This is a genomic window from Lysobacter stagni (assembly GCF_030053425.1).
GTDB classification, from domain to species: domain Bacteria; phylum Pseudomonadota; class Gammaproteobacteria; order Xanthomonadales; family Xanthomonadaceae; genus Lysobacter_J; species Lysobacter_J stagni.
Genome location: NZ_JASGBI010000001.1, coordinates 918689 through 974828 on the forward strand (window position 1 = coordinate 918689; position 56140 = coordinate 974828).

Consider the following 56140-nt stretch of genomic DNA (forward strand, 5'->3'; position numbering starts at 1 on the left):
GCCAGACCCTGGTGCCGCCGGCGATCACGATGACGCTGTACTTCCTGATCTTCGGCGGCCTCATCGGCTCGCGCGTGGGCATGATGGACGGCATCAAGTACATGGATTTCATCGTCCCCGGCCTGGTGATGATGAGCGTGATCCAGAACAGCTACGGCAACATCTCCTCCTCGTTCTTCGGCGCCAAGTTCGGCCGTCACGTGGAAGAACTGCTGGTCAGCCCGATGCCCAACTGGGTGATCCTCACCGGTTACGTCGCCGGCGCCGTGCTGCGCGGGTTGATGGTTGGCGCGATCGTGCTGGTGATCTCGATGTTCTTCACCCGCGTGAGCATGCCGCACCCGCTGGTCACCTTCACCACGGTGCTGCTGGGCGCGACGATCTTCTCGCTGGCCGGCTTCGTCAACGCGGTGTACGCGAAGAAGTTCGACGACATCGCCATCGTGCCGACCTTCATCCTCACGCCGCTGACCTACCTGGGCGGCGTGTTCTATTCGGTGAAGCTGCTGCCGCCGTGGGCCGAGGCGATGACGCACGCCAACCCGATCTTCTACATGGTCAACGCGTTCCGTTACGGACTGCTCGGCGTGTCGGATGTACCGCTGTGGGTGTCCTACTCCCTGATGCTGGCCTTCGTCGCGGTGCTGGCGTCGCTGGGGCTGTGGCTGCTCAAGCGCGGTGTGGGGCTGCGCAGCTGACGGACTGCGGATGGAGCGTTTCGGATTGATCCCATGGAGGGGCGGTTCCGGGACGAACTAGAAAGGACGGACGTCCCCAAGCGAAAGTCCGCCATGTTCCTCAAGTCAACAAGACGCATCGCTCTGCTGTCGATCCTGCTTGCGGTCACCGTCCTTGCCGGTTGCTCCGGGCAAGACAAGAAGCTGCTCGCAGATCCCAGAGTCGGCGACCTGTACGCCGCCGAGATCACCCAGTTCAGTGCCGTCGCGGATGACGAGGGCAACACCGTCGAAGACGGTTACGGCCTGCTGAAGGTGACCGGCGTTAGCGAGCAGGAAATCAAGGTCGTCACCACGGCGTGGTATCAGGACACCAAGCGCGGCCTCCTGAAGGAACTGCGCAAGAGCCCGGCCTCCCAGCAATGGGACCTCACTGACGTCATCACCGTGAAGCGTGCCGAGCTTGCGGGGTTGCGCGACGAAGGGCAGATCATCAGCGTCCGCCGGGTCGACACCGGCAACTGAAGCCCGGTCGCGCGGCCGGTCTGAATCACGCGCGGTGAACCGCGGATCGAAATGGCCTGGCGGCAAAGCCAGGCCATTCGCATTTCAGCGTGGTGGCGCCCGCCACGCACCACAGTGGGCAAGGGTCCTCTCCGCCGCCGAGGCTATGATTCCAGCGTGCACGCAGCACGTGCAGACCAGCGGACCATCGATCGGAGGCCGGACAACCATGCGCATCCTTGTACTCGGCGCCGGCGGCACCGGCGGATACTTCGGCGGGCGCCTGGCGCAGTCCGGAGCGGACATCACCTTCCTCGTGCGTCCCGCGCGTGCGTCGCAGCTGCAGGCCGAAGGCCTCGCCATCCGCAGTCCGCTCGGCGACGCCAATGTGGATGTCGCCCACGTTACCGCCGAGGCATTGCCCGCGCTGGTGCGCGAACGGCCCTTCGACATGGTGCTGCTCAGCTGCAAGGCCTACGACCTCGATAGCGCGATGGACGCCATTGCGCCTGCGATGCAGGGCGGGGCGTGGGTGCTGCCCATCCTCAACGGTCTGCGCCACTACGCACCGTTGGACGAAAGGTTCGGTGCCCGGAACGTGGTCGGCGGCCTGTGCTTCATCAGTGCGATGAAGGGCGAGCGAGGCGAGATCCTTCACCTGGGCCAGCCCGCCTCCATCACGTTCGGCGAACGGCAAGGCGAGCGCGACAGCGAGCGCACGGCCGCACTCGCGCACCTGTGCGCGCAGGCCGGCATCGACCATGTGCGTTCGTTCGATATCGCCCGCGAGCAGTGGACCAAGTTCACCTTCCTCGCCACGCTCGCCGCCGGGACGTGCCTGATGCGCAGCGCGGTCGGTGGCATCGTTGCGACCGAAGGTGGGGACGCCTTCATGCGCGCGCTGTACGACGAATGCGTCGCCGTGGCCGATGCCGCCGGGCAGCCCATCGCCGCGCAGGCACAGCAGACCGCGCTGCGGACGCTCACGCAGGCGGGTTCGTCGCTGAAGGCCTCGATGCTGCGCGACCTGGAAGCAGGGCAACGCGTGGAGGCGATGCAGATCGTCGGCGACCTGCTGCACCGCGCACGCGATGCCGGCCATGAGGCGCCGCGTCTGGCCACGGCCTGGTGCCACCTCCAGGCCTACGAAGCGAGCCTCCAACCGCGCTGAACCGGTGCGCAGGCGCGCGGGCTTCGTTACGACGCGAGAGACGTCCCCGCGTCGTGCAACGGCGGGCGATCGAAGCGATAGCCGTAGCCGGGAACCGTGTGCAGGTACCGCGGGTGGTGGACGTCCTCGCCCAGCGCCCGGCGCAATCGGGCGATGTTCCGGTGCAGGGTGCCGGGAGCGACCGCAGCTCGCCCCCATACCGCGTCGAGGATCTCATCCGGCGAGAACACCTGGCCCGGTGCCCGCGCCAGCAGGCACAGCACGGCGAATGCCCGGGTTCCCAACGGTTGCTCATGACCCGCGCGAAGCAGGCGCCGACCGGGCAGGTCGAGCGCCACGTCGTCGAACGCAAGTACGGCCGGGTCGGGGAAGTTCATACCAGTCGCGACGAAGTCACCCATCAGAGGATACGCAGCGCGGGCAGGGACACGGCCTAGCGTTGTCCCAAGACCCGGATGAAAGCCGTGTGGACGCTGCCGATCCGCTGTCCCGGCAAGGCAGCCGGCTAACCCCGGACGCCGTCAGCGGGGCGTGGGAAGGCGGAAGAAGGTCCGCGCGTTCTGCGTCGTGGTGCGGGCGGTCTCGGCCACGTCTTCCTGCCGGTCACGCGCCAGCTCCTCGACGATATGCGCCAGGAACATCGGCTCGTTGCGCCGGTGCGAGGGCGCCGGTTTGATCGTGCGTGGCAGCAGGTAGGGCGCGTCGGTCTCGATCAACAGGCGGTTGGCCGGGATGTGCCTCACCAGCTCGCGCAGGTGCTGGCCGCGCCGCTCGTCGCACAGCCAGCCGGTGATGCCGATGTACCAGTCGCGGTCGAGGTAGTCGAACATCTCCTCGCGCGTGCCGGTGAAACAGTGCACGACGGCGGGACCGCGCAGCCGGCCGTCGAAGTTGGTCATCATCGCCATGAAGTCGGCGTGCGCATCGCGCTGGTGCAGGAACAGCGGTTTGCCGGTGTCAACGGCGATCTGCAGCTGCAGTTCGAAGGCACGCCGCTGCGCCGGCCGCGGCGAGAAATCGCGGAAGTAATCCAGTCCGCATTCGCCGACGGCTACCACCTCGCTGTGCGCATGCAGCTGGCGCATCTCCGCATCGCACTCGGAGGTGTACTCGGTGGCGTGGTGCGGGTGCACGCCGGCGGTGGCGAACAGCTCGCCGGGGTGCTGGCGGGCCAGCTTCAGCGCCAGCGGCGAATGCTCGCGGCTGGCACCGGTGATCACCATCTGCACCACGCCGTTCTCACGGGCGCGCGCCAGCACCGCATCACGGTCGTGGTCGAAGGAGTCGTGGGTGAGGTTGGCGCCGATGTCGATCAGATGCACGGGACTGGGGGCTGCGGCTGAAGTCTGGAGATGTGCGGAAGCATAACGTGCGGCATCCGGACCTTGCCCTACAGTGCGCGCCGCACAGGAAGGCGGGACAATGCACCGCAGCGACAATCAGTCCCAGTCCCCGTCACAGCCGCCTACACCGTGCCCTTTCCCATCGACGACCTGCTCCCGCGCATCCGCGAGAGCCTGGCCACGCACCCGCGCCTCGTGCTCGAAGCCCCACCGGGCGCGGGCAAGACCACGCAGGTGCCGCCGGCGCTGCTCGACGAACCCTGGCTGGCGGGCCGCAGGATCGTGATGCTCGAGCCGCGTCGCGTCGCCGCGCGCGCCGCCGCGAACTTCATGGCGCGCGAGCGCGGCGAGGACGTGGGCCACACGGTCGGTTATCGCATCCGCTTCGAGAACCGGGTGTCCGCCGCGACGCGGATCGAAGTGGTCACCGAAGGCATCCTCACCCGAATGCTGCAGGACGATCCGATGCTGGAAGGCGTCGGTGCGCTGCTGTTCGATGAATTTCACGAACGCCACCTCGCCGCGGACCTCGGCCTTGCGCTGGCACTGGATGTCCAGGCGGGGCTGCGCGAGGACCTGCGCATCGTCGTGATGTCGGCCACGCTCGACGGCGAGCGCCTGGCGGCGTTCCTCGACGCGCCACGCCTGAGCAGCGCCGGGCGCAGCTTTCCCGTGTCCGTGGCGCATTTCCCGTCGCGCCGCGATGAGGCGATGGAGCACCAGACCCGGCGCGCGGTCGAGCACGCGCTCGCGCAGCATCCCGGCGACGTGCTGGTGTTTCTGCCCGGGCAGCGTGAGATCGCGCGCGTGCAGTCGCTGCTCGAGCCCCCCGGCGTGGACGTGCTCACGCTCCATGGCGAACTGCCCATCGAACAGCAGAGCCGCGTGCTGCAACCCGATCCCGATGGACGTCGCCGCGTGGTGCTGGCCACCAACGTCGCCGAGTCCAGCGTCACGCTGCCCGGCGTGCGCGTGGTCGTCGATTCCGGCCTCGCGCGCGAACCGCGCTACGACCCCAACAGCGGCTTCGCACGACTGGACGTGGTGAACATCGCGCAGGCGTCCGCCGACCAGCGTGCCGGTCGCGCGGGGCGCGTCGCGGAAGGCTGGACGTACCGCCTGTGGCCTGAGTCGCAGCGACTTGAACCGCAGCGCCGGGCGGAAATCGCACAGGTCGAACTGGCGGGCCTGGCGCTGGAACTGGCCGCATGGGGCGATGCGAACCTGCGCTTCGTCGATGCGCCGCCATCGGGCGCGCTCGCGGCTGCGCGCGAGCTGCTGCAGCGACTGGGCGCACTCGATGGCGCCAGCATCACGGCGATGGGCCGTCGCATGCTCGCGCTGGGCACGCATCCGCGCCTGGCCGCCATGCTGCTCGCTCCGTCGGATGCCAACGAGCAGGCGCTGGCGTGCGATCTGGCCGCATTGCTGGAAGCGCGCGATCCGCTGCGTTCGCGCAGCGACTCGGCGGCCGAACGCTGGCAGGCGCTGGCGGCCTTCCGCAAGGGCCGCGTGGCGCCCGACGCTTCGCGCAGTGCGCTTGCAGCGGTGGACCAGGCTGCGAAGCAATGGCGTCGACGCCTGCGACTGGACGCTGCACCGCCGACTGACGCACCCGCGCATCTGCTCGGCGACGTACTGCTGCACGCGTTCCCCGACCGCATCGCCCGCCAGCATCCGACCGATCCCTACCGCTACCAGCTCAGCAACGGACGCAGCGCGAAGCTGTTCGAAGACAGCACGCTGTATGGCGAGCCGTGGATCACCATCAGTGAACTGCGCGACGACCCGCGCGATGCGCGCGTCCTGCGCGGTGCACCGCTGGACGAACAACGCCTGCGTCGCGACTTCCCGCGGCGTTTCGTCACCGAGGATCGCGTGGTGTGGGACACGCAGCTGCGCGGCATCGCGGCGGTGCGCGAAACGCGCTTCGATCGCATCGTCATCGACAGCCGCCCGCTGGCCAGGCCCGATCCCACGCGCTACGCCGATGCCCTGGTGGACGCCGTGCGCCAGCTGGGACTGGGTGCATTGCCATGGACCGAAACATTGCAGCAATGGCGCGCGCGCGTACGCGGATTGCGGGCGTGGCTGCCGGAACTGGATGCGCTGCCGGACCTGTCCGAGGCCGCGCTGCTCGCCACGCTCGACGACTGGCTCAAGCCGGCGCTCACCGGAAAGACGCGACTGGACGCACTGGATGAGCAGCAGCTGGGTGAGGCGCTGAAATCCACGCTGGACTGGTCGACTCGCCAGAAGATCGATGCGCTGGCGCCTACCCGCATCCTCGTGCCGTCGGGCATGGAACGCCGCATCGAGTACGCCTACGACGACGAGACCGATGCGCCCGTACCGCCGGTGCTGGCGGTCAAGCTGCAGGAGCTGTTCGGCCTGGCCGACACCCCGCGCATTGCCGAGGGCCGCGTGCCCGTGACCCTGCACCTGCTCTCCCCGGGTGGCAAACCGCTGCAGATCACGCAGGACCTCAAGGGTTTCTGGGACCGCACCTACCCGGAGGTGAAGAAGGAAATGAAGGGTCGCTACCCGAAGCACCCCTGGCCGGACGATCCGTGGAACGCCACGGCGACGCATCGCGCGAAGCCGAGAGGGACCTGAGCAACACCGTCACCGGTTCAGGACCCGTGACGTCATTCCCGCGAAGGCGGGAATCCAACTGTCCGTATCGTCATGTCCTCCGGCGAGCGTGATGGGTCTGACGCAAGGATTCCCGCCTTCGCGGGAATGACGGCCGGGACGAACGACGCGAGCCCACCGATGCAGCCTGCGGCCCAGTGCGGGTGACCGGCCGAATGAAGCGAATGTTGGGCCTCATCCAGCACCGTCGCACATCGCATCCGACTGCACCCTCGCTACACTCCGCCGATGACCGCCGCCCCGATCGACCACCCCGAGTACCTGCCCTTCAAGCTCGACCCGGTCGCGCGGCGCGTGCTGTGGGTGCGCCTGAGCGCGCCGCAGCGCCGCGAAGCCGCATTCCTCGACGATCGCGCATTGCCGCCGGATGCGGAAGGCGGATGGCGTCCGTGGTCGTCGTTGACCACGCGTGACGGCGCCGGAGTCCCGCCGGCGCATGCGATCTTCCACATCGGCCATTGCGGTTCGACGCTGCTGAGCCGCCTGCTCGACACCTGGCCCGAGGTGCAGGGCCTGCGCGAGCCGCTTCCACTGCGCACGCTGGCCGAGGCCTGGCCGGCGCTCGATCAGCCTCAGTCGCGCCTTTCGACCATGCAGGCCACGCAGGCGCTCGATGCGTTGTGGGCGCGGTGGTCGCAACCGCTTCCGCCGCGGCGGGTCAGCATCGTCAAGGCGACCAGCGGCTGCAATGGCCTGATCCAGCCGCTGCTGGAGCGCCATCGTCAGATGCGCGCGGTGCTCATGGCGATGCCATTGCGTCCTTACCTGGCGACGTTGCTCAAGTCGCCTGCGTCGGTGGTCGACGCCGCGACCGCCGCCGCGGAACGCCTGCTGTACCTGCGCGCCAACGCAATCGCGCAGGACGTATCGCTGCATGCACTGACACTGCCGCATCAATGCGCCATGGGCTGGCTGGCCGAACGCCTGCGCTTCGACGCGCTGGCCGGCGGTGAGCATGGGTCGCGGCTGTTGAGGCTGGACTTCGAGGACATGCTTGCCGATCCCGCACGCGAACTGCAGCGCGTGGTCGCGCATTTCCAGCTGGATCCCGCGCAGCTCGATCGCGCGCTGGCCTCGCCCGAATGGAACCGCTACTCCAAGGCCACCGTGCACGAGTACGGTCGAAGCGATCGCGAGCACGACCTTGCGTTGGCGATGAGCAAGCACGCCACGCAGATCGCGGAAGGCGAGGCCTGGGTCGCGCAGCAGCTGCGGGCCAGCGGCCGCACGGTGTGAGCGGCGCTCAGCGCCGCATCGTTCCCGTCTCGACGAACCGCTGGTGCCACGACAACGCCTCGCCCAGCAGGTGCGGGGTGTGCTTGCCGTAGCTGTCGCGGCTCGCGCGGTCGAAGTAGTCCTGCAGCATCGGCCGATAGTCCGGATGCGCGCACACCTCGATCAGCCGCTGCGCGCGCTGCTTGGGTGCAAGGCCACGCAGGTCGGCCAGTCCCTGTTCGGTCACCACCACCATCACGTCGTGCTCGGTGTGGTCGACATGGCTGGCCATCGGCACGATGGAGGAAATCGCGCCGTTCTTCGCCGTGCTCGGCGACATGAACACCGACAGGTAGGCGTTGCGCGCGAAGTCGCCGCTGCCGCCGATGCCGTTCATGATCTTCGTGCCGGCCACGTGCGTGGAATTGACGTTGCCGTAGATGTCCACCTCGATCATGCCGTTCATGGCGATGCAGCCCAGGCGCCGCACCAGCTCCGGATGGTTGGACATCTCCTGCGTGCGCAGGACGATCCGGCTACGGTAGTAGTCCACCTGGTCGAGGAACTCGTCGATCGCCGCGGGGCTGAGCGAGAACGACGTGGCCGACGCCACGCGCACCACGCCGCGCTTGAGCAGTTCCAGCATGCCGTCCTGGATCACCTCGGTGAACGCGGTGAGGTCGCGATACCCGGCGTCGGCCAGGCCGGCGAGCACGGCATTGGTGATGTTGCCCACGCCCGACTGCAGCGGCAGCAGCTGCGGCGTCAATCGCCCGCGGCGAATCTCGTGCGCGAAGAAATCCAGCAGGTGCGCGGCGATCTGGCGCGACGTCGCATCCGGCGGCGTGAACGGTGAATTGCGGTCGGGCGCGTCGGTTTCCACCACCGCGATCACCTTGTCCGGATCGCAACGCAGGTATGGCTCGCCGAAGCGGTCGTCTGCGTGCAGCAGCGGGATCGGCTTGCGGTTGGGCGGCAGCGCGGTGCCGTAGTAGACGTCGTGCATGCCATCCAGGGCGGAGGGCTGCCAGCGGTTCACTTCCAGGATGACCTTGTCGGCCTGCTCCAGCCACGTCTTGTTGTTGCCCACCGACGACGACGGCACCAGGTGCCCGTCCTCGCCGATCGCGGTGACTTCGATCACCGCCACGTCCACCGCGCCGAAGAAGCCGAACCACGTGTGCTGCGCGACATGGCTCAGGTGCATGTCGATGTAGTTCAGCTCGCCCGAGTTGATGCGGTCGCGCAGGTTCGGATCGGACTGGTACGGCAGGCGCAGCTCGATGCCCTCGGCCTTGGCGAGTACGCCGTCCAGCTCGGGTGCGGTGGAGGCGCCGGTCAGCACCTTCACGCGGAACGCTTCACCACGGGCGTGCGCGTTCTCGATGCGCGTGGCCAGTGCCTGCGGCAGTGCCTTGGGGTAGCCGGCACCGGTGAAGCCACTCATGGCCACGGTCATGCCGGGCTGGATCAGCTCGGCGGCCTGCGCGGCACTCATGCGCTTCTCGCGCAGGCCGGCGTGCTGGATGCGGTCGTTCATGTGGGAGGCAACGCGGGGGAGAGGCCCAGCATAGTCCCGCAGCGATGCTGACGCCGTCTTGAGCCCGCGCAAGTGCTGTGCCGGCGATGGCGGTCCGCGCCACCGCCTGCTGTGGAGGCGCCGCGACGTGCCGTACGCTGTGGGGCATTCCCGTGGAGGAATCCGGATGCCCTACCAACTTGCCGCCATCGCCCTCGGTGCCACCCTCGGCGCGTGGGCGCGCTGGGGCCTGAGCCTGCTGCTCAACCCGGTGCACGCGGCGGTGCCGCTGGGTACGCTGGCGGCCAACCTGGTCGGCGGCTATCTGATCGGCGTCGCGGTGGCGGTGTTCACGCGGTGGCCGGCCATCGCGCCGGAATGGCGGTTGTTCGTCATCACCGGTCTGCTGGGCGGGCTGACCACGTTCTCGACCTTCTCGGCCGAGACCGTCGCGTTGCTGCAGCGGCAGGATTACGGCTGGGCGTTCGTCGTGGTGGCGACGCACCTGCTCGGGTCGTTGGCGATGACGGCATTGGGCCTGTTGACGGTGCGCGCCTTCACCTGACCGCGCGTCAGATCACCCGCAGCGTGATCGCCTTCAACACCGCGCGCGTGCGGTCGCGCGTGCCCAGCTTTTCCAGGATCACCGACACGTAGTTCTTCACGGTCCCCTCGGCAAGGAACATCGCGCGGGCGATTTCCTTGTTGGAGTAGCCGCCGGCCAGCAGGCGCAGGATCGCGACCTCGCGTTCGGTGAAGTGGTCGCGCGGCACGTCCTGCTGGTGGTACTGGTAGCGCGCGCGAACCGGCTCGGTGCTGACCGGCTGCAGCAGCGTTTCGCCCGCGGCCACGCGCGCGATGGCGTCGCGCAGATCGTCGGGCGCGGCGTCCTTCAGCAGGAAACCCTGCGCACCGGCTTCGGTCGCGCGCAGCAGCAGTTCGCTTTCGTCGAAGGTGGTGAGCAGCAGTACCGGCGTCGCGTCGCCGCGTTCGCGCAGACGGCGCAGCGCCTCGATTCCGTCCACGCCCGCCATGCGGATGTCGCTGAGGACCACGTCCACCGGCTCCTGCGCGATGCGATCCAGCAGCTGCGCGCCATCCTCGGCCTCGAACGCTACCACGATGCCGTGCCGTTCCAGCAACGCACGCAGGCCCGCGCGCACGATGGCCTGGTCGTCGGCCAGCGCGATGCGGATCGGCGCCGCACTCATGCGGGCAGGCTCGCGTCGATGCGCAGCGCGCCGCGCTCGGACGTGCCAAGCTCCAGTTGTCCACCCGCCGCCGCCACGCGCTCACGCATGCCGGACAAGCCGTTTCCTTCGCGCAGCGGTGTGCGGACCCGGCCATCGTCCTCGACGCGGATGCGCAGCCGCCCGGCATCGCTGTCCAGCCACACGTGCACGACGTCGGCATCGGCGTGGCGCGCGCTGTTGGTCAGCGCCTCCTGCACGAGGCGAAGCACGGCCTCGGCCACGTGCGGATCGGTGACGCGCACGGATTCGGCGATCTGCAGGCGCAGCGAGGGACGCGGCAATGGCGCCGCCAGTGCGCGCAACGCGGTGGCCAAGTCCAGGCCCTGGTCGTGCCGCATCGCCTGGACGATGCCGCGGATGTCGGCGAGCAGCTCGCTCGACAGCTGCTGCGCCACCGCGATCTCCGGCCGCGTCGCGAACGCCGGATCGGCCGCGAGGGCGCGCAGGTTCAGCGTCATGGCCGTGAGCTTGTGCCCGGCGACGTCGTGCAGTTCGCGCGCCACGCGCAGGCGTTCGTTGTCGCGCGCGCTGTCGGCCAGCAACGCACGCGTGGCGAGCAGGTCGGCGTTGACCAGCGCCAGGCGGTCGCGCGCGGCCTCCGCGGTGCGCGCGTAATGCGTGGTCAGCGCGGCGAAGGCCTGGAAGCCGATATAGAGCAGCAGCTGGATGTGCGGCGCGCCGTGGCCGCCCTTCCACAATACGAAGTACAGCGCCGTGTTGAGCAGCACCGCCAGCACCAGAAGCACGCGCGGTCGGTACTCCATCGCCAGTTCGGCGATGAGGATGACCAGCACCACCGGTGCGATGCCCGTGCGCGGCGCCATCGCGATGAGGACGAAGCCGCATGCGGCCTGCAGCAGGTAGAGCATCGCCCGTGCCGCCGGACGGCGCGGCAGCCAGTCCAGCGCAAGGATCGCCAGCAACACGGTGCCGACCAGCACCCAGGTCCACGGCCGTTGCGCGACCGTCACCTCGTAGCGCAGGCCATAGCCGATGGCGAGCAGCGTGAAGGCGGCGGCCAGGTTGAGCGGTTGCAGCGCTTGGCGGAGGCGTTCGTGCATGCCGTCATGCTGCGGCCGACGCGGCACTGCCGCAATGCCGCCGGTCCACAAAGTGACTTCCGGCAGGTCAAGGCGATGACCTCGGGCACTGCGGTGCGATGCAGGCCACGCGCACGCTGGTCCCACTCCCACGGAGCCATCGCCATGACCGCGTATCCGATGCTTGTCGCCGTGCACGTCCTAGTGGGCGCCGTCGCCCTGGTCACCTTCTGGACGGCCGGTCTGCTGCGCAAAGGCACGCCCGCGCACCGCGCGACGGGACGTGTGTACCTGGTCGCGATGACCGGAATTGTCCTCACCGGCGCGCCGATGGCGGTGGTGCGCTGGCTCGACGGACATGTCGTCACTGCCGCGTTCCTTGGCTACCTCGTCGCGATCACCACCACCGGCGTGTGGGTGTCGTGGCGCGCGGCGCGCGACAAGGCGGCGCCGCAGCGCTTCGCAGGTCCGGTGTACGTGGTGCTGGCGGTGGTGTCGCTCATGTCGGGTGCGGGCGTGCTCGCGCTGGGCATCAAGGTGGGCGCACCGTTGCTGATGGGCTTTTCCAGCGTGGGCCTGGTCGTCGGTACCGACATGCTGCGTCGTCGTCGTCGTTACGTCCGTGGCGACGTGACGCCGCGCTGGTGGATGGTGGAGCACTACACCGCGATGATCGGCAACGGCATCGCCACGCACATCGCGTTCCTCGGCATCGGCCTTCCGCGTCTGCTGCCGGGTGTGGACGGCACGGTGCTGCACTACCTGGCGTGGTTCGGCCCGCTGTTCGTGGCGATCGTGGCCAAGCTGGTGCTCGACCGGCGCTGGAAGCCGCGGCCCGTGCGCGTGCCGGCGCCTGCGCGCGGGGCGTGAAGATGTCATGCCGATCGGTTATGTCGCACTGACGAACCGTCGTACGGAAATCGCCTCCGCATAACCCACTGTTTACTTCCACGGCCGTGCGATCGCCTACGAATAGGCGCACCACGTTCCCGGAGAAGACGACATGCGGATCAGCATCATCGGCGCCGGCTTCAGCGGCTGCGCACTGGCCACCGAACTCGCGCGGGCCGCACCGGAGGGCGTGGACATCCAGCTGGTCGGCGTGTCGGAAACATTCGGGCGCGGGGTGGCCTATGGCGAGGCGCGGCCGGAACACCTGCTCAACGTGCGCGCCCGCGATCTGGGCGCCACCGCCGATCATCCGGGTGAGTTCGCCGACTGGTTGAACCTGACCGAACGCGCGCGCACCACGTTCCTGCCCAGGCTGGTCTATGGCGAATACCTGCACTCGCGCCTGCAGGCCGCGCAGCAGTTGTCGCTGGCTGCGTTCAACCGCATCGAACAGGAGGCCATCGCGATCGAGCGCGACGGTGGCGTGTTCCGCGTGCATCTGGCGGACGGGTCGGATTACCTGAGCGATCGCGTCGTGCTGACGGTAGGCTCGCTGCCTCCGCAGCCGTTGCCGGGCATCGGCCCGCGTCTGGCAGTGCACCCCAGCTATGTCGCGTGGCCGTGGCAGAACGGGCTGGATGGCATCGGTGCGATCGACCACATCGCGCCGAACCAGCGCGTGCTGATCATCGGCACGGGGCTGACGATGGTCGACGTCGTCGCCACGCTGCATCGACGCGGGCATCGGGGACCGATCACCGCGTTGTCGCGACATGGCCTGCTCCCGCAGGCGCACACGGACGATCCGCCGTCGCCGATCTCGCTGCCGCCGACCGTACTGCACGCGATCAACACCCACGATCTGCGCCAACTGGTGCGAGCGTTGCGTGCGTTGACGCCCATCGTTCCGGACTGGCGCAGCCTGATCGATGCGCTGAGACCGTACCTCCAGACATTCTGGCGCGGGTTGGCACAACCGCAGCGCGCGCGCTTCCTGCGGCACCTGCGTTCGCACTGGGAAGTGCTTCGCCATCGCGTCGCGCCACCGCTGGCACGCGAGCTGGAAGACCTGCGCACGCGCGGCCGCTTGCGCATACGCGCCGGGCGCCTGCTGCGCGCGCGACGCACCAGCGAAGCGGTTGAAGTGCTGATCCGCGAACGCGGCTTCGCTCACGCGGCGCGCGAGGAGTTCGACGTGGTGATCCGCGCGACCGGCTTCGATACCGACGTGGACCGCACCAGCCATCCGCTGGTCGCGCAACTGCGGGATTCAGGCCTGATCACCGCCGATCCGTTGGGCCTGGGTATCGAGGCCTCCGCGCGCTTCGAAGCCCTGGACGGTAGCGGCCTGCCCGTGCGCGGGCTGTATGCGCTGGGGCCTCTGCTGCGCGCGCAGTTGTGGGAAATCACCGCCGTATCGGAACTGCGCGTGGCGGCGCGCTCACTGGCCAAGCACCTGCTTACGCAGGAACGCCGGGCGAGCGCCGATGTGCTGCGTGGCATGGAGGCGCTGGCGCGGCCGTGACGCAGGCCGCGCGACGGATCATACGTCGCCGTCGGTCGCCCAGCCCTCACCGGTGCCGCGATTGAACACGGTGTCGGTGTTCAGCACGGTGCCGGCCGGGATCGAATCCTGCTGCGCCAGTTTCGTGTAGATCGGCGTGAAGTCCGGGCGCGTGGCATCCATCAACTGCTCGTAGCTGTCGATGACGAAGTAGGTCTTCTGGTAGGTGTCGATGCGGTAGCGCGTGCGCATGATGCGCTCGAGATCGAAGCCGATGCGGTTGGGCGCGGCGCTCTCCAGGCAGTGGATCGACTCGCCCTTCGACGACACGATGCCGCTGCCGTAGATGCGCAGGCCATCGTCCTGCCGGATCAGGCCGAACTCCACCGTGTACCAGTACAGGCGCGTGAGATTGACCAGCGCCTCCGGGCCGATGCCATGCGCCTTCACGCCACCGCGGCCATAGGCCTGCATGTAGTCGGCGAAGACGGGGTTCATCAGCAGCGGCACGTGGCCGAACAGGTCATGGAACAGGTCCGGCTCGGCCAGGTAGTCCAGCTGCTCCGGCTTGCGGATCCACCAGGTCACCGGGAAGCGGCGGTTGGCGAGGTGGTCGAAGAAGGTCAGTTCCGGCAGCAGGCCCTCGACGCCGATGAGCTCCCACCCCGTTGCCTTGCGCAGCGTGCGGTTGAGTTCGTCGAACTTCGGTATATGACCCGGTGCCATGCCCATGGCTTCCTGCGTCCGCAGGAATTCGTCGCTGGCGCGTCCCACCAGGACCTCGCGCTGACGCTTGAACAGCGTGGCCCAGACCTCGTGGTCGGTCGCGGTGTAGTCGCCCCACGGCTGCTCCACGACCGCGGTCGTGTACACCGGTACGTAGCCCTTGTCGGTGAGCTGGTGTTCCACGCGGGTGGGGGTGCCGAGGTTCATGGGGACTCCTTGTATCGAACTTCGACTTTAGCGGCCGGCCCGCGCAATAGGCTTGCGTTGTTGCGTGAATATGCCAGTGCGGCGCAATATCCTTGCGCTTTAAGACTAAAGGACGCAATTCATGGCCGCAATCGAGCTGGACCGCACCGACCTGCTGGTGCTCGCCGAACTGCAGCGCAACGGCCGCCTCACCAACGCCGAGCTGGCCGAGCGCGTGCACTTGTCCGCCTCGGCCTGCCTGCGCCGGGTCCAGCGGCTGGAGCGGGAGGGCGTCATCGCCGGCTACCGGGCGGAGGTGGACCCCGAGCGCCTGGGGCTTGGCCTCCAGGCCTTCGTCCGTGTACAGCTTTCGCGGCACGATGCCGACGCGATCGCCGCTTTTCGCGACTTCGTCAACGCGTGGGATGAGGTCGTGACCTGCCATGCGCTGACCGGCGACATGGACTACCTGCTGCAGATCGTCGTCCAGGACCTGGACCACTTCTCTCGATTCCTGCTCGACCGGCTGCTCAACCAGGCCGGCGTGGCGGACGTGAATTCCAGCTTCGTGCTACGCACGGTGAAGGCCTTCCGCGGCATGCCGCTGCCCGGGCGCTGAGCCTTCTACGCCTTGTCGTTGCCTTCTTCGGCCAACGTCCGCGAACCGGCAATGATCATGCGCACCATCAGCGTCAACTGACGGATCAGCTCCGGGTCCTTCCCGGGCGGGGAATCCATGGCGGTGGCACCGACGGCGAATACCAGCCGCGTGATCGCCTTGGCGACCAGGGCCGGTTCGCGCAGCACGGCGCCCTGGGCGGCGTTGATCTGGATGAGGCTGACGCGCAGCTCTTCCTCGAAGAAGCTGAGGTGGCGATCCACCGCGTGCTTGAAGGCGTCCGAGCCGGCCGTGCCTTCGCGCAACAGCACGTGCAGCAGCTGGTCCTCGGCGCGCAGCTGTTCCATGAACGCCTCGACCGCGCCGCGAACCGCGCTGCGGTCCTTGGCCGCGCGCAGGCGGGCCGCCTCGATGATCTTCTGCAACGACAGCCCGGCAAGATCGATCAGCGCGACCGCCAGCTCATCCATGTCGCGGAACTGGCGATAGAAGCTGTTGGGCGCGATGCCGGCCTCGCGCGCGACCTCGCGCAGGCTCAGCGTCGAGACGCTGCGGTGCGGCCCGAGCAGTTTCAGTGCGGCCGCCAACAGGTCCTCGCGCGAAATCTGGGCCTTTCGGCCCGCCGCGTGCTCGGAATCGGCATGGAGGTCGGTCTGTGGGCTCACGAGGGCGGGCGCGGCGGAAGGTCGGGTCGGCATCATATCGGGGACGTAATATACAGTTGTATACACATTTGTGCGGATGCATGTATAGTCCGGGCCATGAATGCCGTTGTACGCCCCTCGTCCCGTCCCCGGGGACTCAAGCGCCTGATCCATGCCTGCGTCTCGCCGGACGTCTTCGATTTCTGGGCCGGTCGCTTCGATCGCACCTGGACCTGGGACCGCCCGCTGGCGCGCGTGATCGAACGGCGCATCGAATCGCGCGATGCCGTCACCCTGGTGTTGCGCCCGAACCGTCACTGGCATGGCTTCCGCGCCGGCCAGCACGTCAACGTCAGTGCCGAGATCGACGGCGCGGCCGTCACGCGCAGCTACAGCCTGAGCGATGCGCCGCGCGCCGACGGCCGCATCGCGATCACGGTCAAGCGGATCGAAGGCGGGCGCCTGAGTGCGCATCTGTTCGATCGCGCCTGCGTCGGCGACGTGCTCTCCATCGGCCCGGCCTTCGGCGAGATGACCGTGCCCGCCGACGACAGCGACGCGCGCCTGTTACTGGCTGCCGGCAGCGGCATCACGCCGCTGGTGGCACTGGTGCGCGAGCACGCCGCGCGCGGCATGCCCACTCCGCTGACCCTGATGTACTGGGCGCGCACGCGCGACGAGCTGTGCTTCGCCGATGAACTGCTGGCGCTGTCCGACGCGCATCCGAACTTCAGCGTGCACTGCATCCTCACCCGCGAGGCCGGTGAAGACGGCGTGCGCGAAGGGCGCATCGATGCGGCGCAGATCGCTTCGCGCGTGCCCGACGTGGCCCGGCGCCGCGTGTACGCCTGCGGTCCAGGCGGCTTCGTCGAAGCGGCGCGCGCGCTGCTGCAGGCGCAGGCGCTGGGATTCTCGGCCGAAGCATTCACGCCGCCGGCCAGCCGCATCGACGAAAGCGGCGAAGCGATCATCACCCTGCAACGCAGCGGGCGCACCCTCACCGTGCCGCGTGGACAGTCGCTGCTCACCGCGCTGGAAAGCCAGGGCGTCAAGCCGGCATCCGGCTGTCGCATGGGCATCTGCAATACCTGTGCATGCGGCAAGCAGTCCGGCACCACGCACCACCTGCACACCGGCGATGTCCAGCACGAACCCGTTTCCGCGCTGCGCCTGTGCGTGAGCGCCGCTTCTTCCGATCTCGTACTCGATCTGTGACGCCCAAATGACCGACCGCTTCCGCAACCGCGCGCTGACACCCGCCGAACTCGACCGCTTCGGCCAGGAACTCGACGCCCTGCGCGCGCGCACCGTGGCCACGCTGGGCCAGCGCGACGCGAACTACATCCGCCGCATCGTTGCGTGGGTGCGCTGGACCGAGGTGGCCGGGCGCGCCCTGCTGTACATCGGTGCGTTCTCGCTGCTGTTCGCTCCGGCGCTGCTGTGGCCGCTGTGCGTGGCCGGCGCGCTGGTGCTTGGCCTGTCCAAGATCCTGGAGAACATGGAGCTGGGCCACAACGTCATCCACGGGCAGTACGACTGGATGCGCGATCCGCACCTGGACGGCCGCACCTACGAGTGGGACATCGTCGGCACCGCCGACGCCTGGCGTCGTACGCACAACTACAAGCACCACACGTACACCAACGTGCGCGGCATGGACGACGACATCGGCTACGGTCTGCTGCGCATCTTCCCCGAGCAGCGCTGGCGTCCGTTCTACCTGGCGCAGCCGGTGATCGCGGTGGTGTTCGCCATCCTGTTCGAGTGGGGCGTGGCCATACAGGACCTCAAGCTGGGCCGCTGGATCGCCGGCAAGACGACCAACGCGCAGATGCTGCGCAAGTTCCGTCCGGTGGGTCGCAAGATGCTGCGCCAGATCGTGAAGGACTACGTGTTCTTCCCGCTGCTGGCCGGCCCGTTTTTCCTGCCGGTGCTGCTCGGCAATGCCGTAGCCAACATCCTGCGCAACCTGTGGACGTACACGATCATCTTCTGCGGTCATTTCACCGCGGACGTCGAGACCTTCCCGAAGGAGTCGGTGCGCAACGAATCGCGTGGGCACTGGTACCTGCGTCAGCTGCGGGGTTCGTCGAACATCGGCGGCGGGCGCGTCATCGACGTGCTCTCGGGCAACCTGAGCCACCAGATCGAGCACCATTTCTACCCGGACGTGCCCGCCAACCGTTACGCCGAGATGGCGCCCACCGTGCGCGACATCTGCTCGCGCTATGGCCAGCACTACAACACCGGTTCGTTGCCCAGGCAGTTCGGGCAGGTGATCTGGCGCATCCTGCGTCATGCGTTCCCCAGCCGTCCGCGCCGCACGGCGCCGCTGGTGAGGCACGAAGTGGAAACCGTCGAAGTACGGCAGGCCGAAGCGGCCTGAGTCGCGTCAGCGCGGTGCCCGGATCAGATCGAATCCGGGCTGGCTGCCCAGGCTGGACCCGGGCGCGTTTCGCCTATCCGGGTCAGAGGAACTCAGCGCGCGGCTGAGGTTTCCAGCGCCGCGCAGGCCGGATCGCGGCGCAGCTTCGACATCCACTTCTTGTCCGACTCGCTGCACTGTGCGCGCAGCTTGTCCTGTTCGGCCGCCAGGTCGGCGGCGCGGCGAGCCGCGACCATCTCGTTCACGCGCGCCTGCTGCCACTGCGCGACCTTCGCGCGGATCTGCGGCATCGCCGCCAGCGCGGCGCGTTCGCCTTCCATGATCGCGTTGTTGCGCTGCTCGAAGTCGGCCGGACCGATCTCGTTGACCATCGGGCGGATCACCACATCGGCCCGCGCCAGCTCCTGCTGGCCGAGCTTCTGGCCCATGATCGTGATGGACTGGTTGATGTTGCCCAGCACGCTGCCCGGATTCTTGCCACTGGCCTTGCTGGAGATGTCCACCGCGATGACGATGTCCGCGCCCAGCTGGCGCGCCGCATCCACCGGCACCGGGCTGACCACGCCGCCGTCCACGTAGTGGAACTTGCCGATCGCGACCGGCTCGAACACGCCCGGGATGCTGCTGGAGGCGCGTACGGCCTGGCCGGTATTGCCGCGCACGAACACCGTGCGCTCGCCGCTTTCCAGCTGCGTCGCCACGGCGGCGAACGGCCTGCGCATGCGCTCGATGGATTTGCCGCCCACCAGCTGGTTGACGTAGTCCTGCAGCTTCTGGCCCTTCACCACGCCGCCGGAGAACAGGCTGACGTCGCGGATCTCGGCTTCATCCAGTGCGAAGGCCTGCTTCTGCATGGCAAAGGCGTCCATGCCGCTGGCGTAGAGCGCACCGACCACGCTGCCGGCGCTGGTGCCGGACACCACTTCCGGCTGGAAGCCGTTGGCTTCCAGCATCTTGATCACGCCGATGTGGGCGAAGCCCTTGGCCGCGCCGCCGCCCAGGGCCACGCCGATGCGCGCCTTCGGCGGAGCCGGAAGCGGCGATACCACGGTGGTGGAAGGCGGTGTCGGTTTGACGGCCTCGCCGCCGCAGGCGCCGAGCAGAACCGCCAGGGAAGCCAGGAGCACGGGGCGCAGCGAACGGAGCGGGGTCATGGTCGGGAATGGTGGCGATCAGCGGCGCAGCATACACGCGCCCGCACGGCCGGTTGCGGCAGGCGATCGCGGAAAAGGACGCCGCGCTTCGTCCGCGTTCATGCGCCGCCTTTGCCTCAGCGCAGCGCCTTGCGAACCACCAGTTTCAGGCCGGACCAGACCTCGTCCACGGCACACACCTTCACGTCGACGAACCCCAGCGGCAGCGCGACCGCGCGGATGACGTCCTCGGTGATGTCCGTGGGCACCTTCGAGGCCTTCTTCGGCCAGGACACCCACACCATGACGTCGGCGGCGAGGACGTCGCGGCACGTCGCCAGCGCGATCTCCAGCGCCGCTCGTTCGCGGCAGAACAGGTGTGCGAGCGCCACGCCCGCCGCCGGGCGCGAGACGAATCGCACGCCCGGCGACAATGGTCCGAGCAGGTCGGCGTAATGGGCGGGCGCGTCGTGCGCCCACACGGTCATGCCCTCGCGCAGGCCCAGCTTCTTCGCCAGCGGCGTGCCCGAGTACCCGCCCATGGGCGCTCCATCAGAAGTTGTTGTCGCCGTCGAGGATGCGACCCAGACCGCCGAGCACGGAACCCTCGCCACGGTTCTGTCCGCCGCCCTGCGGTGCCGCGGCCAGCATACGGCCGGCCATGCGCGAGAACGGCAGCGATTGCAGCCACACCTTGCCGGGGCCGGTGAGCGTGGCCAGGAACATGCCCTCGCCGGCGAACAGCATGCTCTTGATGCCACCCACCGAACGCACGTCCATCTGCACGGTGTGGTGGTAGGCCATGACGCAGCCGGTGTCGACGTCCAGGCGTTCGCCCGCGCGCAGTTCGCGTTCGACCACCGTGCCACCGGCGTGCACGAACACCCAGCCGTCGCCTTCCAGCTTCTGCATGATGAAACCCTCGCCGCCGAACAGGCCGGTGAGGATGCGCTTCTGGAATGCGATGCCGACCGATACGCCACGCGCGCCGGCCAGGAAGCTGTCCTTCTGGCAGATCAGGCGACCGCCGTGTTCGTCCAGTTTCATCGCCAGCACCGTGCCGGGGTACGGCGCGGCGAACGCAACACGGGCCTTGCCGCTGCCGGTCTGCGTGAACACGGTGGTGAACAGGCTCTCGCCGCTGAGCACGCGCTTACCGGCGGAGAAGATCTTGTCGAGCACGCCGCTGCCCGCCCCCGGGCCACCGTCGCCGAACACCGTGTCCATCTGCACGGAGGCGTCCTTGTACATCATGGCGCCGGCCTCGGCGATGGCGCTTTCGCCCGGGTCGAGCTCCACTTCCACGAACTGCATGTCGTTGCCGACGATGCGGTAATCGATGTCGTCGCTGCGACCGCGCGACGACGGCGCCGGAGGCGGCAGGTGCATCGGCGCGACACCGCTGGCCTCGGCGAACTCGGGCATCGACTTCACCGCCTGCCAGCCGGACAGGCCCTCGCGCCAGCACAGATCGTCGGGATGCTGGCGCGCATGCGCGCGCGCGGCGTCGGGATCGAGCGGACCGATGCGCTGCGAGTTGCCTGACGAGACGAAGTACCACTGGGTCATGAAGGTGTCCTGCGTGGGCGGAAGCGGCGAGTGTAGCGGCGCCGCGCGGCGGCGCATCGGCCTGTGGTCATGGGCCCGCGCGTCGCCGGACCGCGCCGGCGCAACGTCAGGCGAGCGCCGCCAGTGCGGCGTGTCGCGCGTGCAGCGCGGTGGTATCGAACAGTGGCACCTGCGCATCGTCCGCGCCGACGAGCAGGCCGATCTCGGTGCAACCCAGGATCACACCCTGCGCTCCGCGCGCCACCAGCCGTTCGATGATTGCGCGGTACTGCGCGCGCGACTCCGCGCGGATCGTGCCCAGGCACAGCTCTTCGTAGATCACGCGGTGCACGGTGTCGCGGTCGTCGGCCTCGGGCACGAGTACTTCCAGTCCGTGGCGTTCGACCAGCCGCTGGCGGTAGAAGTCCTGCTCCATCGTGAAGCGCGTACCGAGCAGACCGATGCGCTGCAGTCCCGCGCGCCGGATCTCCTCGCCCGTCGGATCGGCGATGTGCAGCAGCGGCAGGCCGCTGGCGGACTCCACCGCGTCGGCGACCTTGTGCATGGTGTTGGTGCAGATCACCAGCAGCTCAGCGCCGCCGGCGCGCAGCGCGCGGCCGGCATCGGCGAGCACGGCGCCCGCCGCGTCCCAGTCGCCGGCATGCTGCAGGCGCTCGATCTGCGCGAAGTCCACGCTGTACAGCAGCAACCGCGCCGAATGCAGCCCGCCGAGCTGCTCCTTCACCGTCTGATTGATCAGGCGGTAGTAGGGAACCGTCGACTCCCAGCTCATCCCGCCGATCAGGCCCAGCGTCTTCATGGCGATCTCCTCAGGCCATCGCCTCGACCATCTCCCGCTCCAGCGAGCGATCCGGATGTGCGCGGATCGCATCCAGTTGCTGGCGCGACCAGTCGCGATGGAGGCGGCCGTCCACCATCAGCATCGCACGGTTGATGAAGCGCTCGGCGATGTCCAGCGAATGCGTCGCCAGCAGCACCGTCGTACCGTGTTCACCGCACAGGTGGCGCAGATGCTCCTTCAACGCATACGCGCTGGGTGGATCCAGACCGTTGAGCGGCTCGTCCAGGACGAGCAGCGACGGCTCACCGAGCAGTCCCAGCGCGATGCCGACCTTCTGCCGCGTCCCCAGCGAACACTGGCCCAGCCAGCGATCCAGCACCGGTGTCAGCGCCAGCGCTTCGCAAAGCGCGAGCGTGGACGGCGGAATCGCCGGCAGGCCGCGCGCATCGGCGAACAGCTTCAGGCACTCGCGAACGCTGAGCACCGGCGGCAGGCGCGATGGATCGATGGACAGGCCGAGACCGCGCTTGGCTTGCAGCGGCTCGCTCTGCAGGTCCGCACCGCCGATGCGGATGTAACCGCTGTCGGGCGAGACCACGCCGGCGATGCAATGCAGCAGCGTGGTCTTGCCCGCGCCGTTGGGGCCGATCAGCGCTGCGAATTCGCCCGGCGCCAGCGAAAGATCGATGCCGCGCAGGATCGGCTGGCCATCCACGCCGTAATGCAGGCTTTCGATATGCAGCGCATTCATGCGTGTGTGTTCCTCATCGCGTGTGCCATCCGCCACGCCGCCGGTGCGCACACGACCGCCAGCGCGGTCGCCCATTCCAGCATGCGAATCCATGAGAACCCCAGCAGGAGATTGCCCAACAACGCAGTCGTCGTCGCGCAGGTGAGCGCGATCAACGGATAGCGCGCCATCGCTTTCCGAGCCGCCGCGGCATCCACCGGCGTCGCACGCAGGAGTTCCAGCGCCTCGACCACGGTGCGCAGGCTGACGCGCAACGCGAGGCTGGCCCACAGCCACGGCACGACCATCAGCAGCACGCCTGCCGCGAGCGTCAGCCCCATCCGGTCCGGCAGCAGCACCAGCATGGCGCCGACCAGCCAGAAGTGACCGCCCTGCCCCAGCCGCCATTGCAGGACGACGGCGCGGCGTTGCCAGTGCAGCACCGCGCCGAGGGGCATCGGGGTCGTCAGCACAAAGGTCGGCTCGCGCCGCCCCGCGCGCGGCACGGCAAGCGCGCGTTCCCGGCGCGTCGCACGCCAAAGCGCGATACCGAGCCCGGCGACGAGTCCTGTCGCATACGGTGCAAACGAAGCGGGTACGAAGTCGCGCGCATCGATCCACGCGCATGCCGCCAGCGCGCACCACGTGCCGAGGCCGATCAGCAGATGAGCGATCGCCACGACGAAGATCGCGCCACGCGTGCGCGTCGAGGAGATCGGCAGCGCCGCCAACCAGCCCGTGCGCAGTTCCATCGCCAGCAACGACAGCTGTCGCGATGCGAGCGTGGCGACGATCAGCGTGGCGAAGATCGCCCCCGGGACGGGAAGCGCGGCCAACAGGCGAAGGATCGCGGAGGACGCGCCGGTCAGCGCCAGCACGGCGACCGCGGCCACCAGCGCCGCCGTCCACGCCACGCCTTCGCCCACGGATGGTCGCGTGCGCAGCAGTGTGCGGCGGTACTGGTCGAACCACGGATGCAGCGTGGGCAGTCCCATGCGCATCAAACCGCTCCGGTCACGGGTTGGCCGGTTTGCGCCCGAACTTCTCTCCGAAGAAATCGCCCGCGTTCCATACCGGACGCTGTGGCGCGTCGGCGATCAGGCGGCCGATGCGCGCGTTGAGCTTCGCCAGTCGAGCGGCGTCGCCGTACTGGATCGGCTGCGAGAGGTCGTCGCCGGGCTGGTGGTAGCGCTCGCGCAGGAAGGCCTCCAGGATCTTCTTCGCGTCGCCATCCACGCCCTCGTAGCCACCGTCCAGGTACACCGCCGGAATGCCCGCGCGGATGAAGGCGTACTGGTCGCTGCGAACGAACACCACTTCCTCCGGCGACGGATCCGGCGACAGCGACACCCCGATCTCCTTCGCCGCCTGTTGCACCAGCGGCTGCAGCGTGGAGTGCTCCAGGCCGATCGGCACCACGTCCTTCGTCGGCGCCAGCAGAATCGGCATGTCCATGTTGACGTTGGCGACCATCGATTCCTGCGGCACCGTGGGGTGACGGGCGAACCACTCCGCGCCCAGCAGGCCTTTCTCTTCCGCCGTCACCGCGACGAACAGCAGCGAACGCTGCGTGGCCGGGGCTTCGTGCGCGAGGCGATTGGCCGCCTCCAGCATCACCGCGATGCCCAGCGCGTTGTCGAGCGCGCCGTTGTAGATGGCATCGCCATCCACGGGCGCACCGATGCCGACGTGGTCGAGGTGCGCGCTGAACACGACGTGCTCGTTCTTCTTCGATGCGTCGGCGCCGTCCACCCGCGCCACCACGTTGCGCGAATCGATCGGCGTGATCTGCGTGTGCGCATTCATGCGAACGGTGCCGGGCAGGTCGAACGCCTGCAGCTTGCCGTCGCGCAGCGCCTGGAACAGGCCCTTGGCGTCATGGCCGGATCCTGCCAGCAAGGCATCGGCGGCCGCCGCGCTGACACTGGCGCTGACGCGCAACTGCGGGAAGGTATCGATGCCCTTGCCGTCGTCGCCGCGCAGGCGCATGGCCGGGCGGTCCCAGTTGCGCGCACCGCGTTCCCACGGCGAACGCGTCTGCTCGTCATCGGTCTGCACGACGATCACCCCGACCGCGCCACGACGCGCCAGCTCCTCGGCCTTGGTGCGGCGCGAGGAATAGAACGCGCGACGGTCGTTGTCGAAACGCGCCGGTGCGCTGCCGAACATCACCGCGATCTTGCCCTTCACATCGACGCCGGCGAAATCGTCGTGCTTCAGTTCCGGCGCATGGACGCCCTGGCCCACGAACACCGCCGGGGCCTCCACGCTGGCCTGCGCCTCATTGAAATTGACGCCGGGCAGGAACTCGTCGCGGAACACCAGCGCGCGCTCCTTGCCGTCGCGCGCGATCACCAGCGCATTGCCGTCGGCCTGCGTCACGCCGCGCAGCATGGGCACGCGCTGGTAGTACGAACCGTCGTCGCCCGCCGGCGCCAGACCCAGCGCGCGGAAGCGCTGCGCGACGTACAGCGACGCCACGTCGTAGCCGCGGGTGCCGGCCTCGCGACCTTCCAGCAGGTCGTCGGCCAGGAAACGCACGTCCGCCTCGATGCGACGTGCATCGGCACTGGCGCTGGCGTCGTAGGTTTCCTTCACCGGCACGGCGGCGGTGGGCGGGGCCTCGCGCTGGCAGGCGGCGAGAGCGAGGGCAAGGCTCAACAGCGTGATGCGGCGCATGGGCGGTCCGGCGATCAGGTGAAGCGGGGACGCTATCACCCGACCATCGGGCCGCCAAATGCCGGAAGCGCGGATCAGGGCACCGGCAGGAACGTCCCGATCAGCACCATGGTCCACAGGAAACCGCCGGCCACCAGCCAGAGCCAGTTCGCCCACGTCAGGCGGCGGTTCGATGCGCCATCGGGCTGCCCGCAGGCCGCATTCGCCGCGCGCTGCATGTTGACCATCGTCCACGCGATGGGCGCCAGCAGGATCACCGGAAGCAGGTCGGCGATCCGGGAGACCCCTTCGGGAACACGGCTGGCGATCGTGCTGACGATGGTGAGCACGACGAATGCGGTCGCGGTGAGGCTCGGCGACCACGCATACCGGATACCGGAACGATGCAGTCGTTCGTCGATCTCGCCCGCGAGTTCGTGGGTGAAGAAGATCGCGAACAAGGCACGCGCCGCCGGCCACATGTCCTGCCGGCGGAAGCGCTTGTAGCGCGCCCAATGCATGTAGAACCAGAAGACCGGATACAGGCCGAAGGTGGCCAGGTACAGCAGTACGAGCTTGGTCGTGCCGACAACGAAGAATTCGGTGCCGGTGGCTGCTTCATCCGCGGCATCGGCCACCGCTGCGGCCGGCGGTGCGTACAGGTTCTCGCTCATTGTGGTTCCCCCCCAGGAGAATCCACTCTAACCAGCGGGTACGCGTGTGGCTACGGCTCGCGCCTGGGAGGAAAACGGACGACCACGCCGCGTGTGCGCTCCGGGCGATTCCACAGCACCGGAACGTCGCGCGGCGGCGGCGGCTCCAGTTCGTCCGACAGCGGCACGATGCTTTCTTCCTCGTCTTCCCAGCTGTAGCGCTTGCGCGGCGGAAGCGGGTCGGCCCCGCGAAACAGCCAGGCGGCAATGACGCCCGCGATGGCGCCGCCCAGGTGCGCCTGCCAGGACACGCCCGGCTCGCGCGGGAGGATCGTCAGCAGCATGCCGCCATAGAACATGAAGGCCAGCATCGCCGCGGCGATGGAGGCGCGGTCGCGGCGCAGCACGCCGAGAACGAAGATCAGGAACATCAGCCCATGGGTGACGCCGCTGGCCCCCAGGTGGCGGGTGCCAGGGTCGCCCAGCAGCCAGGCGCCCAGCCCTGAGCCCAGCCACAGCAGCGGCAGCGCGCGGAGCGTCGCGCTCGGGTAGAGGCCGCCGGCCAGCGTGCCCAGCATCAGCAGCGCGATCGCATTGGCCGCCACGTGTTCGAACGAGCCGTGCAGCAGCGGCGCCGTCAGCAGGCCCACCAGCCCTTCCGCCGACCACGGCTGCACCGTCCAGGCGCCCACGTCGAAGTGGCCCTGGGCGCTGAACACGATCGCCAGCAGCAGCACGAAGGCCAGGCTCAGGTTGAAGGCCCGCAGCCAGCGGCGTTTGTCGGCCGCGCGCTGGGCGGGGGTGTCGGGTACCGGCTCGGGTGTGGGCAGGTGCATGCAGAGCACATTGCGCCCGGGGCCGGCGATTGCAACCCGCGTCGCGCGGGCTGAACCGTCCCGCCCGTGGGCCATGCGACGCAGCGCACGTAAAATGCCCGGATGAACGCCCCCCTCCCCGCCGTACGCCTCAAGAACGCCTGGAAATCCACCCACCCTTGGATCTTCCAGCGCCTGGTCGAAAAGCCCGCCCAACGCCCCAAGCCCGGGTCCATCGTCGACGTGCTCGGCGTGGACGGCGACTGGATCGGCCGCGGCTTCTACAACGGCCATTCGCGCATCGCCGTGCGCATCCTGGAAGCCAACCCGGACATCGAGGTCGACGCCGGCTGGTTCGCGCGCAAGATCGGCGAAGCCGTCTCGCTGCGCCGCGACGTGCTGAAGCTGGACGCGGTCAGCGACGCCTGGCGCGTGGTGCACAGCGAGGGCGATGGCCTGTCCGGTCTGGTCGTGGACCGCTACGGCGACCTGCTGGTGGTGGAGTTCTTCAGCGCCGGCATGTTCCGCCACCGCGAGTGGGTCTACGACGCGCTGAAGGCGCAGTTCCCGGGTTGCCGCTTCTACAGCTTCGCCGACGAGCACGTGCAGAAGCAGGAGAGCTTCGACTTCCGCGGCAGCGAACCGGTGCCGCCGTCGGTCATCACCGAGTACGGCGTGAAGTTCCGCGCCGATCCGGCCGGCGCGCACAAGACCGGCTTCTTCGCCGACCAGCGCGAGAACCGGGAATGGCTGTCGCAGCAGGTCGAAGGCAAGACCGTGCTGGACCTGTGCTGCAACACCGGTGGCTTCGCGGTGTACTCGTCCGTGCGTGGCGCGGCCGAGGTGACCGGCGTGGACATCGACGCCGACGTGATCGAGATCGCCAAGGGCAACGCCAAACTCAACAACGTGCGCCCGCGCTTCGTGCAGGCCGACATCTTTCCCTGGCTGCGCGATGCCGGTATCCGTGGCGACCAGTACGACGTCGTGATCCTCGACCCGGCCAAGATGACGCGCGACCGCGAGCAGGTCATCCCCGCGCTGAAGAAGTACCTGGACATGAACAAGCTCGCGCTCGGCGTGGTCAAGCCGGGCGGGTTGTTCGCCACGTTCTCCTGCACGGGTCTGGTGAGCGAGGAGCAGTTCCTCGACATGCTGCGCCGCGCCGCCTACTACGCCGGCCGCACCGTGCAGGTGCTGAAGGTGTCCGGGGCCGGCGCCGACCACCCGTGGCTGGCGCAGGTGCAGGAATCGCGTTACCTCAAGGCGGTGTTCTGCCGCGTGCTGGATTGATGGCGTTCTCCCCGCGGAGGCAGCCGGCCTCGCATCGCGTGTGCGTCTCACCGCCTGAGACGCACACCGATACACTGCAGGCTGCATCGAACCGCAAGAGGCTGCACCCATGACCACGCTGATCTACGTGGCCTGCGCCGCCATCGTGCTCATGCTGCTCTACGTGGCCTGGCTGCTCACCCGCCTGGCACGCGGCCAGGGGAATTCGGCACAGACCGCCGAGCTGGCCACGCTGCGCGACGCCGAACGCGCCAAGGCCATCGATCTGTCCGCTCTGCAGGCGCGCCTGGGTGAGCGCGATGCCGAACTGGTCGAGTTGCGCGCACGCCTGGACGGCGAGCGCGGCGAGGTGTCGCGCCTGCGCGAGGCACTGCAGCACCTGCACCAGCAACAGGCGCAGACCCAGGCCAATCTTGCCCACGCCGAGCAGGCCAAGGCCGAGATCAAGGGTTTCCTCGAGTCCGCCCAGTCGAAGCTGTCGGCGACCTTCGCCGAGCTGGCCGGCAAGACCTTCGAGGAACGCGGCGCGCAGTTCGAGCACAACGTGCGCACGGCGACGCAACAGTCCAAGTCCGACATCGAAACGCTGCTCAAGCCGTTCGCGGACCAGCTCAACACGTTCCGCAGCCGGGTGGACACCGTCTACGGCGAGGAAGCGAAGGAGCGCGCCGCGCTGGCCGGTGCGGTGAACGAGCTCAAGACGCTCAACCAGGACATGGCCGTACAGGCCTCGGCACTGACGCGCGCGCTGAAGGGAAGCGCCAAGGTCCGTGGCGACTGGGGCGAATTGATGCTGGAGAGCGTGCTGCGTGGTTCGGGCCTGGAGGAAGGCGCGCATTACGAGCGGCAGGCGACGAGCGAGGACGACGAGGGCCGCAAGCTGCGGCCGGACGTGATCGTGCGCCTGCCCGGCGACCGCCGCATCGTGGTGGACAGCAAGGTCAACCTGGTCGACTGGCAGCAGGCGATGAACGCCGAAACGCCGGAAGCGCAGGAAGACGCACTGCGTCGCCATGCCGTCGCGCTCCGCCAGCACATGAAGGACCTGGCCGAGAAGAACTACCCGCGCGCTGTGGGCGATTCCGCGCTGGAAGTCACCGTGCTGTTCGTGCCGATCGAAGGCGCGCTGTCGGCCGCGCTGGGTACGGACGCCGCGCTGCAGACCGACGCGTTCGCGCGCGGCGTCGTGTTCGCCTCGCCCAACACGCTGATGGCGGTGCTGCGCGTGATCGAGCGGCTGTGGACGCGCGACAAGATCCAGCGCGAGGCGATCGAGATCAGCAAGTCCGGTGGCCTGCTGCTGGATGCGCTGCAGAACTTCATGGCCGAATTCGACCAGGTCGGACGCAAGCTCACCGACGCGCACACCGCGTTCACCGATGCCCGCAGCAAGCTGTCCGAATCGAGCCACGCGGTCATTCCGCGCGCGCGGCGCCTGGTCGAGCTGGGCGTGAAGGGCAAGAAGGCGCTGTCGGCGGAACTGGAACCCGAAGAGCCGGTCCTGCCGCTGGCGCTGGAGCGTTCCGGTTCGGACGACTGAATCGTTTGGACGAAGGCCCTTCGATCGGGCGCGTCCGCAACGACCGGAACAGAAAAAGCCCCGATGGCGACATCGGGGCTTTCTTCGTTTGCACCGCCTGGTTCCGTGCGGTCAGCTGCCGTCGGTCGGCATCACCGGCATCGCATCGACCGGCACCTGCGGGTTGGTGTCGTCGCGCAGGTAGTCCGGCAGGCTGTCGGCGTCGTCGCGGTTCATCCGGTCGCCGAAGATCTGGTAGTCGCGACGCTGCATCCACGCGTCGCGCACGAGCGTGTAGTCGTCCTCGGCACCTTCACGGAAGCTGTCGGTGGCCAGCAGCTGCGCGCGGACGTCGACCAGCTGCAGGCCCTGCAGCGGAATGCGGATGCGGTCTTCCTCGACCTGGCGCAGCGGGCTGAGCGGCGCGTCGCCGACCATGCCGAAGGTGTCGCGCAGCGTGCGCGGGCCGAACAGCGGCAACTCGACGAAGCGGGACTTCTTCCAGCCCCACACGCCGAGCGTCTGGCCGAAGTCCTCGCTCTTGTTCGGCAGCTTGGCATCCGACGCCGGATCGAAGATGCCGGCGATGCCCAGCGTGCTGTTGAGCAGGAAGCGCCCCAACGACTGTCCGGCCTGCTTGGGCTTGCCCTGCAGCAGCGCGTTGATCGCCGAGACCGGCTGGCCGAGGTTGTTGAAGAAGTTGCTGACGCCCAGACGGAACGGACGCGGCACCACCTTCACGTAACCACGCGCGAGCGGCCGCGCGACCGTGCGGTCCACCGCGTTGTTGAAGCGGTGCATCTGCCGGTTGTAACGCTCCCACGGATCGAACGTGCTGGGCGTGTTCGCCGGCGCAGGCAGGTTGGGGTCGCCGTACTGGCCGTAGATCGCCTCGTAGTCGCGCTCGGCCTCGGTGGGCGCCTGCGCGGCGGGCTCGGTGCCGGGCGGGATTTCGGTCGGCGGCTCCACCGGCGGTTCGACCGGCGTGGGCGCGATCTCCGTCGGCGGGGTCGTGTCGGTCGGCGGCACCGGCTGGGCCGGTGGCGTCGGAGTTTGCGGAGCGGGCGTGACCGGAGCTGGCTCGGTCGGCGGTGCCGGCTCCGTGGGACGCTGCACCGGTTCGCCTTCCTGCGCAGCCTTCACGCATTCACGCGCCTTGGCGGCGTCCTGGCCGGCTTCCTTCATGCAGCGCTCGAACGCCTCGCTCTGCTGCCCCGACAACGGGCGCACGAGAATCTGTGCGTCGCCGATCAACGGGACGCTGGCGAGCACGAACGCGAGTAGTGGTGCGTGAGGGCGCATGGTCGAAGTGTAAGGGGCTCGGGAAATTCCAGCCGACCGCAAGCGCGGTCATGGCCGGAACGGAGTGTCGCGGCTCAGCTGCCGAAGGCGAGCGTGCGGTCGAGGCGATACGCCGCGCGCAGCTCCGCCAGGCCCGTCGGTTCGCCGATCACCTCGACGATGCCAAGGCGTTCGCACAGCTCGGCGAGCAGGGCCAGGCCCGCGCTGTCGACCGACTGCACCGCGCGCAGGTCGAGAATGCGTGCCGACGCATTGCGCACCTGCGGCCAGAGCGTGGCGACGGCGGTGCGCTCGAGCGCACCGCCGAAAGCGAGGGTGTCACCGTCCTGGCGGACCGTCGCGGTGGCCATGGTCAGTTCGCGGCGGCCTGTGCCTGCAGCTTGCCGGCCTTGATGTCGGCAGCGACCTGCGGGATCGGCTTCTGCTTGAGCGGGGCATCGAACTGGTTGCGGAAGGTCTGCACGAAGCTGACGCCTTCCACCATCACGTCGAACACCTTCCACTGCGTGCCGACCTTGCGCATCAGATAGTCGACCGGCACCGCCTCGTTGCCCTGGCGCAGGTACTCGCTGGACACCTTGACGATGGCGCCGCCGCGCAGCGGGGTTTCCGACTTCACGCGCACCTTGAGCTTGCTGTTGAGGTCCAGCAGCGAGGAGCCGTAACGCTGCATCAGGCTGTCGGCCAGTGCATCGGCGAAGACCTTCACGTCGGCATCGGAGGCGCCGCGCGCATGCACGCCCAGCACCAGGCGGGCGGAGTAGTCGCGGTCGAACATGTTGTCGAACTCGCTGGCGATGAACGTGCGCAGCGCGGCCCGGTTCTGGGTGAACTCGGCGCGGCGCGATTCCAGCGTGGCGAGGATGCGGGTGCTGTTGCTCAGCACCAGCTGGCTCGGCGAGGCGGCCGCGGCGGCGGTCGCCGCCGGAGCGGGTGCGGCCGGGGCGGCCTGGGCCAGCACGGCGGCCGGCGCGGCCACGGCCAGGGCCGCGGTGATCAGAAGGGTCAGCGAACGGTGGGGGGTGCGCGTCATGGGGTCTTGGTCTCGTCCGTGGGGGCGGCTTCGCCCTTGAGATAGTCGGGAACAGCGGCCTCCTGGCCGGCGTTCTGGGCGGCATTGTCGGCAGGCTTGGCGCCACCTCCGCTGAACATGTACTTGCCGACCAGCTGGATCAGGTCGACGGCCGACTGCGTCAGGTAGATCTCGTCCCCGGGCTTGAGGTTCTCCGGGTCGCCGCCCGGGGCCAGGTTGACGTAGCTCTCGCCCAGCAGGCCGCTGGTCAGGATGCTCGCCGCGGTGTCGGCCGGCAGCTTGTCGTACCGCCTGTTCACCGCGAGGGTGACAACGGTGTCGAACTTGACGGGATCGACGTCGATCTTGGCGACATGTCCGATGGCGACGCCACCGATCTTGATCGGGGCGTTGGGGCGAAGTGCGCCGATCGTCGAGAAACGTGCCGTCAACTCGTAGGTGTCGCCACCGACGCCCCAGCGACCGTTGGTGGAGGCCAGGGCCAGCACCAGCAGCGAGGCGAGCGCCAGCAGTAGGAAGGCGCCGACGGCGAATTCGATTCGGGGAGCGCGGATGCTCATAGGCGGGTTCGGTAGGGGCTCGGCTTACTGGAACAGGAAGGCGGACATCACGAAGTTGAACATCAGCACCAGCAGCGAGGCATTCACCACGGCGCGGGTGGTGGCCACCGAGGTGCCCTCGATGGTCGGCTCGGCATGGAAGCCCACGTAGGCCGCCACCAGCGCCGAAACGCCGCCGAACACCGCCGCCTTGACGAAGGCCATCAGGAAATCGTCGGAGAAATCGACGCTGTCCTTGAGGACCTGCCAGAAGGTGCCGTTGTCCAGGCCGATCACATGGACCGACTCGAAGTAGCTGGCGGCGATCGCGAAGCTGATGAAGAACGCGGTCAGCAGCGGCACGCAGATCACGGCCGCCCAGAAGCGTGGCGCCACTGCCTTGCCCACCGGATCGATGGCCATCAGGCCCAGTGCGGTGATCTGGTCGGTGGCGCGCATCAGGCCCAGTTCGGCGGCGATCGAGCTGCCGGCGCGGCCAACGAAGAGCAGGGCGGTCAGCACGGGGCCGAGTTCACGGTACAGGCCAAGGCCCAGCAGGGCGCTGACCTGCGCGGTGGCGCCATAGGTCTCGAGCGCGCGGTAACCCAGCAGCGTCACCGAAAGACCGACGAACGCACCGCCAACGGCAATGATCGGCAGCGAACGTGCGCCGATCTTGTAGATCTCACGAACCAGTTCCCGCCAGAAATCGGCCGTGGGCTTGGAGGCCCGGAACACCGACAGCGAAAACAGGCCGGCGCGGCCCAGCGAACGGGTGGCGGCAACGAAAGGCATCAGGCGGCCTCCGGGGTACGCGGGGCGGCGTCGAACGCGATGGGGCCGTCCGGCTCGCCGTTGAGGAACTGGCGCACGAACGGATCGTCGCTGGCTTCCAGCGCTGCCGGGGTACCGGAGAAGACGATGCCGCCATTGGCGATCACGATGGCGTGGTCGGCCACCGGCAGGGTTTCGTGCACGTGGTGGGTGACCACGATGCTGGTCAGGCCCAGGGTGTCGTTGAGTCGGCGCACCAGGTCCATGACCACGCCGGAGGCGATCGGGTCCAGACCGGTGAGCGGTTCGTCGTAGACCATCAGCGGCGGGTCCAGCGCCAGCGCGCGGGCCAGCGCCACACGACGGGCCATGCCGCCGGACAGTTCGCGCGGGAACGCGTCGGCGGCCGCGCGCAGGCCCACCGCATGCAACTTCATCAGCACCAGCCGGCGGATCACCTCGTCGGGCAGGTTGGTGTGCGCGCGCAGCGGCAGCGCGACGTTCTCCGCGGCGGTGAGGTCGGTCAGCAGGCCGTTGCCCTGCAACAGCACGCCGATGCCCTTGCGCAGTTCCAGCAACGCACGCCGACCCTGAGGCACGATCTGACCGAACACCTCGACGCGGCCACCGGCCGGCGCGAGCTCGCCCGTCAGTGCGGAGAGCAGCGTGGACTTGCCGCTGCCCGACGGACCCAGCACCGCGACGATGCTTCCGCGCGGCACATCCAGGTGGATGTCGCGCAGCACGGTGCGTCCGCCACGATCGAGGCGGAGATGGTCGAGCCGGACGATGGGACCTTCTTGGGTCATGCGCGGGCGTGGTCGGTCGGCTGCCGAGGGAGACGGCAGCTTGGGCGAAGAGGGCTGAACGGGAACCTGAGCGTTGCATTGTGGCAGGTTCGGCGAAGTTGCTCGACCATCCCTGCCGTCGCGACCGAAGATCGCCGACGCTCGCATTCTCCGGCGCGTTTTTTGGGGTCGCCTTAAAACCCCGCCGGGCGCCGTCTCGTCGTCGGAGACGTCGCTCCGGCAAGATAGCCGCGATGCCCGGCCGCTCCGACTTCCGTCTTTATCACTCCAACGCACTGGACGTGCTGGCGGAGCTGCTTGCCAGGCAACTGCGCGAGCCCGTGCCCGGGCGTGCGTTGCTGGTGCCCGACGTGGTGCTGATCCCGCAGGTGGCGATGCGCCGCTGGCTGCAGTCCACGCTGGCGCAGCGGCACGGTGTCGCCGCCAATCTGCGCTTCCTCACGCCCGGCGAGTTCGTGCGCGATGTCCTCGACGCCAACGTGCCCGGCGCCAGCGAGGACCTGGACGCCGCCGCGCTGCAGTGGCGCCTGTACGCGCAGCTCTCGGACCGGGCCGCGTTGTCTGGCCGTGCGTTCGCGCCGCTGCGCGAGTACCTCGGCGGCGACGATGCACTGAAGCCGTGGGCACTTTCGGGCGAGCTGGCCTCCATCTTCGAGAAGTACCAGGCCTGGCGCCGCGACTGGCTACTGGAATGGGAGGCCGGCCGCGAGCCGCAGGATCCCCAGGCCGAACTGTGGCGCCGCGTGGCGTCGGGCAGTCGCCATCGCGCACGTCGCATCGACGACTACTTGGCGCGTTTCGGCGCCGACAATGCCCCGCTGCCGGCCAGCATGCCCGCGCGGATGTTCGCCTTCGGCACGCTCAACATCTCGCCCGACGTGCTGCGGGTGATCGCCACGCAGGCGCGGGTGGGCACGCTGCACTTCCACGTGCCCACGCCATCGCGTCGCTACTGGGGCGACCTGCCCAGCTACGCGCAGCGCCTGCGCGAGGACCCCGCCGAACACGACGACGAGAACCCGCTGCTGGCCAACTGGGGCGGCGCCGGGCGCGACTTCATGGCGGTGCTGGGCGGCTACGAGGTGGTGCACCCCTCGCAGGAAATCGAACGCTACGCCGATCCCGAGGCGCTGCCCGACGATGCGCCCGAGCGCGACAGCCTGCTCGGTCGCATGCAGCGCGACCTGCTGCACCGGCGCGGGCCGCGGCCGTGGCGCCGCGCCCTCGACCGCGACGACCCCAGCCTGCAGGTCCACGCCTGTCACACGCGACTGCGCGAAGTGCAGGTACTGCACGACCGCCTGCGCGCGCTGCTGGACGACGATCGCTTCGATCCACCCCTGCAGGCGCGCGACATCGCCGTGCTCGCGCCGGACATCGATCCCTATCGTCCGCACATCGAAGCGGTCTTCGGCGGCGCGGGCGGGACGCGCGACTACATTCCCTATGCACTCGCGGACCTGAGCCCGCTGGCCGGCGAACCGCTGGCCGAAGTGTTCCTGCGGCTGCTTGCGTTGCCGGACTCGCGCTTCGGCGTGAGCGAGGTGCTCGACCTGCTCGCCACGCCCGCGTTGTCGCAGGCGGCAGGACTCGATGCCGCCGGCCTGGAGCGCCTTCGCGAATGGCTGCACGAGTCGGGCGCGCGCTGGGGCCTGGACCCGGATCACCGCCAACGCCACGACGCACCCGCCGACGACGCCTACACGTGGCGCTTCGCGCTGGACCGCCTGCTGCTGGGTCACGCGAGCGGCGACGACGGCGACATCGCCGGGGTCGCGCCGTGGACGGAACTGGAAGGCAGCGCGCTCGACGCGCTCGACGCACTGGTCCGCGTGCTGCGCGTGCTGGCGCGGCACGAACGCCTGCTGGGCCGCGCGATGCCGCCGGCGCAATGGCGCGACGTGCTGTTCTCGCTGCTCGAGGCCCTGCTGCCCGAACATCCGCGCGAGGCCGCCGACCAGCGCGCCATCGATCGACTGCGTCGCCATGTCGATGCGTTCGCCCTGTCCGCACAGGACGCGGGATTCGATCGCCCCGTACCGCCGGACGTGGCCCGTGCGTATTTCCAGCAGGCGCTGTCGGAGACCGACACGCGTGCCCCGCTGCTGACCGGCGGCGTGAGCTTCGCGCGCATGGTGCCGATGCGCCTGATTCCGTTCCGCGTGATCTGCGTGCTGGGCATGAACGACGGCGACTACCCGCGCCGCGATCCGGTCGGCGGGCTCAACCGCATGGCCATGGAGCTGACCACGCCGCAGCGTCGCCACGGCGATCGCTCCCTGCGCGAGGACGACCGGTTCCTGTTCCTGCAGTTGTTCGCGTCGGCCGGCGAGGTCTTCTACGCGAGCTGGCTGGGTGCCGACCCGCGCGACGGCAGCGCCCGCGAACCGTCCGTGCTGGTGTCGGAGCTGCTCGACGTGGCCGGCCACTACCACCATGCCGTCGACGCACGCGATGCACTGGTGCTGCACCACCCGCTGCAACCGTTCTCGCCGCGCACCTTCGGTATCCGCGACGAGCCTCGGCACTTCAGCTATCAGGCGACCTGGCATCCCGCGGCGGATGCGCTGGCCGCGCCGCGCATCGATCCCGCACCGTGGTTCAGCGATGTGCTGCCGGCCGAACCGTCGCCGACGGAACTGCCGCTGATCGCGCTGCGACGCTTCCTGGTGGATCCGGCGGGACAGTTCCTGCGCCAGCGCATGCGGATGCGCCTGCCGGACGAGATCGAGTCGCTCGACGATCTCGATCCGCTCGCGCCGTCGGACAGTGGGCTGGAACGCTGGAAGCTCGACCAGGCCGTGTTCGACGCCTGCGCGGAAGGCGACGTGGATGATCTGGCCGCGCACCTGCGCGCGCGCGCGATGCTGCCCTCGGGCCCGCTGGGCGAACGCCAGCTGGCGGCAGTGCGCGCGCGCCTGCAACCCTTTGCGGCCGCGCTGCGCGAATGGCGCCAGGGTGATGCGCACACCCGGGCATTCGAACTCGATATCGACGGCGTGCGCTTGTACGGCCACCTCGACCGTCTGTATCCGCACGGCGCACTGCGCGTGCGCCTGAATCCGCTGCACGGCCCGGCGCAAGTGGCGCATGGCCTCGACTGGCTGGTGCTGTCCGCCCTCGGCGATGCGCGCCCGCTGGCGCAACTCGCGCAATGGGATGGCCGGCCGGAGGTCCGCTCGCGCCCGGCCATCGGCACGGTGCAGGCACGCGCGGCGCTGCGCGATCTGCTCGCGCTGTACCGCGATGGCCTGCGTGCGCCGCTGCCCTTCCATGCGCGCTCGGGATGGGTCTGGTACGAGGCGCCGCGCGGCGACGAGGTGGCCGACCAGGCGGCGTGGAAGGCCGCGCGCGGCAAATGGCAGGGCGACTTCCAGCAGAAGGTGCGCGGCGACGCGGACAACCCCGGCATCCAGCTCGCGCTGCGCGGTCGCGATCCCTTCGCCGGCGAGTTCGACGACGCCGACGGCGCGCGCTTTCGCGACATCGCGGCGCGCCTGTTCGACGCACTCGTGCATGGGCGGACGGAGGCGGCGGCATGAACGCCCACCACGACCCCTTCCTCGACCTGCCGCTGGACGGCGTGCGCCTGATCGAGGCCAGCGCCGGCACCGGCAAGACCTTCACCCTGGCCACGCTGGTCACGCGTCTGGTGATCGAACGCGGCCTTCGCGTGGGCCGCATCCTCGCCGTCACGTACACAGAGGCGGCCACCCAGGAACTGCGCGAACGTTTGCGCCTGCGCTTCGAGCTGGCCGCGCGCCTGGCCAACGAAGTCGCGCTGATGCCCACCACGCTGGCCGACGACAGCGAGGCCGCGGTGACGCGCGCGCTGATCGAACGCCAGGCGCGCGTGGAGGATCCGCTTGCACTGGCGCGTCGCCTGCGCGAGGCCGCGCGCGAGATGGACCTGGCCGCGGTGTTCACCATCCATGGCTTCTGCGCGCGCGCCCTGGCCGAACACGCGGTCGAAGCCGGACAACCGCTGATCGCACCGGAACTGACCGGGAGTGAACGCGACCTCATCGATGCGGTCGCCATCGACCTGTGGCGTGCACTCAGTGCGGATCGCAGTCACGCCGAACTGCTGCAGGCGCAATGGCGCACGCCGCAGGGGCTGGCCGCCGATCTGGGTCGATTGCTGTACGCGCCACGCCTGCTGCCCGCGCCGGGTGCCGACTCGCCGGACCCTTACCCACGCCTGCAAACGGCAGCGCAGGCGCTGCGCGCCGCTTTCGCGACGCACGGCGACGAAGCCTGTGCGTTGCTGCATGCGGCGATCGAAGGCAAGGTCCTCAACGGCACCTCCTACAAGCCGGCGCTGGTGTCGGAACTGCACCGCGCATTGTCCGACTGGTCCAGCCAGGACGATGCCGCCGCCGAGATCCACGAGCGGCTGGATCGCCTGACGCCGCGCATGCTGGCCGACAAGACCAACAAGCCGAAGAAGGGCGCGCCGTTGCAGGCGCCTTCTTCGCCACTGTTCGACGCCGTAGCGGCGTATCTCGATGCGTCACGCGAGCGCGCGGCATGGCTGGCGGGTCGTCGCATCGCCCTGGTGCACCGCGTCCGCGAAGAGGCCGCGCGCCGTCTGTCCGCGCTCAAGCGCCTGCGTCGCGAGCAGACTTTCGACGATCTCATCGCCAACCTGGCCGACGCACTCGACGGTCCGCACGGCGCGCGTCTGGTCGAGCGCCTGCGCGGGCAGTACGCGTTCGCGCTGGTGGACGAATTCCAGGACACCGACCCGCGACAGTGGGCCATCTTCGACCGCGTCTTCGGTGGCGATGACGCCGGCCTGTTCCTGATCGGCGACCCGAAGCAGGCGATCTACCGCTTCCGCGGTGGCGACGTGCACACCTACCTCGCCGCTGCCGAACGCGCCGATCGCGCACCGCCGCTCGATCGCAATTTCCGTTCGCGCCCCGCGCTGCTGCGCGCGGTGTCCGCGCTGTACGAACGCGCGGGCGAGTACGCCTTCGTCGACGCGCGTATCCGCTTCCACGACGTCGCCGCTGGCGGCACCGTCGCCGATGCCGACTTCCGTCGCGACGGGCGCACCGCTCCGGCACTGACCGTATGCGCCTTGCCCGCGCCGGATGACGGCCGGCGCAAGCCGCAATGGCTGGTCGGCGAAGCGCGGCAGTTGGCCGCCCTGGCCTGCGTATCGGCCATCCACGCATTGCTCATCGATGCGCGCGAAGGACGTGCGACGCTCGCGGGCAAGGACGGTGAACGCCCGCCACAACCTGGCGACATCGCCGTGCTGGTGCGCAGCCACGTCGAGGCCACGCTGATGCGCGAAGCGCTCGCCGCATCGGGCATTCCCGCGGTGTCGGCCGGCCGGCGCAGCCTGTTCTCGACCACGGAGGCCGGCGACGTGCTCGCGCTGCTGGACGCATTGCTGCGTCCGGACGACGACGCGCGCCTGCGCGGTGCACTGGCGACGATGCTGGTCGGCCTGGACGCCGCCACGCTGGCGCGCTTCGACGACGATCCCGAGCTGCACCGCCGCTGGCAGTTGCGGGCGCTCGCATGGCGCGACCGCTGGCAGCGGCACGGGCCGTTGGCGATGCTGGGCGAGGTGTGTGCCGCGCAGGCACCGCGCCTGCTTGCGCTGCGCGATGGCGAACGCCGCCTCACCAACACGCTGCAGCTGGCCGAAGCGCTGCAGGAAGCCGACACGCGTGCGGTGGGTGAACACGGACTGGTCGATTGGCTGCGCGCACAGATCGCCGAGGCCGACGACAACGACGAGACGCAACAGCTGCGCCTGGAATCGGACGCGCACTGCGTGCAGATCCTCACCCTGCACAAGAGCAAGGGCCTGGAGTTCCCGTTCGTGTTCCTGCCGTTCGCGGGCATCGGGCGCAAGCCGGGCAACGGCAGCCTGTGCGAGTTCCACGACGGTGCAGGCCGACTGCTGCAACTGCGCAGCGAGGCCACACCGGAAGAGATCGCCGCCTGGAACAGCGCCCGCGCGCAACAGGACGAGGAAGAACGCGGCGAGGACGCACGCCTGCTGTACGTCGGCCTGACCCGCGCGCGCCATGCGATGTGGCTGGCCACCGTGCCCAACGAACGCGCCGATCTGAGTCCATTGGCGCCCCTGCTGGGCGACGACGCCGAAGCGCTTGCCGCCACGCTGGACGACGCGATGGACCTGCAGCGCCCCGCGCTTCCGCTGCGCCTGCCGCGCTCGCTGCCACCCGAACATACCGCCGCCGTCCCTGCGGCTCGAACGGTGCGCCGCGTGGTGCCTCGCGACTGGTGGGTGTACAGCTTCACGCAGCTGGCCAACGAATCCCCCGGCGCGGTGGAAGCCGCGCCGCGCGCCGTCGCCGAGGAAGGCGGCGCGCAGGACGAACCGGCCGTGGCGAGTTTCGATGGCGACATCCGCTTCTCCGGAAGCCGCTTCGGCAACGTGCTGCACGACGCGCTGGAGCGCGTGGACTTCGCGGCGTGGTCCGACTGGCCGCAGCAGGTGCCGACCGACGCAGAGCTCGCGCACCTGCGGGCCGCGCTGCACGCCGGAGGCTACGGCGAGGACGACATCGCCGACGGCATAGAGGTGCTGGTCCCGCTCATCGGCCAGACCCTCACCGTGCGGCTGCCGGAAGGCGCACGCCTGTGCGACGTGCCGCGCGAAGAGCGCCTGGCCGAAATGGAATTCCATTTCGCGCTGCGCCCCACGCTGGTCGCCGATCTGCTATCACTGCTGCATGCACACGGCCTGCTGCTCGATCGCCACGCCTTCGGTTCGCGCCAGCGGCTGGAAGGGCTGATGACCGGAAAGATCGACCTGCTGTACGTGCACGATGGCCGCTTCCACGTGCTCGACTACAAGTCCAACCGCCTGCCCGCCTACGACGCCACGACTCTGGGCCACGCCATGGACGAGAGCGAGTACACGTTGCAGGCGCTGCTGTACGCGTTGGCACTGCACCGCTGGTTGCGGTTCCGCCTGGGGTCGGACTACGCCTACGACACGCACGCCGGTGGCATCCGCTATCTGTTCTGCCGTGGCCTCGATGTGGAGGATCCGGCCGCGCCGGGCGTGCATGCCTGGCACCCGCCGCGCGCGCTGATCGATGCGCTCGACGCGCTGCTCGGCCATGACGTGCGCGAAACCGAGGCGGTGCCCGCATGAGCCTGCTCGACACACTGCTGCGACAGGGCGCGCTGCGTCCGATCGACCACGCGCTCGCGCAGAGCCTGCGTCGGCTCGGGCGCGAACAGGGCGACGATGACGACCGCGTACTGGTGGCCGCCGCGCTGGCGTCGTCGGCCGTGGCGCAAGGGCACGCGGGCCTTGACCTGTCGCGGCCGCACTGGGTCTGCGAGGCCGCCGTGGAATGGCCGACCGCTGACGAATGGCGCGATGCGTTGAACGCGTCGCGCTGGGTGTCGCAGGGCGAGGCCGACTCGGCCAGCGCGCAGGCACCGCTGGTGCTGGAGCAGGGCATGCTCTACCTGCGCCGCTACCGCGAGTACGAGCGCCGGCTCGCCGCCGGGTTGCGCCGCATCGCCGCGGCCACGCCAGAGGCGGGCGATCTGAAACCGCTTGCGCCGCTGTTCGCCTCGCTGTTCCCGGGCGCGCGTGATGGCGATCGCCAGGCACGCGCCGCCGCGCTGGCGCTGGTGCGTGCCCTGCTGCTCGTCACGGGCGGCCCCGGCACCGGCAAGACCACCACCATCACCCGTGTGCTGTTGCTGCTGATCGAACAGGCGCACCGCGCGGGCCGCGCGACGCCGCGCATCGCACTGGCCGCACCGACAGGCCGCGCGGCCGAGCGCATGGCCGAGAGCCTGCGCGCCGCGACGGCACAGCTACGCCGGATCGACGGCGTCGACACCGCGCTGTGCGATGCGCTGCCCCAGGCCGGCAGCACGCTGCACCGCCTGCTCGGCACGATTCCGGGCAGCCCGCGTTTCCGCCACGACGCCGATCATCCGTTGCCGTTCGACGTGATCGTGGTCGACGAAGCATCGATGGTCGATCTGCCGCTGATGTGCAAACTGGTGGAAGCCGTGCCAGAAGGCGCGCGCCTGATCCTGCTGGGCGATCGCGACCAGCTGCCGTCGGTGGAGGCCGGCGACGTGCTCGCGGCCATCACCGATGCTGCCGGTGAGGGCGACGCCTTTCCTTCGAATCTCGCCACGATGCTGGCGCCGTTGCTGGGCGAAGTGCCTGCGAGCGATGCACCGGGCACGGCGTTGTCCGGCCATCGCGTGCAACTGCAGCGCGGCTATCGCCAGTCCGAGGCGTTGCAGCTGGCGCCGCTGGCCGACGCGATGCGGGCCGGCGATGCGGACAGCGCGCTCGCATTGCTGCACGAAGGCGTGCGCGGCGTGACCTTCCACGAGGACATGACCGATCCGCTCTCCGGAGCGGTGCGCGAGCGGCTCATCGCCGCGTGGCGCGCGCTGGCCGCGATGGACGATCCCGTCCAGGCGCTGCGGCAGGCGCAGCGGTTGCGTCTGCTCACCGCGTTGCGCGACGGCGCACAGGGCGCGGGTGCGCTCAACCAGCGCATCGAGGACGCACTGGCCGGAACGCAGCGCGACCCATACTTCCAGGGGCGCCTGCTGCTCATCACCGAGAACAGTTACCGCCATGGTCTGTTCAACGGAGACATCGGTGTGTGCCAACACGATGCCTCCGGCGTGCCGGTGGCGTGGTTCGCTGGCGGCAGCGAGGGCGTGCGCGGTTTCCATCCCGCCTCGCTGCCGGCGCACACGGGCGCGTTCGCGATGACCGTGCACAAGTCGCAGGGTTCGGAATTCGACACGGTCTGGCTGCTGCTTCCGCGCCAGGACGCACGCACGCTCTCGCGTGAGCTGCTCTACACCGGTATCACGCGCGCACGCGCCGAACTGCATCTGTGCGCCGGCGAGGCCGTGCTGCGCGCAGGGCTGTCGCGGCACTCGGCGCGGTTGTCGGGTCTTGGCTGGAGACTGGCGCGATAACGTTTCGGCAGGTGCCTGCCGGGGTCACGCTGACTTCACGGCTCGGGGGGAAGATGACGCCACCTCGGCGCGCTCGGGGCCGGGTGACCCCCCATAAGGAGAGGCGGTGATGAAGTGGATCATCGTGTTGACGGCAGTGCTGACCGTCGCGGCATGTGCATCGGACCCCGCAACACGGACGGAGCAGAAACAGGGTGCGTCCGTGGTGGCCGGTGCCGTGATCGGTGGCCTGGTCGGCAACCAGTTCGGTGGCGGAACCGGTCGCGCATTGCTGACCGCGGCTGGCGCGGTCGCCGGCGGCTTCCTCGGCAACCACATCTTCAAGCGCACGGCCAAGTCGGAATTCGAGAAGGACGCCGCGCAGCGCGCTCTCAACCAGGGTGCATCGGGACAGCGGGTCGCCTGGTCCGATCCCAAGACGCACGAGTCCGGCTATTTCACGGCGCTCAACACAAAGCGCATGTCCGACGGGCGCGTTTGCCGCGACTTCCGCCGTGGCCTGACCGTCGATGGAAAGGAAGTCGACGAAACCACCGGCACGGCATGCAAGAAAGACAACGGGCAGTGGGACATCGGCTGAGACACGGAGAGGCCATCATGATCAAGCTTGTGCTGGGTGCATCCCTGTTGCTTGCCGTGGCCCTGCCGGCCGCGGCCCAGGTGAAACCTGATACGGCGCCGCAACGCTTCGACGCGGCCGACAGCAACAAGGACGGCAAGGTCGACCGTGGCGAGTACGACGGTTTCGTCGAGGAACTCGTGCTGTTGCACGACAGCGACCACGATGGCCGCCTGGCGCGCGCCGAAACGGCCAATGCACGCGACCCGTCGAAGTTCGACCGGATCGACACGAACAAGGACGGCTTCCTGACGGCGCTGGAGATCGCGGCGTTCAGCACGGGCGATTTCGCCGTCATGGACGCCAACCAGGACGGCTTCATCGACCGCGACGAGGCGGCGAAACACAAGTAGCCGTGCTGTTCCACGCGCCGGTGACACCGGCGCGTGTGGGGCGAATGGACCTTTCGCGCACGGCGTGCGGCCGTGCGAAGTGCGCGCGCTCAACCGGATGGATTGAGGGCGCGCAGGATCACACCAGTGCCGGGTCCTCGCCCTCGTTCGCGGCAACCGGTTCCTCGACCGTCTTTCCCTTGCGCTTGGCCTTGGCTTCCGTCTGCTTGGCCACCTTCGCCAGTTCGGCGTTGATGGCATCGGCGGAGGCCTGTTCGGCGGCCTTGTAGCGGGCGCGCACGTTGGGGCAGAGCACCTGCATGTAGTCGGCGTCGAAGTTGAGGCGTTCGACCAGGAAGTCGACGAACGCGCGCACCTTCGGAGACTGCACCCGGCCACGCGGGAACACCGCGTTGAACTCGTACTCCGGACCGGTCCAACCGGCCAGCACGCGCTGCACGTAACCCTGCTCGGCGTAGGCCTTCACCGTGACGTCGGCGGCCAGCATCAGGCCTTCGCCGCACAGCAGTGCGCCGCACAGCGGGCCCGGATCGTTGGCCACCAGCACCGGATCGATGCGGTAGTCGACGCTGCGCTGGCCATCGTTGAGCGACCAGTAGAACTGGCCGTTGCGACGCTGCTTGGCCATCGCCACGGTGCGGTGGTGTTGCAGGTCGTCCGGATGCAGCGGTTCGCCGTGGCGCGCGATGTAGTTGGGGCTCGCGTAGACCTGCGTGCGGAACGTGGCCAGGCGTCGCGCGACCAGGTTGGAGTCGGGCAGGTTGCCCACGCGCAGTGCGACATCGAGCTCCTTGTCGATGATGTCCAGCGGCTCGTTGGTCAACAGCATTTCCACGTGCACTTCCGGATGGCGCGCGTGGAACTCGCCCAGCAATGGCGCGATCCAGGTGATGCCCACCGAATACGGCGCGGTGAAGCGCAGCCAGCCGCGCGGTCCACCCTGCAGCTGGCCGACGGCGCTTTCGGCTTCGTCGAGCTCGCGTGCAATGCGCTGGCAATGTTCGAAGTAGATATTCCCGGCTTCGGTCAGGCCCAGCTTGCGCGTCGTGCGATGCAGCAGCTGTGCGCCGAGGCGGGATTCGAGTTCCTGCACCTTGCGGCTCACGGTGGTCTTGGGCAGCTGCAGAGCACGGGCGGCGGAGATGAAGCTGCCGTGCTCGACCACCTTCACGAAGATCAGGGTGTCGTTCAGATCGCGGGCCATGGCGTGGGGGGCTCCTGTTGGCTCGGCGGGAGGGAATCGGCTTTTGGACCGATGACGGGACAATTATTCCCTCGAAATCGGACTAATCAAGTGCCGATTGGAGGCCTAACCTTTGCCGCAACCTCCCCCAAGGTCCCGGCCATGCTCACCCCCCGCCAAGCCCGTTACGTCTTCCTCCCGGTGATGCTGGTCGCCATGGCGGTGCTCGTGGGCATCGCGCTGGTGGTGGTCCAGCAGGGCCTGGCAGCCGGCCCGGACGAATTCTGGATGCTGGCCTGGGTGCTGGCCTTCGTTCTCGCCCTGCCCGGCGCGATGCTGCTCCTGCCAGTGGTGAGCGTCCTGATGCATTCCCTCACTCGCCGCGAAACCGTCCCGCTGGCGGGAGAAACCATCCCGAATTCGGGACGGTGGAGCCGGTAATGAAATCCCCTGTCGCCAAGGCATCGGCCCAGAACGCCGCCGCCCGCCGCATCGCGCGTACCGCCGTGGTCGTGCTGGGCGCGACCGGTGGCGTGGGTCGCGGGGTCGTGGAAGCGGCCCTGGCCAGTGGCCGGCCCGTGATCGCGGTGGCCCGCGACAAGGCCGGCCTGCAATGCCTGCGCGGCAAGCACGCGGACGCGGACCTGAGCATCGTCCCCGGCTCGGTGAGCAGCGACGCCGACGGCGCACGACTGGCCAAGGCACTGCAGAAGCTCGGTCGTCCCATCGGCGCCGTGGTGGCCGCGGTGTCGGGCGGTACCAGCCGCGGGCGCCTGCTCGATCATCCCGCCGCCTACCTGCGCCAGCGCCTCGACGAAGACCTGCTGCCGCACCTGGCCGCGGCGCGCCATCTGCTGCCGCTGCTGGCCGAGGCCGATCGTGGCGGTACGTATGTGCTGATCGGTGGCCCCGGTGCGGACCGGCCGTGGGCGGGTTACGGCCACCGTTCGATCGCCACCGCCGCGCTGCGCATGCTCGCGCGCGTGCTGCACGAAGAAGCCCGCACGCTCGGTGTGCGCGTACAGCTGCTGGCGATCGAGAGCCCCGTGTGCACCGAGCTCAATCGCGCGCATGCGTGCGAACAGTGGCCCAGTGCGCTCGCCGTGGGCCAGCGCGCGCTGGCGCTGCTGGAGCCGCGCGGCACGCAGCCCGCGGAGGCGGTCGTGCGTTATGCCGATATCGACCTGTCCGCAGGCGATGTCGATTCCGATGTCGTCCGTTCGACATCACTACAGGAGCCCCGGCAAGACGACGACGCGTCGAGCGATGACAACCCCATGACACACGGCGAAGCCGACACGGTGCAGGAACGCACCCACGGCACGGCCGACGCATCGGGACTACTGCCATCACGCTGTCTGCAGGACGCGCGCACGCTGCTCAGGAGCCTGATCCCCTCCGATAACCACAACAAACAGGAACGCTCGTCATGATCCCCCGCAAAGCATTGGCCCGGTCCGGTACCGGGATCCCTTACCTGGCGCTCGCGACGAGCCTGGTGGTGGCTTTCGCCATCAGCGCATGCAGCAGCCAGGCCGAGCCGGGCACCGGCATGCCGCCGCCGCCCGAAGTCAGCGTCGCGCAGGTGCTCAGCAAGGACGTCAACCGCTGGGATGAGTTCACCGGTCGCGTCAGTGCGATCGAAACGGTCGAGCTGCGTCCGCGCGTGTCCGGCTATGTGCAGGACGTCGCGTACCAGGAAGGTGAGGAAGTGAAGAAGGGCGACCTGCTCTTCGTCATCGACCCGCGTCCCTACCGCGCGCACCTCGCGCAGGCCGAAGCCGACCTGGAACGCGCCCGTGCCGAGGCCCGCCTCGCGCAGATGCAGGACAAGCGAGCGGAAACGCTGGTCGAAGCCAAGGCGATCTCGCGCGAGGAGTTCGAAACGCGTCGCGCCGCGAGCACGCAGGGCAACGCCGCCGTGCGCGCCGCCGAAGCCGCGCTCGACAACGCGCGTCTGGACCTGCAGTTCACCCAGGTGCGCTCGCCGATCAACGGCCGCGCCGGCCGCGCGATGGTCACCGAAGGCAACCTCGCTTCGGCCGACACCACGCTGCTGACCACCGTCGTCTCGCAGGATCCGGTGTTCGTCTACTTCGAGAGCGACGAGCAGAGCTTCCTGCGTTACCAGGAACTGGCCCGCAAGGGCGAGCGCGCCGAGACGAAGAATCCGGTGCGCGTGGGCCTGGCCAGCGAGCAGGGCTATCCGCATGAGGGCACGGTCGATTTCGTCGACAACCAGGTCGATGCCAGCACCGGCACCATCCGTGCGCGCGCCGTGCTGCGCAACCCGGACCGCATCTTCACCCCGGGCCTGTATGCCCGTGTGCAGCTGGAAGGCAGCGGCCGCTTCAAGGCGATGCTGATCGACGACAAGGCCGTGCTGACCGACCAGGACCGCAAGTACGTGTACGTGCTGGGTCCGAAGAACGCCGCGACCCGCAAGGACGTGGTGCTGGGTCCGGTCGTCGACGGACTGCGCGTGGTGAACTCCGGCCTGGCCGCCAACGACAAGGTGATCGTCCATGGCGTGCAGAAGGTGTTCTTCCCGGGCATGCCGGTGGCACCGAAGGTGATCGCGATGGGTGCACCGGCGCCCTCGCCGCAGGTGGCGATGAAGTAAGCGATGTCTCCCTCCCCTGCGTGCAGGGGAGGGTTGGGGAGGGGTGGCGCGGCGGGGGTGGGTGGGGGGGGGGGCGCGCGCCTGCGGCGCGCTTCCTGCCCCCTCCTAACCTCCCCCTGCCAGCAGGGGGAGGAACCAGAAATCAAAGCAGGCGATGCCTTACCGCATCGCCCTGGACCGTTGCGGCTTCGTGCCGCACAAGGAACCCCACATGGACTTTTCAAAGTTCTTCATCGACCGGCCGATCTTCGCCGCGGTGCTGTCGATCGTGATCTTCGCCGCCGGCCTGATCTCGATCCCGCTGCTGCCGATCGGCGAATACCCCGAGGTGGTGCCGCCGTCGGTGGTCGTGCGCACCGTGTATCCCGGCGCGAACCCCAAGGTCATCGCCGAGACCGTCGCCACGCCGCTGGAGGAATCCATCCGCGGCGTGGAAGGCCTGATGTACATGAAGTCGGTCGCCAGCTCCGACGGCGTGCTGTCCACCACGGTGACGTTCCAGCCCGAGGTGGACGCCGACGAAGCGACCGTGCGCGTGCAGAACCGCGTCAGCCAGGCGCTGGCGCGCCTGCCCGAGGACGTGCGCCGGCAGGGCGTGACCACGCAGAAGCAGTCGCCTGTGTTCCTGATGGTGGTGCACCTGACCTCGCCCGACGGCAAGTACGACACGCTCTACCTGCGCAACTACCTGCGCCTGCACATCAAGGACCAGCTGGCCAGCATTCCCGGCGTCGGCGACGCGCAGGCGTTCGGCGGTGGCGACTACGCCATGCGCATCTGGCTGGATCCGGACAAGATCTCCGCGCGCGGCATGACCGCCGGTGATGTGCTGCGCGCCGTGCGCGAGCAGAACATCCAGGTGTCCGCCGGCCAGCTCGGCGCCGAGCCGATGCCCAACGGCAGCGACTTCCTCACGCTGATCAACGCGCGTGGCCGTCTGGAAACGCCGCAGGAGTTCGGCAACATCGTGCTCAAGGGCGGGCAGAGCGGTGAAGTGGTGCGCCTGTCCGACGTGGCACGCATCGAACTGGCCGCCGGCGACTACACCATGCGCGCGCGCCTGGACGGCCAGAACGCCGCGGCGATCGGCATCTTCCAGGCGCCGGGCGCCAACGCACTGCAGATCCGCGACGAAGTCATCCGCCGCATGGACGAGGCCGCCAAGCGCTTCCCGCCGGGCATCGAGTACAAGTCGATCTACGACACCACCATCTTCGTGCGCGACTCGATCAAGTCGGTCGTGACCACGCTGCTGGAAGCCACGCTGCTGGTGGTGCTGGTGGTGATCCTGTTCCTGCAGACCTGGCGCGCGTCGATCATTCCGCTGATCGCGGTGCCGGTGTCGGTGGTGGGTACCTTCGCCGCGCTGCACCTGCTTGGGTTCTCGATCAACACGCTGACATTGTTTGGACTGGTGCTGGCCATCGGCATCGTGGTGGACGACGCCATCGTCGTTGTTGAGAACGTCGAGCGGCACATCGAGGACGGCGCCACGCCGCTGGAAGCGGCGCACCTGGCGATGAAGGAAGTCTCCGGCCCGATCATCGCCATCGCGCTGGTGCTGTGCGCGGTGTTCGTGCCGATGGCATTCCTGTCGGGCGTGACCGGCCAGTTCTACAAGCAGTTCGCAGTGACCATCGCCATCTCGACGGTGATCTCGGCCATCAACTCGCTGACGCTGTCGCCGGCGCTGGCCGCGCGCCTGCTCAAGCCGCACGGTGCGCCCAAGGATGGCCTCACCCGTCTGATCGACGGTGCGTTCGGTTGGGTCTTCCGTCCGTTCAACCGCTTCTTCGGCACCGCCGCGCAGCGTTACCAGAACAGCGTGGGCAAGGTGCTGGGCCGTCGCGGCGCGGTGTTCGTGGTGTATGCCGGCCTGCTGCTGGCCACCGGCCTGATGTTCCAGCTCGTGCCGCGCGGCTTCGTGCCGGTGCAGGACAAGAGCTACCTCATCGCCGGCATCAAGATGCCGGAAGGCTCGTCCATCGAACGCACCGACGCGGCGCTGAAGAAGATCGGCCAGATCGCCATGTCCATCGAGGGCGTGCAGAACGACGTCGCCTTCCCGGGCCTGAATCCGCTGCAGTTCAGCAACACGCCCAACTACGGCGTCAGCTTCATCAACCTCAAGCCCTTCGGCCAGCGTTCGCGCAGCGCCGAGGAAATCAACGCCGAGCTCAGCGCCAAGATTTCCGGCATCCAGGAAGGCTTCGCGTTCTCGCTGCAGCCGCCGCCGATCCAGGGCCTGGGCAACGGTTCGGGCTACTCGCTGTACATCGAGGACCGCGGCAACCTGGGCTACGGCGCGCTGCAGAGCGCGGTGCAGGCCTTCCAGGGCGCCGGTGCACAGACGCCGGGACTGGGCTTCCCCAACTCCAGCTACCAGGCCAACGTGCCGCAGCTGGACGCCGAAGTCGACCGCGTGAAGGCGAAGGCGCAGGGCGTGCCGCTGACGGAGCTGTTCGACACGCTGCAGACCTATCTGGGTTCGGCGTACGTCAACGACTTCAACCTGTTCGGCCGTACCTGGCAGGTCGTGGCGCAGGCCGACGGCCCGTTCCGCGACAGCGTCGAGGACATCGCCAACCTGCGCACCCGCAACGACCGCGGCGAGATGGTGCCGATCGGCTCGATGGTGAAGGTGACCGAAACCTTCGGCCCCGATCCGGTGATCCGTTACAACGGCCATCCGGCCGCCGACATCCTCGGCGAGGCGGACCCGACGCAGCTGTCGTCCGCGCAGGCGATGGAGAAGCTGGAAGCACTGGCGCAGCAGGTGCTGCCCAACGGCATGGACATCGAGTGGACGGACCTGAGCTACCAGCAGGCCACGCAGGGCAAGGCGGCGCTGATCATCTTCCCGCTGGCCGTGCTGCTCGCCTTCCTGGTGCTGGCCGCGCTGTACGAAAGCTGGACGCTGCCGCTGGCGGTGATCCTGATCGTGCCGATGTGCATGCTCTCCGCATTGCTCGGCGTGTACATGACCGGTGACAACAACGTGTTCGTGCAGGTGGGCCTGGTGGTGCTGATGGGCCTGGCGTGCAAGAACGCGATCCTGATCGTCGAGTTCGCCCGCGAGCTGGAAATGCAGGGCAAGGGCATCGTCGAAGCCGCCCTGGAAGCCTGCCGCCTGCGTCTTCGCCCGATCGTGATGACGTCCATCGCGTTCATCGCCGGCACCGTGCCGCTGGTGCTCTCGCACGGCGCAGGCGCCGAAGTCCGCCAGGCCACGGGCATCACCGTGTTCTCCGGAATGATCGGCGTGACGCTGTTCGGTCTGTTCCTGACGCCGGTGTTCTACGTCGCGCTGCGCAAGCTGGCCAACCGCCCGCTGGTCAACCACGGCAAGGCGACCGTGCACGCCGCACACGCCACGACCGAAGCCTGATCCCAACCGCCGATCCGGTCCGTTCCCCCGCGGACCGGATCGGCACTGAAATCTCCGCGCAGTCCGCTGCGCTCCCCCACAGGAGTTCCCATGTCCACCACCACTTCCTCAAATGGCGCCAAGGTCGCCCTCGTCACCGGCGGCACGCGCGGCATCGGTCTGGAAACCGTGCGCCAGCTCGCGCAGGCCGGCGTGCACACGCTGCTGGCCGGACGCGATCGCAACCGCGCCGTCGAGGCCGCGCTGACGCTGCAGGGCGAAGGCCTTCCCGTGGAAGCCATCGCGCTCGACGTGACCGACGCGGCCAGCATCGAGGCCGCCGCAAAGGACGTCGAACGCCGCCACGGCAAGCTCGACATCCTGGTCAACAACGCCGGCATCATCGCCGAGGACCGCACGCTGGCGAAACCGTCGCAGCAGTCCCTGGGCGCCTGGCGCGAGACGTTCGACACCAACGTGTTCGCCGTGGTCGCCACCACGCAGGCCTTCCTGCCGCTGCTGCAGAAGGCGCCGGCGGCGCGCGTGGTCAACGTGTCGAGCCTGCTCGGTTCGCTCACCGCGCACAGCGATCCGGCCTCGCCGATCTACGACTTCAAGGCCATACCCGCCTACAACGCGTCCAAGAGCGCGGTGAACTCGTGGACCGTGCACCTGGCCTACGAGCTGCGCGATACGCCGATCAAGGTCAACGCCGTGCACCCGGGCTACGTGAAGACGGACATGAACGGCGGTGAAGGCGAGATCGACGTGCCCACCGGCGCCAAGACCAGCGTCCGCATGGCCCTGCTCGATGCCGACGGCCCGAGCGGCGGCTTCGTCTACCTGGGAGACACATTGCCATGGTGATCCGTGCCCTTACCCTTGGCGTCGCCGCGGCCCTGCTGGCCGCGTGCGCCGTCGGGCCCGACTACGTGCGCCCAACCATCGCGACGCCCGACGAGTTCGCGCGCGCCAGCGATGCGCAGGCGGTGGACATCGCCACCGGCGTGGAAGCGGCACAGGCCGCCGCGCCGACCGATGCACCCACGCAGGCGCCCACGCCACAGGCCGATGCCGAGTTCTGGCGCAGCTTCAACGACCCGCTGCTGACGCGACTGGTCGAGGATGCGCTGTCGGCCAACCACGATCTGCGCATCGCGCTGTCGCATTACGACCGCGCCAATGCGTTGCTGCGCAACGCAAAGCTCGACCGTTTCCCGACGGTCACGGCCAGCGCGACCGCGAGCGATTCGCGCGCCAGTGCCGACCAGGCTCCGGGTGTGGCACGTCGCGATCGCGACGGCGAAAGCTACAGCGTGCAGGCCGACGTGAGCTGGGAACTGGACCTGTTCGGCCGCGTGCGCCGCAACGTGGAATCGCAGCGTGCCGAAGCCTGGGCCACGGCGTCCGACCTGGATGCGCTGCAGGTGGCCATCGTCGGCGAGGTCGCGCGCAGCTATGTCGAACTGCGCGGCTTGCAGGAACGCCTGCGCGTGGCGCGCGACAACGCCGAGAACCAGCGTGAGACCCTGCGCCTGGTGCAGGCGCGCTTCGATGCCGGTCGCGGCACCGAGTTCGATACCTCGCGTGCACGTGCGCAGCTGGAGTCCACGCAGGCACGCGTGCCGGCGCTGGAGGCGCAGGTCGCGGTGACCATGCATCGCCTCGCGGTGCTGACCGGACAGACGCCCGACGCGCTGATCGCCGAGCTCACGCCGCAGAAGGCGCTGCCCGCGCTGCCGTCGCGACTGGATCCGGGTTCGCCGGGCGAACTGCTGCGTCATCGTCCGGACGTCATTGCCGCCGAACACCGGTTGCACGCGGCCACCGCGCGGATAGGAGTAGCCACCGCCGACCTGTTCCCGCGATTCACGCTGGGTGGGCTGATCGGCAGTCAGGCCGTGGATGCCAGCGCACTGTTCGAACGCGACAGCGAAACGCGGTTGGCCTTCCTCGGCATCGACTGGTCGTTCCTCGACATCGGCCGGGTGCGTGCCCGCATGGCCGCAGCGAACGCCGACGCCGAAGGCGAGCTCGCGCGCTATCAGCAATCCGTGCTGCTCGCGCTGGAAGACACCGAGAACGCGTTGATCCGCTATGGGCGGGCACGCGTCGAGGACCAGCACCTGGAGCAGGCCGCGCTGGACAGCGCCACCGCCGCGCGCCTTGCCCGCGTGCGTTACGACGCCGGCGCGGTGGACCTGTTCGAAGTGCTGGATGCCGAGCGCAACCAGCTCATCGCGCAGGAAGCCTTCGCCGATGGCCGCACGCGCAGCGCCAGTTCCGCCGTCGCCCTGTACAAGGCGCTGGCCGGCGGCTGGCCGACGCGCGTACCGGTGCGCGAGGACGTCGCTTCGCGCTGACGCAACGCTCCCCCACCGACGCCGGCGACGACACGCGACTCCCCTCCCTCACGTGTGCCGTCGCCGGCAGTCGGTCCTCTCGTGATGGCTGCCTGCGCAGCCTTTGGTGCCGCCCGGACCATCCCGCCGGTCGGCACCTTTTTTCCACCCGGGGCCGGGTGGAGTAGCATTCCCGTCCCCCACAGGAGGCCTCGCGCCATGGCCCACGACGACAAGCCCACCCGCGACCAGGCCGAAGCCGCCGTGCGCACGCTGCTGCGCTGGGCCGGCGACGACCCGAAGCGCGAAGGCCTGCTCGACACGCCCAAGCGCGTGGCCAAGGCCTACCAGGACTGGTTCAGCGGCTACGCCGAAGACCCGGCCGACTACCTCAAGCGCACCTTCGAGGAAGTCGAGGGCTACGACGAAATGATCGTGCTGCGCGACATCGAGTTCGAAAGCCATTGCGAACACCACATGGCGCCGATCATCGGCAAGGCGCACGTGGGCTACCTGCCCGACGGCAAGGTGGTTGGCATCAGCAAGCTCGCGCGCGTGGTGGAAACCTATGCACGCCGGTTGCAGGTGCAGGAGAAGATGACCGCGCAGATCGCGCAGGTGATCCAGGACGTGCTGCAGCCGCGCGGCGTGGGCGTGGTGATCGAAGGCTCGCACGAGTGCATGACCACGCGCGGCGTGCACAAGCGCGGCGTGAGCATGATCACCTCGAAGATGCTCGGCAGCTTCCGCGAGGACGCGCGTACGCGTGCGGAGTTCCTGCAGTTCATCGATGTGGGGCCGGGGCGCTGAGACGACTCGCACCCCTCTCCCCGGTCGCCGTTGGCGACCGACCCTCTCCCGCAAGGGGAGAGGGTAAGCCAGCCAGTGCGCCGCGTCGGGGCCATCCTCCCTCTCCCCTTGTGGGAGAGGGACAGGCGCAAAGCGCCAGGGAGAGGGGTTACCGCTCGTGAAGAGCGAAGCAGATGGCGTCCAGCACCAGTGAAGTCTTCAGTAGCACCTCGTCGTTCCAGAACCGCAGCACCATGAAGCCCTGCGTCGCCAACCACCTCGTGCGGCGCTCGTCATAAGCGACGGCGTCACCATGTTGTCCGCCATCCACCTCGATCACCACGCGACTGGCGAAGCAGACGAAATCAGCGATGAAAGGTTCGAGCGGTTGCTGCCGCTTGAACTTGAAGCCGGCAAAGCGGTGCGCGCGCAGTTGGCGCCACAACAGCGCTTCCGCGTCGGTGGCCATGTGGCGCATGCGCTTGGCACGCGGTAGCAGACGTTGATACATCGGCCCCCCTCTCCCGACGCGCTTCGCGCGTCGACCTCTCCCGCAAGGGGAGAGGTGGAAAGTAAGGGCGCCTGAGGGACCGACGCCGTAGGTCGAGGCCTCGTCCGTGCTCGGGATTCTTCTCTCTTCCCTTGCGGGAGAGAGACAGGCCGCCGAAGGCGGCCAGAGAGAGGGCCTGGGCGACTACTTCCCCAACAACAACGTCGCAATCCCCGCCGCCGCCTCACGCCCCTCATACGCCGCGGTAACCACCAGGTCCGCACCACGCACGCCGTCGCCGCCGGCGAAGACGCGCGGATTCGTGGTCTGGAACGGCAAGCCCACCGACGCCGCGCGACGCGATGCGCAGCCACTGGGCTGCACCACGCGAATGCGCCCGTTGTCCCGCAGCTCGATGCCGTGCGCCGACAGCCACTCCGGCGGATCGGGCTGGAAGCCGAAGGCGATGATGACCACGTCCGCCGCCAGCACCGATTCGCTGCCCGGGACGATCTCCGCATTGCGACGCCCGCGTGCATCCGGCTCGCCCAGGCGCGTTTCGGCCACGCGTACACCGGTGACCTCGCCGTCGTCGCCGAGCAGGGCCATCGGTTGGCGGTTGAACAGGAATTGCACGCCTTCCTCGCGCGCGTTGGCGACTTCGCGCGCGGAGCCGGGCATGCTTTCTTCGTCGCGACGATAGGCGCAGGTGACGCGTGCCGCGCCCATGCGCACGGCACTGCGCACGCAGTCCATGCCGGTGTCGCCGCCGCCCAGCACCACCACGCGCTTGCCGTGCAGGTCGGGCAGGGCCACGCGATCCTCCCAGCCGGCGATCGGCCGACCGTGCGCCTCGTCGTCGCCGTGCACCAGCCGGCCGTTGTGAACCAGGAACGGCAATGCGGGCAGCACGCCGCGCAGGTCCTGCCCTGGCAGTCCACCGTCGGTGTAGCGATAGCTGCCCAGGCCGAGGAACACCGCATCGAACTCAGCCAGCAACGCTTCCAGGCCGACATCGCGTCCGATCTCGACGCCCAGTCGGAACTGCACGCCCATGCCTTCGAGCACATCGCGACGCGTCGCCATCACCGACTTCTCGAGCTTGAAGCTGGGAATGCCGAAGTGCAGCAGGCCGCCGATCTGCTCGTAGCGATCGAACACCACCGCTTCGATCCCCGCGCGCGCCAGTCGATCCGCGCACGAAAGTCCCGCCGGACCCGCGCCGACGACGGCCACGCGCTTGCCGGTCGCGACGACTTTCGACAGGTCCGGCCGCCAGCCTTCGCCGAGCGCACGGTCGGTGATGTACTTCTCCACCGCGCCGATGGTGACCGCGCCGAAACCGTCGTTGAGCGTGCAGCTGCCCTCGCACAGGCGATCCTGCGGGCAGACGCGGCCGCAGATTTCCGGCAGCGGGTTGGTTTCGTGCGCGAGCGCGGCGGCTTCGTGCACGCGGCCTTCGC

At 68.9% G+C, this 56140-nt stretch carries 50 protein-coding genes (2 of these 50 cut by a window edge); 25 read left to right on the forward strand and 25 right to left on the reverse strand.

The features are described from left to right. From QLQ15_RS04095 to panE, 3 genes are all read left to right on the forward strand, one after another. Positions 1-698, forward strand: the 3' portion of a protein-coding gene (locus QLQ15_RS04095; protein WP_283213925.1) for an ABC transporter permease. It extends 106 nt beyond the left edge of the window; the window shows 698 of its 804 coding nt (coding positions 107-804); its start codon lies off the left edge, out of view; its stop codon occupies positions 696-698. A 93-nt stretch (positions 699-791) separates the two neighbouring features. Further along, positions 792-1202 carry a hypothetical protein gene (locus tag QLQ15_RS04100; protein WP_283211573.1) on the forward strand — a complete coding sequence of 137 codons (411 nt, stop codon included), beginning with the start codon at positions 792-794 and terminating at the stop codon, positions 1200-1202. Between the two features lie 208 nt (positions 1203-1410). After that, a complete protein-coding gene (gene panE / locus QLQ15_RS04105) occupies positions 1411-2352 on the forward strand; it encodes a 2-dehydropantoate 2-reductase (protein ID WP_283211574.1) in 942 nt (313 codons plus the stop codon). Positions 2353-2378: 26 nt separating this feature from the next. On the opposite strand, the gene QLQ15_RS04110 is transcribed toward panE, so the two are convergent. After that, positions 2379-2753 carry a winged helix-turn-helix domain-containing protein gene (locus QLQ15_RS04110; RefSeq protein WP_283211575.1) on the reverse strand — a complete coding sequence of 125 codons (375 nt, stop codon included), beginning with the start codon at positions 2751-2753 and terminating at the stop codon, positions 2379-2381. A gap of 120 nt (positions 2754-2873) precedes the next feature. Next, the gene (locus QLQ15_RS04115; RefSeq protein WP_283211576.1) at positions 2874-3674 is read right to left on the reverse strand and encodes a TatD family hydrolase; all 801 of its coding nucleotides are present in this window, start codon (positions 3672-3674) and stop codon (positions 2874-2876) included. Positions 3675-3824: 150 nt separating this feature from the next. On the opposite strand from QLQ15_RS04115, the gene hrpB reads away from it, so the two are divergent. Beyond that, on the forward strand, positions 3825-6311 hold the full coding sequence (gene hrpB / locus QLQ15_RS04120) for an ATP-dependent helicase HrpB (protein WP_283211577.1): 2487 nt from the start codon (positions 3825-3827) through the stop codon (positions 6309-6311). Positions 6312-6578: 267 nt separating this feature from the next. Further along, the gene (locus QLQ15_RS04125) at positions 6579-7586 is read left to right on the forward strand and encodes a sulfotransferase family protein (RefSeq protein WP_283211578.1); all 1008 of its coding nucleotides are present in this window, start codon (positions 6579-6581) and stop codon (positions 7584-7586) included. Between the two features lie 7 nt (positions 7587-7593). Here QLQ15_RS04125 and scpC read toward each other — a convergent pair whose 3' ends face one another. Beyond that, positions 7594-9105 (reverse strand): succinyl-CoA:acetate CoA-transferase ScpC, encoded by a 1512-nt coding sequence (gene scpC, locus QLQ15_RS04130; protein ID WP_283211579.1) that lies wholly within the window; start codon positions 9103-9105, stop codon positions 7594-7596. Positions 9106-9271: 166 nt separating this feature from the next. Here scpC and crcB point away from each other — a divergent pair, with 166 nt between their 5' ends. Continuing rightward, positions 9272-9649: a fluoride efflux transporter CrcB gene (gene crcB, locus QLQ15_RS04135; RefSeq protein WP_283211580.1), complete on the forward strand. Its 378-nt coding sequence runs from the start codon at positions 9272-9274 to the stop codon at positions 9647-9649. A gap of 7 nt (positions 9650-9656) precedes the next feature. Here crcB and QLQ15_RS04140 read toward each other — a convergent pair whose 3' ends face one another. Both QLQ15_RS04140 and QLQ15_RS04145 read right to left on the reverse strand, forming a co-directional pair. Next, positions 9657-10295, reverse strand: a complete 639-nt coding sequence (locus QLQ15_RS04140; protein ID WP_283211581.1) for a response regulator transcription factor — start codon at positions 10293-10295, stop codon at positions 9657-9659. Further along, positions 10292-11398: a sensor histidine kinase gene (locus QLQ15_RS04145; RefSeq protein WP_283211582.1), complete on the reverse strand. Its 1107-nt coding sequence runs from the start codon at positions 11396-11398 to the stop codon at positions 10292-10294. Before QLQ15_RS04145 ends, QLQ15_RS04140 begins: the two co-directional genes overlap by 4 nt. 144 nt (positions 11399-11542) lie before the next feature. Here QLQ15_RS04145 and QLQ15_RS04150 point away from each other — a divergent pair, with 144 nt between their 5' ends. Further along, positions 11543-12247, forward strand: coding sequence for a DUF2306 domain-containing protein (locus tag QLQ15_RS04150; protein ID WP_283211583.1), 705 nt, complete (start codon positions 11543-11545; stop codon positions 12245-12247). 133 nt (positions 12248-12380) lie between these two features. Further along, entirely contained in the window at positions 12381-13793 is a 1413-nt protein-coding gene (locus tag QLQ15_RS04155) for an FAD/NAD(P)-binding protein (RefSeq protein ID WP_283211584.1), read from the forward strand. 18 nt (positions 13794-13811) lie between these two features. Here the strand turns inward: QLQ15_RS04155 and phhA are convergent, their stop codons facing one another. Further along, positions 13812-14705, reverse strand: a complete 894-nt coding sequence (phhA, locus tag QLQ15_RS04160) for a phenylalanine 4-monooxygenase (RefSeq protein ID WP_283211585.1) — start codon at positions 14703-14705, stop codon at positions 13812-13814. Positions 14706-14826: 121 nt separating this feature from the next. Between phhA and QLQ15_RS04165 the strand changes: the two genes are divergently transcribed. After that, complete coding sequence (locus tag QLQ15_RS04165; protein ID WP_283211586.1) at positions 14827-15303, forward strand: Lrp/AsnC family transcriptional regulator; 477 nt, start codon at positions 14827-14829, stop codon at positions 15301-15303. Between the two features lie 5 nt (positions 15304-15308). On the opposite strand, the gene fabR is transcribed toward QLQ15_RS04165, so the two are convergent. Then, positions 15309-16004, reverse strand: a complete 696-nt coding sequence (gene fabR, locus QLQ15_RS04170) for an HTH-type transcriptional repressor FabR (protein ID WP_432277839.1) — start codon at positions 16002-16004, stop codon at positions 15309-15311. A gap of 60 nt (positions 16005-16064) precedes the next feature. Between fabR and QLQ15_RS04175 the strand changes: the two genes are divergently transcribed. Both QLQ15_RS04175 and QLQ15_RS04180 read left to right on the forward strand, forming a co-directional pair. Next, the gene (locus tag QLQ15_RS04175; protein WP_283211588.1) at positions 16065-17162 is read left to right on the forward strand and encodes a ferredoxin reductase; all 1098 of its coding nucleotides are present in this window, start codon (positions 16065-16067) and stop codon (positions 17160-17162) included. A 7-nt stretch (positions 17163-17169) separates the two neighbouring features. Next, a complete protein-coding gene (locus tag QLQ15_RS04180; protein ID WP_283211589.1) occupies positions 17170-18333 on the forward strand; it encodes a fatty acid desaturase family protein in 1164 nt (387 codons plus the stop codon). Between the two features lie 92 nt (positions 18334-18425). On the opposite strand, the gene QLQ15_RS04185 is transcribed toward QLQ15_RS04180, so the two are convergent. The 9 genes from QLQ15_RS04185 to QLQ15_RS04225 form a co-directional block, all read right to left on the reverse strand. Beyond that, complete coding sequence (locus QLQ15_RS04185) at positions 18426-19487, reverse strand: patatin-like phospholipase family protein (protein ID WP_283211590.1); 1062 nt, start codon at positions 19485-19487, stop codon at positions 18426-18428. A 116-nt stretch (positions 19488-19603) separates the two neighbouring features. Further along, positions 19604-20008, reverse strand: coding sequence for a DUF3052 domain-containing protein (locus QLQ15_RS04190; protein WP_283211591.1), 405 nt, complete (start codon positions 20006-20008; stop codon positions 19604-19606). 10 nt (positions 20009-20018) lie between these two features. After that, a complete protein-coding gene (locus QLQ15_RS04195; protein WP_283211592.1) occupies positions 20019-21035 on the reverse strand; it encodes a TIGR00266 family protein in 1017 nt (338 codons plus the stop codon). A gap of 106 nt (positions 21036-21141) precedes the next feature. Next, positions 21142-21834, reverse strand: coding sequence for an aspartate/glutamate racemase family protein (locus tag QLQ15_RS04200; protein WP_283211593.1), 693 nt, complete (start codon positions 21832-21834; stop codon positions 21142-21144). Between the two features lie 10 nt (positions 21835-21844). Then, on the reverse strand, positions 21845-22567 hold the full coding sequence (locus tag QLQ15_RS04205; RefSeq protein ID WP_283211594.1) for an ABC transporter ATP-binding protein: 723 nt from the start codon (positions 22565-22567) through the stop codon (positions 21845-21847). Further along, a complete protein-coding gene (locus QLQ15_RS04210; RefSeq protein WP_283211595.1) occupies positions 22564-23547 on the reverse strand; it encodes a hypothetical protein in 984 nt (327 codons plus the stop codon). The genes QLQ15_RS04205 and QLQ15_RS04210 overlap by 4 nt, the downstream gene beginning before the upstream one ends. 13 nt (positions 23548-23560) lie before the next feature. Continuing rightward, positions 23561-25225 (reverse strand): M28 family metallopeptidase, encoded by a 1665-nt coding sequence (locus tag QLQ15_RS04215; protein ID WP_283211596.1) that lies wholly within the window; start codon positions 25223-25225, stop codon positions 23561-23563. Positions 25226-25299: 74 nt separating this feature from the next. Beyond that, the gene (locus QLQ15_RS04220) at positions 25300-25878 is read right to left on the reverse strand and encodes a hypothetical protein (protein ID WP_283211597.1); all 579 of its coding nucleotides are present in this window, start codon (positions 25876-25878) and stop codon (positions 25300-25302) included. A 50-nt stretch (positions 25879-25928) separates the two neighbouring features. Beyond that, a complete protein-coding gene (locus tag QLQ15_RS04225; protein WP_283211598.1) occupies positions 25929-26693 on the reverse strand; it encodes a rhomboid family intramembrane serine protease in 765 nt (254 codons plus the stop codon). A 102-nt stretch (positions 26694-26795) separates the two neighbouring features. On the opposite strand from QLQ15_RS04225, the gene QLQ15_RS04230 reads away from it, so the two are divergent. After that, on the forward strand, positions 26796-27965 hold the full coding sequence (locus QLQ15_RS04230) for a class I SAM-dependent rRNA methyltransferase (protein WP_283211599.1): 1170 nt from the start codon (positions 26796-26798) through the stop codon (positions 27963-27965). Positions 27966-28074: 109 nt separating this feature from the next. Further along, positions 28075-29505, forward strand: coding sequence for a DNA recombination protein RmuC (locus QLQ15_RS04235; protein ID WP_283211600.1), 1431 nt, complete (start codon positions 28075-28077; stop codon positions 29503-29505). A 111-nt stretch (positions 29506-29616) separates the two neighbouring features. On the opposite strand, the gene QLQ15_RS04240 is transcribed toward QLQ15_RS04235, so the two are convergent. From QLQ15_RS04240 to QLQ15_RS04265, 6 genes are all read right to left on the reverse strand, one after another. Further along, positions 29617-30669 carry an MlaA family lipoprotein gene (locus QLQ15_RS04240; RefSeq protein WP_432277840.1) on the reverse strand — a complete coding sequence of 351 codons (1053 nt, stop codon included), beginning with the start codon at positions 30667-30669 and terminating at the stop codon, positions 29617-29619. A gap of 191 nt (positions 30670-30860) precedes the next feature. Further along, entirely contained in the window at positions 30861-31136 is a 276-nt protein-coding gene (locus QLQ15_RS04245; RefSeq protein WP_283211602.1) for an STAS domain-containing protein, read from the reverse strand. Between the two features lie 2 nt (positions 31137-31138). After that, positions 31139-31819 carry an MlaC/ttg2D family ABC transporter substrate-binding protein gene (locus QLQ15_RS04250; RefSeq protein ID WP_283211603.1) on the reverse strand — a complete coding sequence of 227 codons (681 nt, stop codon included), beginning with the start codon at positions 31817-31819 and terminating at the stop codon, positions 31139-31141. Next, positions 31816-32379 (reverse strand): outer membrane lipid asymmetry maintenance protein MlaD, encoded by a 564-nt coding sequence (gene mlaD, locus QLQ15_RS04255; RefSeq protein WP_283211604.1) that lies wholly within the window; start codon positions 32377-32379, stop codon positions 31816-31818. The genes QLQ15_RS04250 and mlaD overlap by 4 nt, the downstream gene beginning before the upstream one ends. A gap of 24 nt (positions 32380-32403) precedes the next feature. Further along, entirely contained in the window at positions 32404-33153 is a 750-nt protein-coding gene (locus tag QLQ15_RS04260) for an MlaE family lipid ABC transporter permease subunit (RefSeq protein ID WP_283211605.1), read from the reverse strand. Next, the gene (locus tag QLQ15_RS04265; RefSeq protein ID WP_283211606.1) at positions 33153-33941 is read right to left on the reverse strand and encodes an ABC transporter ATP-binding protein; all 789 of its coding nucleotides are present in this window, start codon (positions 33939-33941) and stop codon (positions 33153-33155) included. The genes QLQ15_RS04260 and QLQ15_RS04265 overlap by 1 nt, the downstream gene beginning before the upstream one ends. Before the next feature lie 233 nt (positions 33942-34174). On the opposite strand from QLQ15_RS04265, the gene recC reads away from it, so the two are divergent. From recC to QLQ15_RS04290, 5 genes are all read left to right on the forward strand, one after another. Next, positions 34175-37483 carry an exodeoxyribonuclease V subunit gamma gene (gene recC / locus QLQ15_RS04270; protein WP_283211607.1) on the forward strand — a complete coding sequence of 1103 codons (3309 nt, stop codon included), beginning with the start codon at positions 34175-34177 and terminating at the stop codon, positions 37481-37483. After that, complete coding sequence (recB, locus tag QLQ15_RS04275; protein ID WP_283211608.1) at positions 37480-41091, forward strand: exodeoxyribonuclease V subunit beta; 3612 nt, start codon at positions 37480-37482, stop codon at positions 41089-41091. Before recC ends, recB begins: the two co-directional genes overlap by 4 nt. Continuing rightward, a complete protein-coding gene (gene recD / locus QLQ15_RS04280) occupies positions 41088-42911 on the forward strand; it encodes an exodeoxyribonuclease V subunit alpha (protein ID WP_283211609.1) in 1824 nt (607 codons plus the stop codon). The genes recB and recD overlap by 4 nt, the downstream gene beginning before the upstream one ends. Before the next feature lie 109 nt (positions 42912-43020). Next, positions 43021-43491: an RT0821/Lpp0805 family surface protein gene (locus tag QLQ15_RS04285; RefSeq protein WP_283211610.1), complete on the forward strand. Its 471-nt coding sequence runs from the start codon at positions 43021-43023 to the stop codon at positions 43489-43491. A gap of 17 nt (positions 43492-43508) precedes the next feature. After that, positions 43509-43883, forward strand: coding sequence for an EF-hand domain-containing protein (locus tag QLQ15_RS04290; RefSeq protein WP_283211611.1), 375 nt, complete (start codon positions 43509-43511; stop codon positions 43881-43883). A gap of 118 nt (positions 43884-44001) precedes the next feature. Here the strand turns inward: QLQ15_RS04290 and QLQ15_RS04295 are convergent, their stop codons facing one another. Further along, on the reverse strand, positions 44002-45087 hold the full coding sequence (locus QLQ15_RS04295; RefSeq protein WP_283211612.1) for a LysR family transcriptional regulator: 1086 nt from the start codon (positions 45085-45087) through the stop codon (positions 44002-44004). 141 nt (positions 45088-45228) lie between these two features. On the opposite strand from QLQ15_RS04295, the gene QLQ15_RS04300 reads away from it, so the two are divergent. The 7 genes from QLQ15_RS04300 (at position 45229) to folE (ending at position 54208) form a co-directional block, all read left to right on the forward strand. Beyond that, the gene (locus QLQ15_RS04300; RefSeq protein ID WP_283211613.1) at positions 45229-45507 is read left to right on the forward strand and encodes a DUF2798 domain-containing protein; all 279 of its coding nucleotides are present in this window, start codon (positions 45229-45231) and stop codon (positions 45505-45507) included. Further along, positions 45507-46499 carry an SDR family NAD(P)-dependent oxidoreductase gene (locus QLQ15_RS04305; RefSeq protein ID WP_283211614.1) on the forward strand — a complete coding sequence of 331 codons (993 nt, stop codon included), beginning with the start codon at positions 45507-45509 and terminating at the stop codon, positions 46497-46499. Before QLQ15_RS04300 ends, QLQ15_RS04305 begins: the two co-directional genes overlap by 1 nt. Then, positions 46496-47689, forward strand: coding sequence for an efflux RND transporter periplasmic adaptor subunit (locus QLQ15_RS04310; protein ID WP_283211615.1), 1194 nt, complete (start codon positions 46496-46498; stop codon positions 47687-47689). The genes QLQ15_RS04305 and QLQ15_RS04310 overlap by 4 nt, the downstream gene beginning before the upstream one ends. 211 nt (positions 47690-47900) lie before the next feature. Next, the gene (locus tag QLQ15_RS04315; RefSeq protein ID WP_283211616.1) at positions 47901-51077 is read left to right on the forward strand and encodes an efflux RND transporter permease subunit; all 3177 of its coding nucleotides are present in this window, start codon (positions 47901-47903) and stop codon (positions 51075-51077) included. Between the two features lie 90 nt (positions 51078-51167). Beyond that, positions 51168-51923, forward strand: a complete 756-nt coding sequence (locus tag QLQ15_RS04320; protein ID WP_283211617.1) for an SDR family oxidoreductase — start codon at positions 51168-51170, stop codon at positions 51921-51923. Beyond that, positions 51917-53419 carry an efflux transporter outer membrane subunit gene (locus tag QLQ15_RS04325; RefSeq protein WP_283211618.1) on the forward strand — a complete coding sequence of 501 codons (1503 nt, stop codon included), beginning with the start codon at positions 51917-51919 and terminating at the stop codon, positions 53417-53419. The genes QLQ15_RS04320 and QLQ15_RS04325 overlap by 7 nt, the downstream gene beginning before the upstream one ends. Positions 53420-53617: 198 nt before the next feature. Continuing rightward, positions 53618-54208, forward strand: a complete 591-nt coding sequence (gene folE / locus QLQ15_RS04330; RefSeq protein ID WP_283211619.1) for a GTP cyclohydrolase I FolE — start codon at positions 53618-53620, stop codon at positions 54206-54208. Positions 54209-54356: 148 nt separating this feature from the next. Here folE and QLQ15_RS04335 read toward each other — a convergent pair whose 3' ends face one another. Then, the gene (locus QLQ15_RS04335) at positions 54357-54656 is read right to left on the reverse strand and encodes an endonuclease domain-containing protein (RefSeq protein WP_432277773.1); all 300 of its coding nucleotides are present in this window, start codon (positions 54654-54656) and stop codon (positions 54357-54359) included. A gap of 225 nt (positions 54657-54881) precedes the next feature. After that, on the reverse strand, positions 54882-56140 hold the 3' portion of the coding sequence (locus QLQ15_RS04340; protein ID WP_283213926.1) for an FAD-dependent oxidoreductase. The gene runs 226 nt beyond the window's last position; the window shows 1259 of its 1485 coding nt (coding positions 227-1485); the start codon falls outside the window, past its right edge — the gene reads right to left on this strand; it ends in the stop codon at positions 54882-54884.

Coding starts and splice junctions, on each gene's coding strand:
- QLQ15_RS04100 (WP_283211573.1), top strand. CDS start 792: ATGTTCCTCAAGTCAACAAGACGCATCGCTCTGCTGTCGATCCTGCTT.
- panE (WP_283211574.1), top strand. CDS start 1,411: ATGCGCATCCTTGTACTCGGCGCCGGCGGCACCGGCGGATACTTCGGC.
- QLQ15_RS04110 (WP_283211575.1), bottom strand. CDS start 2,753: ATGGGTGACTTCGTCGCGACTGGTATGAACTTCCCCGACCCGGCCGTA.
- QLQ15_RS04125 (WP_283211578.1), top strand. CDS start 6,579: ATGACCGCCGCCCCGATCGACCACCCCGAGTACCTGCCCTTCAAGCTC.
- scpC (WP_283211579.1), bottom strand. CDS start 9,105: ATGAACGACCGCATCCAGCACGCCGGCCTGCGCGAGAAGCGCATGAGT.
- crcB (WP_283211580.1), top strand. CDS start 9,272: ATGCCCTACCAACTTGCCGCCATCGCCCTCGGTGCCACCCTCGGCGCG.
- QLQ15_RS04140 (WP_283211581.1), bottom strand. CDS start 10,295: ATGAGTGCGGCGCCGATCCGCATCGCGCTGGCCGACGACCAGGCCATC.
- QLQ15_RS04145 (WP_283211582.1), bottom strand. CDS start 11,398: ATGCACGAACGCCTCCGCCAAGCGCTGCAACCGCTCAACCTGGCCGCC.
- QLQ15_RS04150 (WP_283211583.1), top strand. CDS start 11,543: ATGACCGCGTATCCGATGCTTGTCGCCGTGCACGTCCTAGTGGGCGCC.
- QLQ15_RS04155 (WP_283211584.1), top strand. CDS start 12,381: ATGCGGATCAGCATCATCGGCGCCGGCTTCAGCGGCTGCGCACTGGCC.
- phhA (WP_283211585.1), bottom strand. CDS start 14,705: ATGAACCTCGGCACCCCCACCCGCGTGGAACACCAGCTCACCGACAAG.
- QLQ15_RS04165 (WP_283211586.1), top strand. CDS start 14,827: ATGGCCGCAATCGAGCTGGACCGCACCGACCTGCTGGTGCTCGCCGAA.
- fabR (WP_432277839.1), bottom strand. CDS start 16,004: ATGATGCCGACCCGACCTTCCGCCGCGCCCGCCCTCGTGAGCCCACAG.
- QLQ15_RS04175 (WP_283211588.1), top strand. CDS start 16,065: ATGAATGCCGTTGTACGCCCCTCGTCCCGTCCCCGGGGACTCAAGCGC.
- QLQ15_RS04180 (WP_283211589.1), top strand. CDS start 17,170: ATGACCGACCGCTTCCGCAACCGCGCGCTGACACCCGCCGAACTCGAC.
- QLQ15_RS04185 (WP_283211590.1), bottom strand. CDS start 19,487: ATGACCCCGCTCCGTTCGCTGCGCCCCGTGCTCCTGGCTTCCCTGGCG.
- QLQ15_RS04190 (WP_283211591.1), bottom strand. CDS start 20,008: ATGGGCGGGTACTCGGGCACGCCGCTGGCGAAGAAGCTGGGCCTGCGC.
- QLQ15_RS04195 (WP_283211592.1), bottom strand. CDS start 21,035: ATGACCCAGTGGTACTTCGTCTCGTCAGGCAACTCGCAGCGCATCGGT.
- QLQ15_RS04200 (WP_283211593.1), bottom strand. CDS start 21,834: ATGAAGACGCTGGGCCTGATCGGCGGGATGAGCTGGGAGTCGACGGTT.
- QLQ15_RS04205 (WP_283211594.1), bottom strand. CDS start 22,567: ATGAATGCGCTGCATATCGAAAGCCTGCATTACGGCGTGGATGGCCAG.
- QLQ15_RS04210 (WP_283211595.1), bottom strand. CDS start 23,547: ATGCGCATGGGACTGCCCACGCTGCATCCGTGGTTCGACCAGTACCGC.
- QLQ15_RS04215 (WP_283211596.1), bottom strand. CDS start 25,225: ATGCGCCGCATCACGCTGTTGAGCCTTGCCCTCGCTCTCGCCGCCTGC.
- QLQ15_RS04220 (WP_283211597.1), bottom strand. CDS start 25,878: ATGAGCGAGAACCTGTACGCACCGCCGGCCGCAGCGGTGGCCGATGCC.
- QLQ15_RS04225 (WP_283211598.1), bottom strand. CDS start 26,693: ATGCACCTGCCCACACCCGAGCCGGTACCCGACACCCCCGCCCAGCGC.
- QLQ15_RS04230 (WP_283211599.1), top strand. CDS start 26,796: ATGAACGCCCCCCTCCCCGCCGTACGCCTCAAGAACGCCTGGAAATCC.
- QLQ15_RS04235 (WP_283211600.1), top strand. CDS start 28,075: ATGACCACGCTGATCTACGTGGCCTGCGCCGCCATCGTGCTCATGCTG.
- QLQ15_RS04240 (WP_432277840.1), bottom strand. CDS start 30,669: ATGAAGGAAGCCGGCCAGGACGCCGCCAAGGCGCGTGAATGCGTGAAG.
- QLQ15_RS04245 (WP_283211602.1), bottom strand. CDS start 31,136: ATGGCCACCGCGACGGTCCGCCAGGACGGTGACACCCTCGCTTTCGGC.
- QLQ15_RS04250 (WP_283211603.1), bottom strand. CDS start 31,819: ATGACGCGCACCCCCCACCGTTCGCTGACCCTTCTGATCACCGCGGCC.
- mlaD (WP_283211604.1), bottom strand. CDS start 32,379: ATGAGCATCCGCGCTCCCCGAATCGAATTCGCCGTCGGCGCCTTCCTA.
- QLQ15_RS04260 (WP_283211605.1), bottom strand. CDS start 33,153: ATGCCTTTCGTTGCCGCCACCCGTTCGCTGGGCCGCGCCGGCCTGTTT.
- QLQ15_RS04265 (WP_283211606.1), bottom strand. CDS start 33,941: ATGACCCAAGAAGGTCCCATCGTCCGGCTCGACCATCTCCGCCTCGAT.
- recC (WP_283211607.1), top strand. CDS start 34,175: ATGCCCGGCCGCTCCGACTTCCGTCTTTATCACTCCAACGCACTGGAC.
- recB (WP_283211608.1), top strand. CDS start 37,480: ATGAACGCCCACCACGACCCCTTCCTCGACCTGCCGCTGGACGGCGTG.
- recD (WP_283211609.1), top strand. CDS start 41,088: ATGAGCCTGCTCGACACACTGCTGCGACAGGGCGCGCTGCGTCCGATC.
- QLQ15_RS04285 (WP_283211610.1), top strand. CDS start 43,021: ATGAAGTGGATCATCGTGTTGACGGCAGTGCTGACCGTCGCGGCATGT.
- QLQ15_RS04290 (WP_283211611.1), top strand. CDS start 43,509: ATGATCAAGCTTGTGCTGGGTGCATCCCTGTTGCTTGCCGTGGCCCTG.
- QLQ15_RS04295 (WP_283211612.1), bottom strand. CDS start 45,087: ATGGCCCGCGATCTGAACGACACCCTGATCTTCGTGAAGGTGGTCGAG.
- QLQ15_RS04300 (WP_283211613.1), top strand. CDS start 45,229: ATGCTCACCCCCCGCCAAGCCCGTTACGTCTTCCTCCCGGTGATGCTG.
- QLQ15_RS04305 (WP_283211614.1), top strand. CDS start 45,507: ATGAAATCCCCTGTCGCCAAGGCATCGGCCCAGAACGCCGCCGCCCGC.
- QLQ15_RS04310 (WP_283211615.1), top strand. CDS start 46,496: ATGATCCCCCGCAAAGCATTGGCCCGGTCCGGTACCGGGATCCCTTAC.
- QLQ15_RS04315 (WP_283211616.1), top strand. CDS start 47,901: ATGGACTTTTCAAAGTTCTTCATCGACCGGCCGATCTTCGCCGCGGTG.
- QLQ15_RS04320 (WP_283211617.1), top strand. CDS start 51,168: ATGTCCACCACCACTTCCTCAAATGGCGCCAAGGTCGCCCTCGTCACC.
- QLQ15_RS04325 (WP_283211618.1), top strand. CDS start 51,917: ATGGTGATCCGTGCCCTTACCCTTGGCGTCGCCGCGGCCCTGCTGGCC.
- folE (WP_283211619.1), top strand. CDS start 53,618: ATGGCCCACGACGACAAGCCCACCCGCGACCAGGCCGAAGCCGCCGTG.
- QLQ15_RS04335 (WP_432277773.1), bottom strand. CDS start 54,656: ATGGCCACCGACGCGGAAGCGCTGTTGTGGCGCCAACTGCGCGCGCAC.